At 66.8% G+C, this 57,316-nt stretch carries 48 protein-coding genes and 1 riboswitch (2 of these 49 only partly in view); of the genes, 7 read left to right on the top strand and 41 right to left on the bottom strand.

From position 1 onward, the window contains the following. The 3 genes from ACJ7Z0_RS17065 to tssJ form a co-directional block, all read right to left on the bottom strand. Positions 1-88 carry the 5' end (the start) of a DotU family type VI secretion system protein gene (locus ACJ7Z0_RS17065; protein ID WP_434790761.1) on the bottom strand. Its footprint begins 1,274 nt before the window's first position, so only the first 88 of its 1,362 coding nucleotides appear in the window; the start codon lies at positions 86-88; its stop codon lies off the left edge, out of view. Positions 89-96: 8 nt separating this feature from the next. Beyond that, positions 97-1,392, bottom strand: a complete 1,296-nt coding sequence (gene tssK, locus ACJ7Z0_RS17060) for a type VI secretion system baseplate subunit TssK (RefSeq protein ID WP_431132381.1) — start codon at positions 1,390-1,392, stop codon at positions 97-99. A gap of 246 nt (positions 1,393-1,638) precedes the next feature. Next, a complete protein-coding gene (tssJ, locus tag ACJ7Z0_RS17055; RefSeq protein WP_431125845.1) occupies positions 1,639-2,154 on the bottom strand; it encodes a type VI secretion system lipoprotein TssJ in 516 nt (171 codons plus the stop codon). 224 nt (positions 2,155-2,378) lie between these two features. Between tssJ and ACJ7Z0_RS17050 the strand changes: the two genes are divergently transcribed. The 3 genes from ACJ7Z0_RS17050 to ACJ7Z0_RS17040 are packed head-to-tail and all read left to right on the top strand — an operon-like array spanning position 2,379 to position 5,500. Next, positions 2,379-2,690: a TssQ family T6SS-associated lipoprotein gene (locus tag ACJ7Z0_RS17050; RefSeq protein WP_431125847.1), complete on the top strand. Its 312-nt coding sequence runs from the start codon at positions 2,379-2,381 to the stop codon at positions 2,688-2,690. 46 nt (positions 2,691-2,736) lie between these two features. Beyond that, positions 2,737-4,695, top strand: a complete 1,959-nt coding sequence (gene tagH, locus ACJ7Z0_RS17045) for a type VI secretion system-associated FHA domain protein TagH (protein ID WP_434790760.1) — start codon at positions 2,737-2,739, stop codon at positions 4,693-4,695. Continuing rightward, entirely contained in the window at positions 4,688-5,500 is an 813-nt protein-coding gene (locus ACJ7Z0_RS17040) for a PP2C family protein-serine/threonine phosphatase (RefSeq protein ID WP_434790759.1), read from the top strand. The genes tagH and ACJ7Z0_RS17040 overlap by 8 nt, the downstream gene beginning before the upstream one ends. A 28-nt stretch (positions 5,501-5,528) precedes the next feature. Here the strand turns inward: ACJ7Z0_RS17040 and ACJ7Z0_RS17035 are convergent, their stop codons facing one another. The 28 genes from ACJ7Z0_RS17035 to ACJ7Z0_RS16900 form a co-directional block, all read right to left on the bottom strand. Beyond that, positions 5,529-5,909 carry a DUF4150 domain-containing protein gene (locus ACJ7Z0_RS17035; RefSeq protein WP_434790758.1) on the bottom strand — a complete coding sequence of 127 codons (381 nt, stop codon included), beginning with the start codon at positions 5,907-5,909 and terminating at the stop codon, positions 5,529-5,531. Between the two features lie 13 nt (positions 5,910-5,922). Then, on the bottom strand, positions 5,923-6,585 hold the full coding sequence (locus ACJ7Z0_RS17030) for a DUF3540 domain-containing protein (RefSeq protein WP_434790757.1): 663 nt from the start codon (positions 6,583-6,585) through the stop codon (positions 5,923-5,925). A 46-nt stretch (positions 6,586-6,631) separates the two neighbouring features. Beyond that, the gene (locus ACJ7Z0_RS17025; protein WP_434790756.1) at positions 6,632-7,684 is read right to left on the bottom strand and encodes a pentapeptide repeat-containing protein; all 1,053 of its coding nucleotides are present in this window, start codon (positions 7,682-7,684) and stop codon (positions 6,632-6,634) included. Then, positions 7,681-10,299 carry a DUF2169 domain-containing protein gene (locus ACJ7Z0_RS17020; RefSeq protein ID WP_434790755.1) on the bottom strand — a complete coding sequence of 873 codons (2,619 nt, stop codon included), beginning with the start codon at positions 10,297-10,299 and terminating at the stop codon, positions 7,681-7,683. The genes ACJ7Z0_RS17025 and ACJ7Z0_RS17020 overlap by 4 nt, the downstream gene beginning before the upstream one ends. A 13-nt stretch (positions 10,300-10,312) precedes the next feature. Next, a complete protein-coding gene (locus ACJ7Z0_RS17015; protein WP_434790754.1) occupies positions 10,313-10,789 on the bottom strand; it encodes a hypothetical protein in 477 nt (158 codons plus the stop codon). Next, on the bottom strand, positions 10,786-13,170 hold the full coding sequence (locus ACJ7Z0_RS17010; RefSeq protein ID WP_434790753.1) for a type VI secretion system Vgr family protein: 2,385 nt from the start codon (positions 13,168-13,170) through the stop codon (positions 10,786-10,788). The genes ACJ7Z0_RS17015 and ACJ7Z0_RS17010 overlap by 4 nt, the downstream gene beginning before the upstream one ends. A 20-nt stretch (positions 13,171-13,190) precedes the next feature. Then, on the bottom strand, positions 13,191-15,932 hold the full coding sequence (gene tssH / locus ACJ7Z0_RS17005; RefSeq protein WP_434790752.1) for a type VI secretion system ATPase TssH: 2,742 nt from the start codon (positions 15,930-15,932) through the stop codon (positions 13,191-13,193). Continuing rightward, the gene (tssG, locus tag ACJ7Z0_RS17000) at positions 15,929-17,077 is read right to left on the bottom strand and encodes a type VI secretion system baseplate subunit TssG (protein ID WP_434790751.1); all 1,149 of its coding nucleotides are present in this window, start codon (positions 17,075-17,077) and stop codon (positions 15,929-15,931) included. The genes tssH and tssG overlap by 4 nt, the downstream gene beginning before the upstream one ends. Then, positions 17,074-18,945: a type VI secretion system baseplate subunit TssF gene (gene tssF / locus ACJ7Z0_RS16995; protein ID WP_434790750.1), complete on the bottom strand. Its 1,872-nt coding sequence runs from the start codon at positions 18,943-18,945 to the stop codon at positions 17,074-17,076. Before tssF ends, tssG begins: the two co-directional genes overlap by 4 nt. 166 nt (positions 18,946-19,111) lie before the next feature. Beyond that, the gene (gene tssE / locus ACJ7Z0_RS16990) at positions 19,112-19,639 is read right to left on the bottom strand and encodes a type VI secretion system baseplate subunit TssE (protein WP_431132384.1); all 528 of its coding nucleotides are present in this window, start codon (positions 19,637-19,639) and stop codon (positions 19,112-19,114) included. Between the two features lie 29 nt (positions 19,640-19,668). After that, positions 19,669-20,535, bottom strand: coding sequence for a type VI secretion system accessory protein TagJ (locus tag ACJ7Z0_RS16985; RefSeq protein WP_434790749.1), 867 nt, complete (start codon positions 20,533-20,535; stop codon positions 19,669-19,671). A 118-nt stretch (positions 20,536-20,653) separates the two neighbouring features. Continuing rightward, positions 20,654-21,136, bottom strand: a complete 483-nt coding sequence (locus ACJ7Z0_RS16980; protein ID WP_215245743.1) for an Hcp family type VI secretion system effector — start codon at positions 21,134-21,136, stop codon at positions 20,654-20,656. 47 nt (positions 21,137-21,183) lie between these two features. Further along, positions 21,184-22,695, bottom strand: a complete 1,512-nt coding sequence (tssC, locus tag ACJ7Z0_RS16975) for a type VI secretion system contractile sheath large subunit (protein ID WP_431125873.1) — start codon at positions 22,693-22,695, stop codon at positions 21,184-21,186. Positions 22,696-22,713: 18 nt separating this feature from the next. Further along, entirely contained in the window at positions 22,714-23,283 is a 570-nt protein-coding gene (gene tssB, locus ACJ7Z0_RS16970; RefSeq protein ID WP_431125875.1) for a type VI secretion system contractile sheath small subunit, read from the bottom strand. Between the two features lie 84 nt (positions 23,284-23,367). Further along, entirely contained in the window at positions 23,368-24,453 is a 1,086-nt protein-coding gene (gene tssA / locus ACJ7Z0_RS16965; protein ID WP_434790748.1) for a type VI secretion system protein TssA, read from the bottom strand. Positions 24,454-24,587: 134 nt separating this feature from the next. Next, entirely contained in the window at positions 24,588-25,775 is a 1,188-nt protein-coding gene (locus tag ACJ7Z0_RS16960) for a fumarylacetoacetate hydrolase family protein (RefSeq protein WP_434790747.1), read from the bottom strand. A gap of 86 nt (positions 25,776-25,861) precedes the next feature. Next, the gene (locus ACJ7Z0_RS16955) at positions 25,862-29,710 is read right to left on the bottom strand and encodes a molybdopterin cofactor-binding domain-containing protein (RefSeq protein WP_434790746.1); all 3,849 of its coding nucleotides are present in this window, start codon (positions 29,708-29,710) and stop codon (positions 25,862-25,864) included. A 169-nt stretch (positions 29,711-29,879) separates the two neighbouring features. Beyond that, entirely contained in the window at positions 29,880-30,380 is a 501-nt protein-coding gene (locus tag ACJ7Z0_RS16950; protein WP_434790745.1) for a (2Fe-2S)-binding protein, read from the bottom strand. Then, positions 30,358-31,518: an ABC transporter substrate-binding protein gene (locus ACJ7Z0_RS16945; protein ID WP_434790744.1), complete on the bottom strand. Its 1,161-nt coding sequence runs from the start codon at positions 31,516-31,518 to the stop codon at positions 30,358-30,360. The genes ACJ7Z0_RS16950 and ACJ7Z0_RS16945 overlap by 23 nt, the downstream gene beginning before the upstream one ends. A 66-nt stretch (positions 31,519-31,584) precedes the next feature. Further along, on the bottom strand, positions 31,585-32,307 hold the full coding sequence (gene pncA, locus ACJ7Z0_RS16940; RefSeq protein ID WP_093022452.1) for a bifunctional nicotinamidase/pyrazinamidase: 723 nt from the start codon (positions 32,305-32,307) through the stop codon (positions 31,585-31,587). 49 nt (positions 32,308-32,356) lie between these two features. Then, on the bottom strand, positions 32,357-33,091 hold the full coding sequence (locus ACJ7Z0_RS16935) for an ABC transporter ATP-binding protein (RefSeq protein ID WP_369653834.1): 735 nt from the start codon (positions 33,089-33,091) through the stop codon (positions 32,357-32,359). Further along, entirely contained in the window at positions 33,088-33,891 is an 804-nt protein-coding gene (locus ACJ7Z0_RS16930) for an ABC transporter ATP-binding protein (protein ID WP_434790743.1), read from the bottom strand. Before ACJ7Z0_RS16930 ends, ACJ7Z0_RS16935 begins: the two co-directional genes overlap by 4 nt. A gap of 713 nt (positions 33,892-34,604) precedes the next feature. Next, entirely contained in the window at positions 34,605-36,530 is a 1,926-nt protein-coding gene (locus tag ACJ7Z0_RS16925; protein ID WP_434790742.1) for an ABC transporter permease, read from the bottom strand. Positions 36,531-36,560: 30 nt separating this feature from the next. Further along, positions 36,561-37,766 carry an ABC transporter substrate-binding protein gene (locus ACJ7Z0_RS16920; protein ID WP_434790741.1) on the bottom strand — a complete coding sequence of 402 codons (1,206 nt, stop codon included), beginning with the start codon at positions 37,764-37,766 and terminating at the stop codon, positions 36,561-36,563. Positions 37,767-37,852: 86 nt separating this feature from the next. Continuing rightward, positions 37,853-38,437 carry an amino acid synthesis family protein gene (locus ACJ7Z0_RS16915; protein ID WP_434790740.1) on the bottom strand — a complete coding sequence of 195 codons (585 nt, stop codon included), beginning with the start codon at positions 38,435-38,437 and terminating at the stop codon, positions 37,853-37,855. Between the two features lie 34 nt (positions 38,438-38,471). Beyond that, the gene (locus tag ACJ7Z0_RS16910; RefSeq protein ID WP_055806846.1) at positions 38,472-39,113 is read right to left on the bottom strand and encodes an amino acid synthesis family protein; all 642 of its coding nucleotides are present in this window, start codon (positions 39,111-39,113) and stop codon (positions 38,472-38,474) included. Between the two features lie 20 nt (positions 39,114-39,133). Further along, positions 39,134-40,036: a UPF0280 family protein gene (locus ACJ7Z0_RS16905; RefSeq protein ID WP_434790739.1), complete on the bottom strand. Its 903-nt coding sequence runs from the start codon at positions 40,034-40,036 to the stop codon at positions 39,134-39,136. Between the two features lie 3 nt (positions 40,037-40,039). Beyond that, entirely contained in the window at positions 40,040-41,656 is a 1,617-nt protein-coding gene (locus ACJ7Z0_RS16900; RefSeq protein ID WP_434790738.1) for a 6-hydroxynicotinate reductase, read from the bottom strand. A gap of 326 nt (positions 41,657-41,982) precedes the next feature. On the opposite strand from ACJ7Z0_RS16900, the gene ACJ7Z0_RS16895 reads away from it, so the two are divergent. From ACJ7Z0_RS16895 to ACJ7Z0_RS16885, 3 genes are all read left to right on the top strand, one after another. Beyond that, positions 41,983-42,756: a ferredoxin--NADP reductase gene (locus ACJ7Z0_RS16895; protein WP_431125901.1), complete on the top strand. Its 774-nt coding sequence runs from the start codon at positions 41,983-41,985 to the stop codon at positions 42,754-42,756. 100 nt (positions 42,757-42,856) lie between these two features. Next, positions 42,857-43,612 carry a TetR/AcrR family transcriptional regulator gene (locus ACJ7Z0_RS16890; protein WP_434790737.1) on the top strand — a complete coding sequence of 252 codons (756 nt, stop codon included), beginning with the start codon at positions 42,857-42,859 and terminating at the stop codon, positions 43,610-43,612. Next, on the top strand, positions 43,567-44,766 hold the full coding sequence (locus ACJ7Z0_RS16885) for an amidohydrolase family protein (protein WP_434790736.1): 1,200 nt from the start codon (positions 43,567-43,569) through the stop codon (positions 44,764-44,766). The genes ACJ7Z0_RS16890 and ACJ7Z0_RS16885 overlap by 46 nt, the downstream gene beginning before the upstream one ends. A gap of 88 nt (positions 44,767-44,854) precedes the next feature. Here ACJ7Z0_RS16885 and ACJ7Z0_RS16880 read toward each other — a convergent pair whose 3' ends face one another. The 5 genes from ACJ7Z0_RS16880 to ACJ7Z0_RS16860 form a co-directional block, all read right to left on the bottom strand. Next, a complete protein-coding gene (locus ACJ7Z0_RS16880) occupies positions 44,855-45,238 on the bottom strand; it encodes a GtrA family protein (RefSeq protein WP_434790735.1) in 384 nt (127 codons plus the stop codon). Further along, positions 45,235-46,209 carry a glycosyltransferase family 2 protein gene (locus ACJ7Z0_RS16875; protein ID WP_434790734.1) on the bottom strand — a complete coding sequence of 325 codons (975 nt, stop codon included), beginning with the start codon at positions 46,207-46,209 and terminating at the stop codon, positions 45,235-45,237. Before ACJ7Z0_RS16875 ends, ACJ7Z0_RS16880 begins: the two co-directional genes overlap by 4 nt. Beyond that, positions 46,206-48,035, bottom strand: a complete 1,830-nt coding sequence (locus tag ACJ7Z0_RS16870) for an ArnT family glycosyltransferase (RefSeq protein WP_434790733.1) — start codon at positions 48,033-48,035, stop codon at positions 46,206-46,208. The genes ACJ7Z0_RS16875 and ACJ7Z0_RS16870 overlap by 4 nt, the downstream gene beginning before the upstream one ends. Positions 48,036-48,087: 52 nt before the next feature. Continuing rightward, positions 48,088-50,835 carry a methionine synthase gene (metH, locus tag ACJ7Z0_RS16865; RefSeq protein ID WP_434790732.1) on the bottom strand — a complete coding sequence of 916 codons (2,748 nt, stop codon included), beginning with the start codon at positions 50,833-50,835 and terminating at the stop codon, positions 48,088-48,090. 28 nt (positions 50,836-50,863) lie between these two features. Then, a riboswitch (S-adenosyl-L-homocysteine riboswitch) is annotated at positions 50,864-50,969 on the bottom strand. A gap of 48 nt (positions 50,970-51,017) precedes the next feature. Further along, positions 51,018-51,473 carry a PACE efflux transporter gene (locus ACJ7Z0_RS16860; RefSeq protein WP_434790731.1) on the bottom strand — a complete coding sequence of 152 codons (456 nt, stop codon included), beginning with the start codon at positions 51,471-51,473 and terminating at the stop codon, positions 51,018-51,020. 104 nt (positions 51,474-51,577) lie between these two features. Here ACJ7Z0_RS16860 and ACJ7Z0_RS16855 point away from each other — a divergent pair, with 104 nt between their 5' ends. After that, positions 51,578-52,495 (top strand): LysR family transcriptional regulator, encoded by a 918-nt coding sequence (locus ACJ7Z0_RS16855; RefSeq protein ID WP_434790730.1) that lies wholly within the window; start codon positions 51,578-51,580, stop codon positions 52,493-52,495. Here ACJ7Z0_RS16855 and ACJ7Z0_RS16850 read toward each other — a convergent pair whose 3' ends face one another. The 5 genes from ACJ7Z0_RS16850 to hutI all read right to left on the bottom strand — a co-directional run. After that, positions 52,496-53,287, bottom strand: coding sequence for an SH3 domain-containing protein (locus tag ACJ7Z0_RS16850; RefSeq protein WP_434790729.1), 792 nt, complete (start codon positions 53,285-53,287; stop codon positions 52,496-52,498). 186 nt (positions 53,288-53,473) lie between these two features. Then, entirely contained in the window at positions 53,474-54,523 is a 1,050-nt protein-coding gene (locus ACJ7Z0_RS16845) for a homocysteine S-methyltransferase family protein (protein WP_434790728.1), read from the bottom strand. 49 nt (positions 54,524-54,572) lie between these two features. After that, entirely contained in the window at positions 54,573-55,388 is an 816-nt protein-coding gene (hutG, locus tag ACJ7Z0_RS16840; RefSeq protein WP_434790727.1) for an N-formylglutamate deformylase, read from the bottom strand. Between the two features lie 4 nt (positions 55,389-55,392). Then, on the bottom strand, positions 55,393-56,778 hold the full coding sequence (locus ACJ7Z0_RS16835) for a formimidoylglutamate deiminase (protein ID WP_434790726.1): 1,386 nt from the start codon (positions 56,776-56,778) through the stop codon (positions 55,393-55,395). Further along, positions 56,775-57,316 carry the 3' portion of an imidazolonepropionase gene (gene hutI, locus ACJ7Z0_RS16830; RefSeq protein ID WP_434790725.1) on the bottom strand. It continues 709 nt past the right edge of the window, so the window shows 542 of its 1,251 coding nt (coding positions 710-1,251); its start codon lies beyond the right edge, outside the window; it ends in the stop codon at positions 56,775-56,777. The genes ACJ7Z0_RS16835 and hutI overlap by 4 nt, the downstream gene beginning before the upstream one ends.

The raw sequence follows: 57,316 nt of genomic DNA, 5'->3' as shown, positions 1-57,316 counted from the left end.
CGCCCGCGTGATCGCTGTTGCCGCTGCCGCCCGGGTTCGGCGGCACGAAGCCTCCCGGACCGACGGCCATGTCGTTGACACCGTTCATAGGGTCCCTCACGGACGAATTGCCCAGAACTCCATGGCCAGCCCCGGGAAGTCGCCGGCCAGGTGCATTGCAACGCCGCCCGATTTTTCGAGCTGGCGCCACATGTCGCCGCTCTTGTCGAGTTCGAAATAGTGATAGCCCGCGTTGTATGGAATCTGCCGCGGCGCCACCGGCAGCGGCCGCACCGTCACGCCGGGCAGCTGCAGTTGCACCAGGTCGCGAATGCGCTCGACCGAGCCGATCTTGACCTGCGTCGGAAAGCGCTGCTGGATCGCGTCGGCCGGCAGGTCGGCATGCACCGCCAGCACGAAGCCCGCATTGCGCACCAGCACCGGATCGGGCATGCGTCCCACGCGCACGCCGTGGCTGCGCTCTTCGAGCTCAATGGCGATGGCGCTCTGCTCGAGCACCGCCGAGAGCGATCGCCGCAGTTCTTCCATCAGCGGGCGGATGCTCTCGTTGAGGTTGTCGTGGTCGTACACCGGCCACACCACGGGCCGCCGCGTGGGCGAGGTGTGCGTGGCGAGATGGCAGGCGAGCTTGAGCCAGTCGACGAACAGATGTTCCGGATGCACCTGCACCGCCTGCTGGGCATGCCACGTGGTTGCGAGATAGCGGTTCACCAGTTCGAGCAGAAGAAAGTCGGAGACCTCGCTCACGCCGCCGCGCCCGGGCTGCGAGAGGCGCGAGGCCAGCGCCTCCGAACGCTGCGTGAGCAGCCCGTGCAGCTCGGCGATCATGCTGCGCAGCATGGCGTGCGCCGACGCATCGAGCACCGGCGGAATGTAGTTGGCGTCGATCACCAGCTTGTGGTCGGTGCGGCGCTCGATCACGCGCACCGCGCCAATCGCCTGCCACTCCGCCGTGAGAGACGACGCACGCGCCAGGCGCAGGCGCGGCTTCGCAAGCTGCAGCACCGCGGGGCCGAGCGCCACTGCGTTGCCATCGGCCACCTCGCGCTCGATCACGCCAAAACGCGCGGCCGAGCCTTCGTCGTCCGAGAAGATGATTTCTTCGCTGCCGGTGCGGCGCAGCGGCAGCGCGAGCACGATGAGTTCGTCGGTCAGGTCGCTCGGCACTTCATAAGGCGGCGGCGCATCTTCGGCGCCGAACGAGAACGGCGTGCCATCGGGCAGCACGCCCGCGCCGCCGAGCAGCGACACGCGGCCGAGTGCGTAGGCATCGCGGTCGATGTCCAGGTGAAGCCATCCCCAGTAGGCGCCTTGCAGGCCCGCGGTACGGCGCGTGACGTACTGCTCGACATAGCGCTCCAGCTGCTGGAAATGCTGGGGCCGCAGGTACATGCCTTCGGACCACACCACGCGATTCGCCAACGCCTGCGGATGGACGCCCTGCCTGCCGGCGCCCGGATTGCGAACTGTCACCAAAGAACCTCCTGGGGAGTGCCCACACTGAAGCGGCGAGATGCGTCTTTCGACGTCTCCCGATTGATCGATTTTTTTCTCTTGATGCTACACGGCGCCTCTTACGTTTTGCACCGAATTTCGTTCGCGACTACTCGCACTTAAGCATTACTAAAAGCATGAAAGTTAACGAGTTGGTAGTAACTCGATGCCTGTCTTTCGAATGGCGATGCGCACGCCTTGTTCGCTCGGCGAAAACTGCCACACCTTGTACAGGTTGGTTTGCTTCGGTTCCTTGAGCGGCAGCACGATGCGCCAGCGCGAGGCCTCGAGCTTGCGGTAGCCGGCGATGATGCCGATGGCGCGCGAGTCGAGCCCCGCCTCTCGCTTGAAGACGCGCTCTTCGCCGCTGCGCATGATGGCCTGGTCGGCGTTCACGAGTTCCGTCGAAAGCGTTTCGCGATCGCGGTCCTGTAGTGCAAAGTAGTCTGCCGTCTCGAAGTTACCGGAAGATTTCAGCTCGAAGACCTTGACGAGAATCGGCGCCGGCTGGCCGCGTCCGTCGGGGTTGACGCCATCGTCGATGCGAATGGTGACGGCGTAAGGTGTGGGCAATGACTTCGCTGTCGATGCGCATCCACTGAGGCCACCAAACAACGGTACGGTTGCAAGTGCGCCTTGAAGCAAGGTTCGTCGATGCATGAGATCTTCCCCAGAGGTTCGCGGCCTATATTATCGAAGTCGTGCGCACGAACCGCGTCGCATCGTGTGCCTGTCGCAATGACAGCGGCACACTATCTCAAGCATTGCCTTTTGCGAGGTAGGAGAGAAGATTGAAATCATGTCTGCCTGCTTTGGCGTTCACGTTATTTTTGGTGGCTGGTTGCACGACCACGCCCCCGCCCGAGCCGCCGCAACCCGAACGATTGAGCCAGCAAGTGGCGCGCACCACGCTCGAACGCGCGCAGCAGGCCTATGACGAAGGCGATTACGCCAAGGCCGTCACCACGCTCAAGAGCGGCGGCGTGTCGGTATTCGACGCAGCAGAGCCTGGCACGCGGCTCGACGCCATGAAGCTCGAGGCGTTCAGCTATTGCGTGGCCAACCAGGTGCCCGAATGCCGCACGCAATTTCGCAAGCTTCTCGATGCGTTTCCCAACTTCGACCTGAGCGTTGCCGAGCGCAAGCACCCGGTCTGGGGCCCGGCGTTCGAGGCAGCCAAGCGAATGAAGCGTTGAACGCCGCAGGCGGTGAGCCGCGGCTCGACATGAACACGGAGATGCCATGCGTTGGACGGTGATCGAACATGCCGGCAGGCCGGTGGCCTCGGGGCCTTCGGCCCTTCTCGCGGCGCCCGGCGGAACGATCGGACGCAGCCCCGACAACCACCTGGTGCTGCCCGACGAGCAGCGCCAGATCTCGCGCCTGCAGGCCACCGTGCGCTTCGACGACAAGGGTGTGGCGGTGCTGCGCAACATGAGCGCGGTGCTTCCCATCGGCGTCAACGGACGCACGCTGCAGCACGAGCAGGAATCGCCGGTGGCCGACGGCGACCGCGTGACCATCGGAAGCTACGTGCTGGAAGCGGCAAGCGGGCATCGCGTTGCGGCCGCAGTGCCGATGCCGGCCGCGGCGCCACCACCGCCCATCGCGCCCGTGCGCGATGTTCCCGTACCCGCGAATGCGACGGCACCAGCGTCCATGGACACGTTGCTGCCGGCCGCGCCGGTGTCCGATGTGTTCTCCGATCTCTTCGGCGCGGGCGCGCTGCCCATCGGCGAGGCACAGCCCGCCACCGTGGCCATGCCGCCGCCAGCATCGGAACCACCGCCCGTTGCGAAGCCCGTGTTCGCTCCGCCGCCAGCACCGGTGCCATCGCCATCGCCATCGCCATCGCCATCGCCGGCCAGCGTTCGTCCGGCGGCTTCGCAGATTCCCTCCGCCGCCGATTGGGACGCCATCCTCGCGAACGCGCCGCGCCGCGAACAGAGCGCGGCCGAGCCCATGCCCGACCCGATGGCGCACGAGCCTTTCGAGCTGCCATCGCAGGCGCGCAGGAATCCGGTCGATCCGCTGGCCGAACTGAACCCGCGGGCAGCCAACGACATGTCCGACGTGACGCTGAAGCGTGGCGTGGACCCGCTCTCTTTCTTTGCCGCCGACAGCAACGCACCTTCGCCGCTTTCGGATCCGCGTCCCACCGCGCTGACCCACGAAGACCCGCTCGGTAACGTGCATCCCGCACTCGACCTGCTCGCCAAGCCGGCCGTGCAGCAAGGGCCCAGCCATGCGAACCATGCGCGCGAAGTGTCGGCGCAGTTCAGGCCGCCGACCCCCGTGGCCTTCGATCCGCCGGCTGTTGCGAAGCCGGTGAAGGCAGAGGTGCCCGCGCCGCCAGAACCGGCGGCGCCACCGCCACCGCCACCGCCACCGCCACCGCCACCGCCACCAGCAGCATCGGCGCCTGTCGAGCCCGTGAGCCCTCCCGCCTTGGCGCCGGCCACGGACGTTCGCATGGAGACCGCACCGCCTGCGAAGCCCACGGCGCCTGAACCGGCCGCACCGGCACCCAAGCCTGCCGCGGCCCCGCCGCTTGCCACCGTGGCGCCATCTGCGTCGCCATCATCATCGGACGCCTCGCCGGACGAGCTCTTCAAGGCTTTTCTCGAAGGCGCCGGCGTTCCCGACGTGGCCGGCCATCAGCCGCTGGACACCGAGGCCATGCGGCGCCTCGGCCGGCTCATGCGCGCGTTCACCGACGGCACCATCGAACTGCTCTCGTCGCGCGCCATGCTCAAGCGCGAAGTGCGCGCCGAGATCACGATGATCGTCGACGAGGAAAACAACCCGTTCAAGATTCTTCCCAACGGCCGCGCCGTGCTGATGCAGATGTTCGGCGCGCGCATGCCCGGCTTCCTGTCGCCCGAAGCCGCCGTGCACGACGCGCTCGCCGACCTGCAGTCGCATCAGCTCGGCATGGTGGCCGGCATGCGCGCGGCGCTGCTCACGGTGCTGAAGCGCTTCGATCCCACGGCGCTGAACACCGCCACGCCGCACGACGGCGGACTGGGCGAGAAGCTGCTGCCCGGCGGCCGCGAGGCGCGTTTGTGGCGCCAGCTGCAGAAGCTGCATGCGGAAACGACGGCCGCGGTCGAGGACGATTTTCAGGCCGTCTTTGGCCGGGCCTTCCAACAGGCCTACGACAAGGAGATGGACCGCTTGAAGGAGGCACGCCGTGCTTGAAACCACCCGTGCTTTCGCGGTTCCCATTTCGACGTCGCAGTTCTCCTGCGTGGGCGAACGCAGCGGCAACCAGGACGCCATCGGCTACCACCTGGACGAATACAACGCCTGCTTCGTCGTGAGCGACGGCGTCGGCGGCAACGCGGGCGGCGAGCTGGCCGCGCGCATCGCGGTCGATACCGCGCTCAACACCTTCGTCGACAACCCGTCGGTGGCGCAACACGACATCCAGCAGGCCGTGAAGGCCGCCAACGACGCCATTCTTGCCAAGCAGCGGGAGCTCGCCGACCAGAGCCGGATGAGCGCGACCATCGTCTCGCTGTTCGTGGACCGCACCAGCGGCCAGGCCTGCTGGGCCCACGTGGGCGACAGCCGCCTCTACTGGTTCCGCCGCGGCGCGCTGATGCAGCGCACCGAAGACCACAGCCTGTCGGAGCGCTCCGGCGAAGCCGCGCTGGGCAACGGTGCCAACGGGGGCGAGCGCCTGGTAAAAACCAACCTGCTGTACCGCGCCCTCGGCGCGCGCGCCACGGCGGAGACCACCGTGGCGACGCCTCAACGGCTCGCCGACGGCGATGCATTCCTGCTGTGCACCGACGGCCTCTGGCAGCTCATCTCGCAGCAGGTGATGGAGCGATCGCTGCAGCTGGCCGACAGCGCCGAAGAGTGGCTCGCGCTGCTGCGCCGCGCGGCCGAAGCCAAGGCCGACGAATCGCGCGACAACTACTCGGCGCTGGCGGTGTGGGTGGGGTTTCCGCAGCAGGTGACGCTGGCGGGGACGGCTGTGCCGCGCCCATCCGCCTGACTCCGGCCTGCGCCGGAGCTAGGCTTTTTCAAGCTGCGAGCATCAGCACCTTGAACTGGCTCGGCACGATGCGCATGCCCACCATGTTGCAGCGGTTCTGCAGCGTGATGCTGGTCACCCGGGTGGCCGGCGTGCCCTTGAGCAGCACTGTGAACGCACCGGTGAGGTGACGCGATTGCTGCATGAAGGTCTGCGACACCACACCGCCCAACGCCCCGGGCTGGTCGCCCAGCGTGATGGGCGTGGTGGTCGCCATGTTGTGGGCCGGCATCGCCATGAAGAGGATATTCCAGGCGTTCGGTACGGCCATCGGCCCGAGGGCCATGTTTGGAAAGGGAATAGGCACCGGAGTGCGGCAGACATCCGGGAAGGCCAGGTCCATGCCCATCAGTTGGCAGTTTGCAAACATCGTTGACTCCGTATCAGCCCATGTGGATCTGCGAGGCGTCGACCTTCACCAGTTCCTTGCCGGTCACCATCGTGTGCTGGCCGTGGATGCGCACCGTCTGCGTGGCCTTGCAGTCCAGGTGGCCGACACGGGACTGGTCGACTTCCTCCACCAGACGCAACGCATTGCGCGCCATCTGCACGATACGGTCGGTGACGGTCTCCAGCACCTTGCCGACCAGTCGCGTCCGGCCCACCGTCGCATCCACGGACTGGGCCGTGACATGCAACTGGTCCACGCGGCAATTTCCTTCGTCGGCTTGCACGGCCCATTGCGTGCTTTTCATTTCCAGAGTCGCGCCGCTTCGCAGGCTGAGATTGCCCGCGCTCTCGATCGACACCGTGCCCCTGGGGCTGCCGAGCGTGATGTCGCCCGGTGCATCAATGCGGCTCGTGGCAGGGTCGGCCTGTTCGATCACCGCGATCAGGTAGACCCGGAACCGGTCCGGCCCCGACAGGAGCACCGTGTCGCCCTGCTCCGGCTTGAGCAGGCAGCTCGCCGCGCGCCGGCACATCCACACGACACCCTCGTCGTCTTCGACCCCCAACTGCCCATCGGGCATGTGGGCCGTCAGCCGTCCGATGAAATGGACCGGCGTCGATTCGGCCGGGGCCGAGCGGAGTGGAACGACTTTCATGATGATTCCCTTCTTGGCGTTGATCGGTTGCGCAGAGCCCTGCCACTCACGCGGAGTCGCCGGACCAGGCTTGCGCCTTGTGCAGTTCGGGGTCGTTTTCAATGATGCCACCGCGTGCGGAAAAGCGGGTCCCCTGCTGAATGGCTCGATGAAAGCGCGTACGAAAAAAGTGCGCGCCACTCATGTCAGCATCGCTGAGGTCCGCGTACGAAAAATCGGCATCCTGCAACTCGGCACGACGGAAGACCGCTCGGTTCGCGCGCGCGCGATGGAACACGCTCAGCGGCAGAAAGGCATCCTCGAACGCCGTGTCCTGCAGCTTCGCATCGACCCAGATCGACTGCTCGAAACGGCCGCGCCTGCAGTTCGCTTCGCCCAGATCAGCTTCGGCAAAGATCGTCTGCGCCGCCGCCACGCCAGAGAAGTCCGCATTACGCAGCGACGCGCCCTTGAAGTTGCTCTGCGTCAGCGTGGCATTGCGGAAGTCGGCCCCATCCAGCCTGCTGTCGGTAAACTGGCATCGCTGCAGCGTCAGGCCCGCGAAGACCTGGCGCGTGAGGTCGCACTCCAGAAACACCACGCTGTCGGCCTGCATATCGGCGAAGGCCGCGGTCGTGAGGTCGAGTTTGTACATGGTGACGAAGCTCAGCACAGCGCCGGTGAAATCAGTTTGCGCGAGCTTTGACTCAGCCACCGTGGCCCGGTCCATGCGCAGCATGGCGAGCCGGGTCTGCGTAAGGTCCGAGCGGAAGAAGGTCGCGCGGTCGAGGTTGGCGCCGGACAGATCGGCCCGCTGCAGGTGCGATTCGACGAACGATGCCTCTTCGAGCGTGACCCGAGAGAAATCGGCTCGCTCGAACCGGCACCGGTAGAACTGCGCCTTGCCGGCGATGCCGTCCGAGAAATCGCATTCGCCCATCCGGCAATGCGAGATCACGCTGCCTGCCAAGTGCGCGCCCTGGAAGTTGGCGCCCGTGAAGTCGACGTTGTCCCAGAGCGCGCCCGACAGATCGAGGCCGCGAAGATCCCAGCCGCGGCACTCGACGCCCCGGACCTGGACGCCGTGTCGCACATGGTCGAGCAGTTCGTCGCGCGTCATGGTGCCGGTGTGTCCGCGGGGCGCGCCGGCCATACCTTGGCATGCCGGGTGTAAGCGCCGTCCAGCAGCGTGGTGCCGTCGATGAGGGCCTGCGAGACATCGGTGCGGAAGAGATTCGCACCGCGCAGATCGCAATGGGTGAGCACAGCCTTCGACAGGTTCGCATCGATGAAGCTGGCGGCGCGCAAGGAGGCGCGCGTGAAGTCGGCGCGCACGAACAGGCTCTCGCCGGCCGAAAGGCCATCGAGCTTCGCGTCGCTGAAGTCGCACTCGGAAAAATCGCAGGTCTCTAGGCGCGCCCCGCTCAGGTCCGCCGCCACCAGCGGCATGCCGCGCATGCCGCATTGCTTCAACCTTGCACCGTTGAACCGCACACCAGACAGCGAGCTGCCTTGCACCACGCTGCAGGCGTCCAGCGTCGCATCGGAAAAATCCGCCGCGCTGTCGAACGCGACCGCCACAAATCCGCAGCGCGACAGCTTCGCACCGGCAAAGGACACGCGGCGCAGCTGGCATTCGATCCAGACTACCTGCAGCATCTCGGCCTGGTCGAAGTGCAGATCTTCGAGCGTCATCTGCAGCAGGGCCATCTGGCGCCATTGCGAGCCGCGGAAGTCGCAGCGCGCGAACGACGCTTCGTGCAGTTGCACCTGGTCCATGCGGATGCCAGCCATGCGGCAGTCCACGAACTGCGCCTGGTCGGCATGCACCTCCCGCAAGCTCGCGCCCTCAAGGTTGGCACGATCGAAGCGGGCACCGCCGATGTTGGCCTCGTCCAGCCTGGCGCGGGCGAGGCTCGCATCCGTGAAGTTGGCACGCGCAAGAACCGCCTGCGAAAAATTGCAGTCGTCGAGCTGCGCGCCGCTCAGGTTCGCGTCCGTCAACATGGCTTGCGAGAAATCGGCGCCCCGCAGGTCCATGCCGGACAGATCGGCGCCGATCAGGCTCATGTGCGCGAACGTGCGCTGCCCGGGTTCGGCCACCGACAGCCGCCGGCGCAGCTTGGCACTTCGGAAGCTCGGCATTGCGGGTGCCGCGCCGCCGAAATGTGCCGAGTGCAGGTATCCGAGGCGCATCAACGGATCGGCGGGCACCGCCGGTGCGTCCGTCTCGTCGGCGCTGTCGGCTTCGGTTTCAGGGTCGCTGTTGCCCGGGCTCGTCTGGTCGTAGCGGTCACCCGGCTTCATCTCGCGCTGGATCTGTTGCGGATCGGGCACCACTGGCTGCGCGCGCGCCGCCGACCCGGCAGCACCGTCCGGCAAGGCGTCCCGCTCGGCCTCGATGCGCTCGGACTCCTTCTGTAGCCGATCCCGTGTCTCCACCGCCGAGGCTTCGGCGCGCTCGAGGTATTCGGGCAGATCGTCGAAGTCCGGAACCGGTTCGGGCTCCCAGGGCGCCTCCAGGTACTGGGCGGGGTCGAGCCCCCGCGCCAGCAGGTCCGCACGGCGCGCTTCGTGGTCGCGCAACAGGCCGGCGCGCATGTTGCGCGGCAGTGGCTCGGCCATCGTGTCGGCCAGTTGCATCTGCCGCCAGTCTCCGAGGATTGACCGGGGCACGAGGTCGCTGTCGCGCAGCACATGCACCGCGGCTTTTTCCGGGTCGATGCGCTTGAGAAGAACCTCGCGGTAGTGCGCTGGCGGCCGCGGCGCGTCCCGCAGCTCGAGCACCGGCATGATGTGCTTGACGTCGGCGGCGTCGTCCTCGCGCACGCCTGTCGAACCGTGCCAGATCAGGATCACGCGCTCGCGATCGGGGAAGAACCATGCGGTGCTCAAGTGCAGCGGCACCGCCCTGAGCGTCTGGACATCGTCCGAGAAGCTGACGTGGCAGGCCGCGCTCCAGTCGGGAAGATGCCCCTGCATGACAGGAATTTGCGGATGCATGTTCCACAGTTCGTATGCCGCGCCCGGCGGCAGCGTGCTGAGTCCGGGCCAGCGCTGGTCCTCCGGCGCCGAATTGAAGAAGCGCCAGTCCATGTCGTCGGCGAAACCAGGGTAGCCGTTCTCCAGCCATGCGTTGTCGTACTGGCGGCCCATGTGCGCCATGCGCTGCGGCCAGTCCGGCAGATAGGCACAGAGCGCCGCCGGCGCGCCGCGCCGCTCGCGGTCGGTGAGGCGATGGGAGGCCTGTTCGACGTTGGGCAGCCGGCGCGTGTGCACGCCGTTGACGACCTCGTCCTGCGCACCGATGCCCAATGGGTTCTGCGCGAACCCGGGCCCGCCGTAGGTGTGCCGCCAGTCCAGCGGCATCTGCTCGAAGGGCACGGGGGCCGTCGATCGCCCGTCAAGCCAGTAGCGATCGCCGGACACCAGCAGCGACTTCTCGAGCGTTTCCACCCGCAAGCGCACCGCGCACTGCGACTTCTCCGCCTGGTGGCAGGTGTAGGCAAAGCCGCTGGCCAGCACCTCGGCCTCGGCCTTGGGCATGCCCAGGTCCAGCACACTGCCGGGGTCGAGCACCTCGCTCACCATCTGCCAGAGCTCCTGTTCAGGCTGCAGTTGCGGGTCTGCCTTCAGGCTGACCAGGGCGAGCGAGGCGATGCCCAGATGGTTGCTGCCCTTCCAGCGGTAGGGGCGCGTCAGCAGGCTGAGTCGGAATGGCTTGACGATTTTCAACGGCGGTGATCGATCAGGAAGAAGAAGAGGAACGGGATGCGGCGGCCGGAAAGATCACGGCGGTTTGTGACGGACGGTCCGGCGCATAGCGGACATCGACCGTGCAACCGATGCCGTACAGGGTGAGCTCGTTGAGTGGCACGACCTTGTGCAGTCGTGCGCTGTGCTGGACGCCGGCCGCATCCCGGAACGCCACGGTGAACGTGATCAGGGGACTGCGATCGCTGTAGCTGCCGCCCATCTCGCTCGCCACGATCACACCGTCCGCCCGTCCGTCGAGCGTGTTACTCGCCGCCTCGCGGCGCGAGAGCTGAAAGAGGTCCCATCCACCGCACAGGAGGAAGGACCCGACCAGCATCAGGGCGATGCACACTCCCATCTGGCGCACGCTCATGCCGCCGGCGAACACCACCATCGGCACGACGCCCACAGCGAACAGGACCGCCCCCAACCATTTCATCAGCAGGGACAGCGATGCGGCGCCGGTCATGTGCAGAGGAACAAGCCCTTGATCATGACCTTGAACGGCCCGATCTTGATCTTGGCGCCATTACCGTGGTTGAGCGCCTGGTTCGACAGCCTGTATACCTTCCAGTCGAAGGCGGCGCCGCCGACGTTGAGGCTGACGGCGTTGACGGTTTCGGACAGCGACGCGTAAGTGAAGGAGTTCACGTAGCTGATGGCGAACGAGAAGAGCGTCTTCGAGGTGATCGAAAGGTCGGCCTCGGTCGTGATCGTGCTGCCCGCGTGCGTGTGCAGCGAGTTCGTGTAGCTGACGTCCTTGTGGTCGGAGTGCAAGCTGATCGTGTTGGCATTGACGTTGAACTGGTTCGGCGTCGTTACGTTGACGTCGCCTGAGTTCGCAAAGAGATTGATGCCGCCGACGGTGTCGACCTGAACCGTCCCGACCGAATACAGATTTGACTTGCCTCCAACAATCCGAACGCTGTCTCCACTCACCCAATAGTCTTCGTTTCCTTTGCTGACCGAAACATTTTTGGTTCCTGAGGTTTCTTCATATGCTGCGGAAATCGTCGTTTTCTGACGTCCCGTTATGTCTTCGGTCAAACCGCCGGTTATCGTCCGGGTCTCGCCGCTGTCCACCGTGTCTGTGCGACTACCGGTCACGTGAATGATCTGGTCGCCATCGACGTAGACATCCTGGTTGCCACCTTTGATCTTGACGTTCTGCGGCCCGCCATTGACGGTGATGTTCTGCGGTCCACCCTCGTTGACCGTCACGGTATGCGGGCCGTTGATCGTCTCGGTGAGCGAGGTGTTGGTCGTGTAGTCGTCGGCGCCCTCGATCACTGTGGTGCGATCGCCGGCGATAGTGTCCCTCTCGTCCGCTTCCACATCGAGTTCGAAATCCTTCTCGGCGTGAATCCGCACCAGCTCGCAACCCGGCGCATCGTCCAGGATGAACTCGTTGGCATTCGCCGGCGTGCCGTCCTGGCTGCGGCTCACGAAACCGCTCACGGTCACCTTCGCCGGCAACTCCAGCGGCGGCATCTGGTCGGAGTTGTAGACGCGGCCGATGATGATGGGCCGGTCGGGATGGCCGCCGATGAAGTCGACGATCACTTCCTGGCCCTTGCGCGGATGATTGACGGCGCCGTAGTTCGAGCCTGCCCAGGCACTGGAGACGCGCACCCAACAGGAGCTGTTCTCGTCGCTCTTGCCATAGCGGTCCCAACGGAACTGCACCTTCACGCGACCATATTGGTCGACCCAATACTCCTGGCCCGCCTTGCCCACGACGGTGGCGGTCTGCGGTCCGTTGGTTTTGGTCATCGGCGTCACGCGCGGCGGGCGGAACGCATACGAGGTCGGCTGCACCGCAAAGCTGAAGCTGTACTGGCTGTCGGCCGCACCGCTCTCGTAGCCGCCTTCGCGCAGCGCGTAGGCCACCGAGACGATCAGGTATTCGCGGTTGTCGTCCTGCCGTGGACAGTTCTGCATCGTGAAGCGATAGCCCGGCGCCATTCCGCGCACGCTGCAATGGCCGATGTCACGCTCGGCCTGCGACTGCGCTTCTTCGAGCCGGATGCGCGAGTAGTGCTCGCCCTGCTCGGCCTCGCTGAAGCCGCCCAGCCATTCGTAGATCTCGTAGGTATCGTGAGGATTTCCACGCGGCTGGCTGCGCATGCCCATGAGGTCGGCCTTCGACTTCTTGAAGTCGTAGTCGTCCACCACGTAGGTGCCGGGGCGGATTTCCTCGGTCACCTGCCACTGGTCGATCACCTCCTGGAACGGATCGGGGTCGCGGTCGGCCGCGAGATAGCTGATCTTCGGGTAGGCCGGCAGGGTTTCATGTGCGCCGATGTCATCGGCGAGCACCAGCGTGTGCTGGTTCTTGTCGTGCTTGAAGTAGTAGTAAATGCCCTCGTGCTCCATCAACCGGCTCACGAAAGCGAAATCGGTCTCCTGGTACTGCACGCAGTATTCCCACTGGCGGTAGGTTCCGCTGAGCTTCTTCTCGAACGCAAAGTTGTAGTCGGCAAACACTTCCTCGAGGATGTCCACGACCGACTTGTTCTGGAAGATCTTGCAGTCGCTGGTGCGCGTCAGATACCACAGCCAGGGCCGCACGGTGGCGCGGTACAGCACGTAGCGCGAAGTGCCCCCCTCCTTGCCGACCATCGTGAAACGGACGATCTGCCCATTGAGGAAGCGAGGCTCGCCGGACGTCAGTATTTCGAGCGAGAGCGGTTTTCCCAGCACCGACTTCATGTCGAGCGACACGCTCGGGCTCACCAGATCCACCTCGAACTCGAAGAGCTGCGACAAGCCCTCGGTGCCGTGCATCGAGCGGAACATCAGCTGGTCTTCTGGCAGTGGCGTGTGGGCTTTGACGACTCTGGTGGCCATGGCTTACTCCCTTTCTTCGCTCAGCGTTCAGAAAATTCGTAGTGAAAGTCGTCGTCCGCAGCGCGCAATCGCACGCCGGCGAGCTTGCGCGCGCTGACCGTGGCGCCGATGACCTCTTCGCTCAGCCGCGGAAGAATGGTGTGCGTGAGGATCGCGTCGATCATCCGTCCGCCGGACTCGATGGCGGTGCAACGGCGCGCCACCAGTTCGACGGCGCTGTCGTCGTAGTCCAGGGCGATGCCATGGTTCGCCTCGAGGCGAGCGGCAATGCGGTCGAGCTGAAGGCGAATGATGCGATGCAACGCATCGGCTTGCAACGGGTAATAAGGCACTACAACCAGCCGGCCGAGCAGCGCCGGTGCGAACACCTTGAGGAGCGGTTCGCGCAATGCGGCCGCCAGCGGTTCGGGGTCGGGCCGCAGGGTCGGGTCTTCGCACAATTGCATGACCAGGTCGGTGCCGACGTTGGAAGTCATGATGATCACGGTGTTGCGGAAGTCGATGTGCCGGCCTTCGCCGTCTTCCATCCAGCCCTTGTCGAACACCTGGAAGAAGATCTCGTGCACGTCGGTATGGGCCTTCTCGATCTCGTCGAGCAGCACCACGCTGTAGGGCCTGCGGCGCACCGCCTCGGTCAGCACCCCGCCTTCGCCGTAGCCCACGTAGCCGGGCGGCGCGCCCTTGAGTGTGGAGACAGTGTGCGACTCCTGGAACTCGCTCATGTTGATGGTGACCAGGTTCTGTTCGCCGCCATAGAGCGCTTCTGAGAGCGCCAGCGCGGTCTCCGTCTTGCCCACGCCCGAAGGGCCGCACAGCAGGAACACGCCCACCGGCTTGTTCGGGTTGTCGAGCCTCGCGCGTGCGGTGCGGATGCGCCGCGAAATGGTCTCCAGCGCATCGGGCTGGGCCACCACGCGGGCCGAGAGAATCTCGCCGAGCCGCAGCACCGATTGCGCGTCGTCGCGCACCATGCGGCCGATGGGAATGCCAGTCCAGTCGGCCACCACGGTGGCAATAGCCTGCGCATCGACGGCGGCAAGGATGAGCGGCGATTCGCCCTGCAGCTGCGCGAGCTTGTCCTGTGCCTCATCGAGTTCGGCGCGAATCTCTGCGGGCGTTCGCTCGGGTGCGTCCGGGTCGGTGTCGATGGCGGACGGCGCTGCGTCTGCCGCCCCTTCGTCGCCGTCATCTTCAACCACGGCCTGCACGGGCACCGCGGCGGGCGACAGCAGCTTGCGCAGCGCGACGATGCGCTCGACCAGCGCAGCCTCTTCTACGCGTCGCTTTTCCAGCAGATCGAGTTCGGCCTGCGCCGCGGCCACCTGGGCCGCGATGTCTTCCACGCGCTTGTGCTCACCCACGCCGATCGCGGCCTCCCGCCCGGCAATGCCCGACTCGATGCCCAGCACCTCGATGCGGCGCTGCAGGTCTTCGATGGCGGCGGGCAGCGCATGCTGGCTCAGGGCCACGCGCGCGCATGCCGTGTCGAGCAGGCTCACGGCCTTGTCGGGCAACTGCCGCGCGGGAATGTAGCGATGCGACAGGCTCACGGCCGCTTCGAGCGCGGCATCGAGAATGAGCACGCCGTGGTGTTTTTCCAGCTCGGCCGAAATGCCGCGCAGCATGATCACGGCCTTGGGCTCGGTGGGCTCGTGCACCTGGATGGTCTGGAAGCGCCGCGTGAGCGCCGGGTCCTTCTCGATGTACTTCTTGTACTCCGACCAGGTGGTGGCGCCGATGGTGCGCAGCCGCCCGCGCGCAAGAGCCGGCTTCAGCAGGTTGGCCGCATCACCCGTGCCGGCGGTGCCTCCCGCGCCGACCAGCGTGTGCACCTCGTCGACGAACAGCACGATGGGCTTGGGGCTCTTCTCGACCTCGTCGATCACCTGGCGCAGGCGCTGCTCGAACTCGCCCTTCACGCCCGCGCCGGCCTGCAGCAACGTGGGGTCGAGCACCCACAGAGATACGTCCTTGAGCGAGGGCGGCACGTCGCCCGCGGCGAGCCGCGAAGCCAGGCCCTCGACCACGGCCGTCTTGCCCACGCCCGCCTCGCCGGTGAGCAGCGGATTGTTCTGCCGGCGCCGCATCAGGATGTCGATGATCTGGCGGATCTCGTCGTCGCGCCCATAGACCGGATCGAGCTCGCCCGCGCGCGCCTTGGCTGTCAGGTCGCTCGCGTACTTGGCCAGCGCGGAGCCGCCAGCTGCGGCGCCATCGCCCTGGTGCGCCGCTGCGGGCGCGTGGCCGCCGCCGGCATGGCCCTGCGGCGCGGCATCGAAGTCGTCCTCGGGCGAACCTTCGGTCCACGCGGGCAGCTGGGCGATGAGAACGTCAGGCACGATCTTGTCGAACTCGCGCGAGATGCCCGAGAGCACCTGCCGCAGACCCGGCGTCTTCACGATGCCGGCGAAGAGGTAGGCGCCGCGGATCGAGGTGGCCTCGAAGCGCAGGCTTGCATAGACCCAGGCGCGTTCGACGGCGTTGTCGACATGCTCGGAGATGTCGCTGATCGAGGTGGCGCCGTGCGGCAGGCGGTCGAGTGCGCGCACTAGGTCCTGCTCGACCGCATCGAGGTTGAGGCCCGCGCGCTTGACGATGCGCAGCAGGTCGCTGTCCTGCAACTGCAATATCTGGTGCAGCCAGTGCACCAGCTCTACATAGGCATTGCCGCGCAGCTTGGCGAACGCGGTGGCGGTTTCCAATGCCTTGTAGAGCATCGGGTTCAGTTTCGAGAAAAGAGAGACGCGGCGAATATCGGTCATAGGGCCATGGAAGAAACTTCATCCGCCACGGAAGCTGCCGATGCGGAACGGGAAAACAATGCTTCGGGTTGGAACACCATGTCGCCGGCGTCGGTGTCCGAGAGGCGCGTGCCGAGCCAGCTGCCCCAGCCCAGGCGGTGGTCGCTGCCCAGTTGCATGCCGCGGGCTTCCTGCTTCTTCAGCACGAGCCGGAGCTCCCAGGCAAACTCGATGCCGACGTACTGGCGCACCCAATCGAGCACCTGCTGGAGCCGCTTGCTGCCCGGCAGGAAATCGCGGAACTGGCTCTGCGAGAGCGGCCCCAGCTCGAGCCGGAACTTGCTCTGCGCATCGCGCACGGCCAGGCCGATGGTGGCGCCGCCACCCAGCCGGTGGTTGCGCCCGAAGAGGCCGATGCGGCTCACCTGCCGCTCATCGATCGTCACCCAGTCGCTCACGAATTCCTCGACACGCACGGGCACGTCGAAGTACAGCTTGAGGATCTGGATCAGGCCCTCGGGGTTGCGCGTCTGGCGCACCAGGTGCCCGGCCATGAAGGTGCGCGCGTGGTCCGCGATGCGGTCGCGCTCCTTGAGGCCCGGCTGCCCCATGTTCATGAGGCTCGCCACATAGTCGACGAAGCGGTGGCCGTCGGGCCGGTCCAGGCTGTTGACCGACTGCGCGTCGGCCCAGGCCCGGTAGAACAACAGGATGAGCCGGTGGTGGAACAGGTCGGCGAATACGCTCAGCGTGTCGTCGCCGTGATGCCGCTTGCGCTCGCGCGCGTACTCGGTCAGGTGCAGCGGCAGCGGCCCGTTGGGGCCGAACAGGCCGAAGCCGTAGATGGAGATGCGCGGCGGTCCGTCGCCGTCGACATTCACACCCGAAACATTCGACGGCGCAAACGCCATCGAGGGCTCCTGCCCGAGGCGCAGCGGCTCGTCGAGCGGGCGCGGCGCGCGGCCCAGCAACGGGTGGCCGCCCTGCGCATCGAGCCGCCGCAGCAGCATGAACAGGTCATGCTCGAAAGGCTGGTCGACCAAGCCCGCCCACAAGACGGGGTCGGCCTCTGGAACGCCGCGCCGGGCGGAGGCCTTGATTGCGGCCGGCACATCCGGCACCGCTTGCAGCGCCGGCGAATCGCCGGTGACATCGATTGCGCTCATACGGCGGGGCGGCGTCCGATGCGCGGCATCCAGCGCGCGATTTCTCCGCGCTGCAGGCTGGAGAGCGCGAATTCGGTGAACGCGTTGAGCGACACATGCCGGCTGAAAAACTGCTCCAGCACGGCACCGAAAAGATAGGGGCTCGAACCCGAGAAGGCGACCTCGTCGATCTTCAGCGCAATTTCCACGCCGCGCCCGAACACGATGGGCCCGGGTTCGGGCAGGCGGCGGAACACGGGCGCCAGCGCCATCGAGCGCACGCCCTGGATCTGCCGGCGCACCGCCGGGTCGGCCAGGTTGCCGTACAGGTCGAGCATCTCGCGCAGTGCAGCCGCGCCCTGCGTCGCATCGACGTCGGTCAGGCTCAGGTAGTTGAGCCCCAGATGGCTGATGAGGCGCCAGGTGAGCGCGCCTTCCGCCAGCGCGGGATACGGCCGCGACGGCCCGCGCAAGATGCGCACGGCGCGCACGGGTGCGGACACGCGCAAGGTGAAGTCGGACTCCAGCCCCGTGGGCAGCAAGAGCGGCAGGTCGCGGTTGGTGCACAGCGCATCGATCGTGATGTGCCGCAGGCTGTGCGGGAAGGGCGCGTCGTGCTGGTCGACCAGCGACACGTACACCTCGCTGCCGGTGTAGCTGGTGCGGGTGCCCTGCGCACGGGCGCGGTCGGACACCAGGCGCGGCTCGCGGCGCAGCGAGAAGTACGAACCGAAGTCGCCGTCGTCGGCCGCGAACGACCCCAGGAAGGGCCTGAACTCGCGCTCTTCCGAGCCGCTGCTCATGTGGCCCGTGACGCGCTCGACAGTGAAGATTTCGAAATCGCGCGGACGCGTGCGGTCGATCACCGCATGGTGCTCGTGCTGCCCGGGACCGACCGGAATGCGGTCGCTGCGGCGCGGCACCAGATTGATGATGGGCGTGCAGAAGAGCGAGAAATGCCGTGCATCGACGAGCCGCTCCAGGTCGCCGTCGGCACGGTCGAGCAGGATCACGATTTCCATCGTGGTGCCGCTCATGGCCGCGGCCGCCGCGCGCAGGTTCTTCACGCTGAAGAACAGGTAGCGGTCCGGAAAGGCGAAGTACTCGTGCAGCAGCCGGTAGCCCTGGAACGAACGCGCGTCGTAGGGCAGCAGCGATTGCTCGGGATCGAAGCCTTCGTGGCGAATGGCCTCGTCGCCGAGCGGCACGATACGCGCGGTGCTGCCGGGGCCGCTGCGGCACACGGTGCCAACGTTGTGGTGCACCGCCAGTTCGAGCACGCGCAGCGCGTGCAGCTCGGCGCCCGAAAGAAAGAATTCGAGCCGGTCGAGCGGCATCTCCGCAAACCTGGCGCCGCCCACGGCTTCGAGCTTGATGGTGATCGCGCTCTTGGCCTGCCGCGCAACGGCCGGCATCGCATGCGCGATTTCCGCCGGCACGGGGCCGATGCTCGCCTCGGTGATCTTGATGGGCCACAGCGTGACCGCATGCCCGGTGCGAAATTCGCAGGCCGTCTGCTCGCCCTTGATCATGCGGCCGCGCAGGATGGTGTGGCGCGGCAGTTCGTAGCCGGCCTTCAGCGAACCCTCATTGAGGTTGCCGTCGATCTGCACCACGCCCATGGCCGGCAGCGGCGCGAGAAAGTTCGGGTACACCACCTCGAGCAGCCGCTGGGAGAAGCGCGGAAACTCCGCGTCCATCTTGAGCTGGATGCGCGCCGTGAGAAAGCTGAAGCCTTCGAGCAGGCGCTCCACGTACGGGTCGCTGACCTCGATGCCGCGCATGCCCAGCCGGCCCGCGATCTTCGGGTAGCGCTGCGCGAACTCGGCACCGAGCTCGTGCATGTAGGTGAGCTCGCGGTTGTAGTAGTCGAGTAACCGTGCGTCCATCAGTGGCCCCGGCCTCCTTGTTGTTCCCTCTCCCTCTGGGAGAGGGCCAGGGTGAGGGGTTCGGCCTTGCAGGCGTCTTGGCTCGTTTTAGGGGCGGTCGCCCTCACCCCAACCCTCTCCCAGGGGGAGAGGGAGCAAATCGGGGACAGCACCTTGAGTTGGCGCATCAAAGTCCTCCCGTGGGGCGCAGGACCATGTGGCCGCTCTCGAGATCGAGCTCGGAGCGCAGGATGAATTCGATGGGATAGGGCACCGACCACAGCGTGCCGCGGATCTCGAGCGCGAGCAGGTTGTGGTGCTCCAGGTCGGTGGCATCGGTGACGCAGCGCACGTCGATGCTGTCCTTCATGATGCGCGGCTCGAAGTCGATGATGGCGGTGCGGATGGCAGCCTCCACATCCGCGAAGTCGACCTCCGACATGCGCCCGCCGGCCCAGCCGCGCACGCCGTAGTTGACGACCGAGCGCCGCGCACGCGGCATGGCGTTGATGGTGTGGCCGGCGCCAAAGTTGGTGGTGTTGAGCAGCCACTGCAGATCGCGCAGCACCGAATCGCGCAGCAGCTTGCCGCTCATCAGGAACGCGCCCGCGCGCTCCTGGCGGCTTTGCGGCTGCTTGTCGGTCAGGCGGTCGAGCAGCACCGGTTGCAGGCGGTCTCGTGCAACGCTCTCTTGCTGGTCGCCGTCGGCCTCCATGGCCGGGCGGCTGGCGGGCAGTACGGAACTCACTGCGCGGCACTCTCTGCAGGAGCGAACTCCACGAGCCGGATATCGAGCAGCGAATGGTCGCCGGCTTCGCTGATCAATGTGCGCTGGCCGATGCCGGCGTACTGTTCTTCGCCGGCCAGCGGCTGCCAGTCGGTGCGTCGGCCCAGCATGGTTTCATCGTCGAGCGCATCGAGCGCGCCCGGGTAGCGGACCGGCACCAGGCCGTTGAGTCCGCGGCCGTCCTGCAGCACGATCTCGGCCGGCGCCCAGAGCAGGTCGACCAGATGCTGCGGGCGGGAAAACTTGAGGCGCCGCACCGCCGGCAGCGGCAGCCATGCATAGCCCGAAGGCGTGAGAAGTTCGAGCACCGCGCCAATGCGCACGTCGCCGTCGCACAGCCAGCCGAACTCGATGCTTTCCACAGGCTCGCCATCGATGGCCTGCGCGGTACGCACATCGGACCGGTCGACGCAGCTCAAGGTGCCTTGCAATCCGGGCGCAGCCAGCCGCGCGCCTTCGCGCAGGTCAGCCGCTTCGATGGCGCGCTCGAACGGCAGCGCCGCGGCGGCCACCAGCCCCGCGACCCAGTCGGCCTCGCCGGCAATGATGGCGGGCGCACGGCCGCCATTCCAGAAATCGGTTCGGTGGCGCTCGCCTGCCAGTGCCATCGCGCAGGTGGCGCTGGCGGGAGCAAAAGAAGGATCGATCTTCGCGGCCAGCTTGAGCTGGTCTTCAGCCCGCTGCCACTCGCCCCGGAGCGCAAGAAAGTGGCCGAGGGCAAGCCGCAGGCTGGCGTTCTGGGGACTCGCGCGAATCTGCCGCTGTACCCATTCGGTGTGCTCGGCCACGGAGCGCTCGCCCAGCACTGCAAACCCATCGCCCATGAAACTTCCTCATTGACTCGCGCACGGCCCGAGGCCGCCGGTGAATATCTGCGGGTGACCGGCCTGCGGCGCGCCGCAAAAAAAGCGGCGCGCGCAGGTCAGCCGGGATCGCGGGAAATCAGGATTCCCGGTTTTCCTTGATGTTCCAGGCCAGCACGGTTTCGGCGCCCTTGCCGCCCTTGTCCGTCTGTTCCCAGTACTGCTGCTTCACCTTGGCGGCCTGGAACGCGAACTGCACCAGCACCGCATCGCCACTCTGCTCAGCCGTGTACTGCACCGAGGTCACCAGCACTTCTTCCAGCGTGACGCGCGTGTATTCGATCTGCGAGCCACCGGCCTTGCACAACGACACCTCGACCTTGCTCAGGTGCTTGCCGCTGGCGCAGTTCTTCATGACGGACGGGGCCGCCTTGTCGATGCGCGCAAGAACCTGCAGGTCATTGAAGCTCGCCTTGCCCACACCGCCGCCACCGCCGCTGACCATGTTTCCAGGCTGCGTCGCTCCCCATGCAAACGACTTGATATCCGTCCAGTCCTTATGGTTCGAGTCCTTGGATTCGCCGTTTGCGCCCTCGACGCGCATGAACATGTCTACTGCCATGATTAACCCCCAAAGTTATATATGCCCGATTGCGGGACACCGTTGAACTAGCTGCTGTCCTTCTTGTTGGATGGCAGCTTCGAAACCAGCCGCAACGACACCGTCAGCCCTTCGAGCTGATAGTGCGGCCGGAGAAAAAACTTGGCGGCGTAGTAGCCCGGGTTGTCCTCGATGGCTTCCACCTGGACCTCCGCCGCCGCCAGCGGCTTCATTGCCTTCGTGTCCTGGGACGACGTGCCTGGGCTGCCGTCCACGTAATTCATGATCCAGTCGTTGAGCCAGCGCTCCATGTCCTCGCGCTCGCGGAACGAACCGATCTTGTCGCGCACGATGCACTTCAGGTAGTGCGCGAAGCGGCAGCATGCAAACAGGTACGGCAGGCGCGCCGCCAGGTTGGCGTTGGCCGTGGCGTCGGCGTCGTAGTACTCGGCCGGCTGCTGCAGCGACTGCGCGCCGATGAAGGCCGCGAAGTCGGAGTTCTTGCGGTGCACCAGCGGCATGAATCCGTTCTTGGCCAGCTCGGCCTCGCGTCGGTCGCTGATGGCGATCTCGGTCGGGCACTTCATGTCCACGCCGCCGTCGTCGGTCGGGAAGGTGTGCGTGGGCAGGTTCTCGACCGCGCCGCCCGACTCCACGCCGCGAATGGAGGTGCACCAGCCGTACTGCTTGAACGAGCGGTTGATGTTCACGCCCATGGCGTAGGCCGAGTTGGCCCAGGTGTAGCGGTTGTGCAGGGCCGAGTCGGTTTCTTCCTCGAACTCGAACTCGTCGACCGGGTTGGTGCGCGCGCCGTACGGCAGGCGTGCCAGGAAGCGCGGCATGGCCAGGCCGATGTAGCGCGCGTCTTCCGACTCGCGCAGCGACCGCCATGCGGTGTGCTCGGTGTTCTGGAAGATCTTGGTCAGGTCGCGCGGGTTCGAGAGTTCCTGCCACGAGTCCATCTGCATCACGGTGGGCGATGCGCCGGCAATGAAGGGGCAGTGCGCGGCCGCGGCGATCTTCGCCATTTCGCCGAGCATCTCGACATCGGGCGGGCTGTGGTCGAAGTGGAAGTCGCCGATCAGCGCGCCGAAGGGCTCGCCGCCGAACTGGCCGTACTCGTGCTCGTAGATCTTCTTGAACAGCGGGCTCTGGTCCCAGCCGATGCCCTTGTGGCGCTTGAGCGAGCGCGCCACTTCGCGCTTCGACGCGCACATCACGCGGATCTTGAGCTGCTCGTCGGTCTCGGTGTTGTTGACCAGGTAGTGCAGGCCGCGCCATGCGCCTTCGAGCTGCTGGAAGTCGTCGTGATGGAGGATCTGGTTGATCTGCTCCGAGAGCTTGCGGTCGATCTCGGTGATGATCGCCTGCACGGTCCGGTAGGCGTCGTTGGAGATGGTGACGGTGCTTTCGAGCGCCTGCACCGCCAGCGTCTTGACGGCGCTCTGCACCGCCTCGCGGGCCTGGTCGGTCTTGGGCTTGAACTCTCGCTGCAGCAGGTCGGAGAACTCGTTGGGCTCGAGCGCCTCGATGGTGGCGGTCTGCGCGCGCGCTGCTGTCTGTTTGGATGCGGTGCTCATGGTGGAGGTCCTGTCGGCTTACTCGGAAGAATTGCCGGGAGCGCCCGACTTCTCGTTCGCCGCTTCCACCGCCTTGGCCACGGCGGGATTGGGTGCGGAGGCGAGCGACTTGAGCAGCTCCGGGTTCTGCAGCGCCTGGGCAATCAGCTGCTCGGCGCCGTTCTTGCCGTCCATGTAGGACAGCAGGTTGGAAAGCTCGGTGCGTGCTTCGAGCAAGTGCTGCAGCGCGCCCACCTGGCGTGCAATGCGCGCGGGCGAGAAGTCGTCCATGCTGTCGAAGGTGATGTCGACATTCATCTGGCCCTCGCCCGTGAGCGTGTTGGGCACCTGGAAGGCCACGCGCGGCTTGATCGACTTCATGCGGTCGTCGAAGTTGTCGATGTCCACGGCCATGAAATCGCGATCGGCGAGATCGGGCATCGGGTCGACCTGCTTGCCCGCGAGATCGGCGATCACGCCCATCACGAAGGGCAGCTGGATCTTGCGTTCGCTGCCGTAGATCTCGACGTCGTACTCGATCTGCACGCGCGGCGCCCGGTTGCGCGCGATGAACTTCTGACCACTGTTTCTGACACGGTTGTCTGCCATAAGCTTCCTCTTGAATCTCTGTGCGTGTGGGTCGGACCTGCCCTGACTGTCTGTCCTTGTGTTCTTGCGCTGCCGCCTGCCTCGCTATTCGGCGGTGCTGCTGCCGAGCGAACGTCCCGCCAGGCTCTCTATCTTCTGCAAGCCCTCGGGTACGAGTTCTTCGATGATCTGGAAGAAGTTGAGGTCCAGCAGTCTTTGCGCTCTTCGGATGAGCATCGGTGCCGGGTGGCTGGGCTCGGTGCGTTCCATGTATTGGCACGCCTTTTCCAGCAACACCTGCACATCATCACGATTCGATATTTCAATATCTTTAATGCTTGCTACCCGCTGGCCGGACGCGCCGCTCGGGGAGCCCGCGATGCCCTGTCCCGCCGATGCCGTCGCTTGCGCCGGCTCGCTGCCGCTCTCGGCCTTCAATGCTTCGGCCGGCGCCGGCTGCGCCTGCTCGGGCAGCAGCTGGACCACGGTGCGCAGCGAGCGTTCGAGACGCGAGAAGTCAGGCGCCCAGCTTTGCCCCAGCGCGCGTTCCGAGGTCTCGCGAATCCGCTGCAGCAACTCCAGCGCCGCATGCAATGCCATCACCGGCGCTGCCGTTTTTTCCTGCGCGCGGCGCGCCACTTCCCGCAGCCGGCCGATGCCGCCCGGGTAATCGATCTGGTCGGCCTTGCTTGAATCAAGCAGTGCCTCGACCTGCCGCAGGCTCATCGATGCGCCATCCTCGAGCAGACGTGCGTCGCGCACGCTGCGTCCGAGTCCCTCGGCTTCGGCCAATGCAGCCAGCGCATTCATGCGCGGCAGCGGGTCTTCGAAATCGCCATCGACCACGCGCGGATGCACGTCGTCCCAATACTTTTGCAGGATGCCGTCCACCACGCGCAACCCATCGACATAGCCGGGAAGGCCGCGGCTCTCGGTCCACGCCAGCGTCAGCAGAACCAGCACGCGTACGTCGAGCGTGCGTTGGCACAGCTGCTTTGCAATGCGCTCGACACGGGCCCAGTCGGGTGGCTCCGCGGGAATGATGGTGGAGCCGAACTGCTGCTCCCGCTTTCCTGTCGCAGCCTGCTGCAGCGCCATGAAGTCGGGGTCGTATTCGAGGTCTTCGCCGCACGGTAGCGGGCCTTCAACAGGCGACTGCAATAGTTCTATCTCGCTCGGCGACAACCCCATCTCCCTTTTATTAATAACCATCAACAATGGTTATCTTGAGGGGAACGCGAAGCGCGGTCAACAGCAACACATTGCTACGTGCCGCCTATGAATCACAAAGGAGTACAACTCCTTTTAAAGCGTAGAAAGAACGTTTACAGCAGTCCGCGGCTCGCAAGATTGCGCATCAGCGCACTGAGGCCAAAAGTCCACCGTGGTGCTTTATCCGAATGGACCACGCGGTTCACGAGTGCGCCGAGTTCCGGTGCTGCGATGCGCACGCGGTCGCCGACGACGTGCGTGAATCCTTGCCCAGGACCATGACGGTCTTGTGTCGGCGCGAACATCGTGCCGAGGAAAAGCATGAAGCCGTCGGGATAGTCATGGTGCGCGCCGATGGCTTGCGAGACCAGGTCGAGCGGATCGCGGCTGATCTTTGCGAGCGAGCTCGAGCCCTCGAGCGTGAAGCCTTCGGGCCCCGTCACTTCGAGTGCCACCGTGATGCGGCGCACATCGTCGATGCCGAAATGCGCATCGAACAAACGGATGAACGGACCGATGGCGCAGGAGGCGTTGTTGTCCTTGGCCTTGCCGAGCAGCAACGCGCTGCGGCCTTCGAAGTCGCGCAGGTTGACGTCGTTGCCAAGCGCGGCGCCGAGTGTCTCGCCGCGGCTGTTGACCGCGAGCACGACCTCGGGCTCGGGGTTGTTCCACACCGATGCGGCATGAATGCCCACGTCGGCACCGGTGCCCACGGCCGAGAGAACCGGCGCCTTGGTGAAGATCTCGGCGTCGGGCCCGATGCCGACTTCGAGGTACTGCGACCATGCGCCCTGCCCGATCAAGACCTCCTTGACCTTCGCGGCTTCGGCCGAGCCGGGCACGATGCCCGCAAGGTTGTCGCCGAGCACGCCGCTGAGCGCCGCGCGCGTGGCCTCGGCGCGCGATGCATCGCCGCGCGCCTGCTCTTCGATCACGCGCTCGAGCAGGCTCTCGACAAAGGTCACGCCGCTGGCCTTGACGGCCTGCAGGTCGCAGGGCGCGAGCAGCCATGGCTTCGCTTCGTCGCGCGCAGTCGCGTCGCTGTTGGCGAGCACGGCGGCCAGCTCGGCGATGCGCGGGGCCTTGCCGGCAGTCACCGCATCGCGCACGCTGGCCGAAGGAGACTCGGCGCGTTCGAGCAAGTCGCTCATGGTCGGCGCCAGCCGGGAGAGATCGTGCAAGCCGCCCTCATGCACCGCCACGAGAACGGGGCCCACGCCGGGCTGCCAGATGCGGCCGACGAGTGTGGCGCGCTCGGCGTCGCGGGGAAGGCTGGTGGCGGTGGAAAGATCGAGGGGCATGTTGTCTCCGGAGGCGCTTGTGGTTCAGGGAACGGACATTCTGAATGAATGTCTGCCTTGCCGCTGCCGGGCCGGAGACTGGTGCGCTATTCGGCGCCATGGCCGCGGGCCGCGCGCACGCGCGCCACTTCGGCCGGCAGGTTCTTCCACGCCGGCTCCTGCGGTGCGAAGCGCGCGCGCATGTAGCCCACGAGTTCGGCAATCTGGCGGTCGTCGAGCGCATCGCGGAACGCCGGCATGAAGCCGATACCCTGGCTCGCGGGCTCGCGCACGCCATCGAGAATGGTGCGCAGCAGGTTGTCGGGCCGCGCGCTCGTGAGGTTGCTGTTGAGCGCGAGCGGCGTGTTCACGCCGAGCAGCGTGGGGCCGTCGCCGTCGTGATGGCACGAGGCGCAGGCACTGTCGAACATGCGCGGCGCGGGGCCGAGCAGCTTGCCCTGCGTGCGCGCGGCGGTGTCGACCACCTGCTGTGCCACGGCCTGCGGCTCGGCTGCCGGCGCCGGATTGAAAGACGCGAGGTAGGTGGCCATGGCGCGCACGTCGGCATCTGGCACCTCTGCGAGTTCACGCACCACCTCCGCCATGGGGCCGCCGGCCATGCCATGGCGCTGCGTATGGCCTTGGCGCAGGTAGCGGTACAACTCGTCGGCGTCCCATGGCACGGCCGACTTCGAAAGGCCGGTGAGCGCCGGTGCCTCCCAACCGTCGACCATGGCGCCCGACAAGAATGCGCTGCCGCCCTGCTCCGCGCCGAGCGCGTTGCGCGGCGTGTGGCACGCGCCGCAGTGGCCGAGGCCGTTGACGAGGTAGGCGCCGCGGTTCCATTCCGCGCTTTGCGTGGCCACCGGCTGCAAGGGCGCCGTATCGTGGAAGAGCGCGTTCCATCCGGCCATCAACGGACGCATGCTGAACGGAAACTTCAGCTCGGCCTTCGGCGTTTCGGCGCGCACCGCGGGCATCGACATGAAGTAGGCGTAGAGCGCCTGCAGGTCGTCGTCGCTGGTCTTGGCGAATGCCGTGTACGGAAATGCCGGGTACAGGTGATGGCCGTCGCGCGAGACACCTTCGCGCATCGCGCGCTGGAAAGCGCTGAACGACCAGCGGCCCAGACCGGTGTCGGCATCGGGCGTGAGGTTGGTGGTGTAGAGCGTGCCGAAGGGCGTCTCCATCGCGCGGCCGCCCGCGTTAGGTGTGCCGCCCGGTGCGGTGTGGCACACGGCGCAGTCGCCGAGCGCGGCCAGCACGCGGCCGCGTTCGATGGTGGCTTCGCTGTAGACCGGGGCGCTGAGCGAGACGGGGGCGATGGAAGAGCGCCAGCCGAGCAGGCCGGCGACGAGGCCGATGCCGCCGATGAAGAGGGCGGCGCCGGTGGCGAGGAGGCCCTTGCGCTGCGGCCAGGCTGCATTGCTCCTTCTCCCTCTGGGAGAAGGTTGGGATGAGGGTGCGACGGCGTCCCCGTTCAAAGGCCGCTCGCCCTCACCCCAACCCTCTCCCGGAGGGAGAGGGGGCAAATCCGCGGTCAAGGGACTGAGCGCAGCCAGCACCTTCTCCGGCGTGAACGGCGGCTCCCGAAACCGCACCCCCGTCGCATCGAAGATCGCATTTGCAATGGCCGCCGTTCCCGGCACCGAAGACGACTCGCCCGCCCCCAGCGAAGGCTCGCCAGGCCTTGGCATATGCATGATCTCGACCACCGGCACGTCGCGGAAGTTGATGATCGGATAACTGCCCCATTCGCGGCTCGCGACCACGCCCGAGGGCAGCACGCCGGGCAGTTGCGGACCACCCTTTGCAGCGCCCTGCTGCGGCGCGAACTGCACCTCTTCCTTGAGCGCGCGGCTGGTGGTCTGGATCACGTTGCCGTGTACCTGGTGCTCGACGCCCGCGGGGTTGATCACGAGCCCCGCGTCGTGCCCCACCACCACGCGGCGCACGTGCACTTCGCCAGTCTTGCGGTTGACCTCGACGTCGGCCACCCATGCAGCCCAGGCGGCGCCGAAGCCGGGCCACTTGCTGTGGATGTAGCGCGCATAGGCAAAGCCTTGGCCGAAGAGAATGTCGCCGCCCTCGCCCAGCCCGCCGTCGGCGTTCTCCTCTGGGCCGGTGCGCATGCGCCAGCCGGCTTTCTGCGCGGTGGCCTGCACGAGCTCGACGGCGCGCGGATCATCCAGGTGGCGCAGGCGGAACTGCACCGGATCGACGCCAGCCGCGGTGGCCAGCTCGTCGATGTACGACTCGTGCGCGAACGAACTCGGCAACGCCGACACGCCGCGCAGCCACGAGGCGCGCACGATCGGCGCCATGTCGTTGACCTTCACGCGCAGGTTGTCGACGCTGTAGGGTGGACGCGCCGTGCGGTCGCCCATCTCGAAGGCCTGCGCCGCCGGTTCGATGGTGCGCGTGAGTAGCAGCGCGAGCGTGGGCGCACCGTTCGACGGGTACGAGGTCTCGAAATCGTAGGCCGCGATGCGCCCATCGGCCATGAGGCCGCCATCCACTTCCATCAGTTGCGCGGCGCCCTTGGGCTCCCAGGCGTGCTCCTGTTCGCGCGTGAGCTGCACGCGCACCGGCGCGCCCACGGCGCGGGCAAGCAGTGCGGCGTCGGCCGCCACGTCGTCGGCACCATTGCGGCCGTAGCAGCCCGCGGCTTCCATGCGGATGACGTCGACCTGCACGTCGTCCACACCCATGAGCTTTGCAAGATCGGCGCGCAGCACGTGGGGATTCTGCGAGCCGGCCCAGCAGCGCAGGACAATGCCCCCACGCTCCCCCACTGCGTGTGGGTCGCTGCCCCCCGAAGGGGGCGCGTTCCGCCTTGGGAGCGGCCCGGCGGCGGAACCGACGCCGCCGCCATCCTGCGGTTGCCATTCGGCGAGCGCGCACGAAGGTCCGATGGACGCGTGCATCTGGTAGGGCCACACGTAGGTGCGATGCATCGGCTGCGCGGCCGCGGCGATCGCACCATCGACGTCGCCTTCATCGACCAGCAGGCGCTGCGTCGAGGGGTTGTCGCGCAGGGCCTGCGCCAGGTCGGAAAGGTCCGGCATGCCGGGCCAGCTTTTCCACGTGACGCGCAGTTGGCGCAGCGCCTGCTCGGCGTGCTCTTCGCGCTCGGCCACGATGCCGACGAAGTCGCGGATCACCACCACCGCGCGGATGCCGGGAATGTGCGCAATCGACGATTCGTCCACCGCTTCGAGCGTGTTGCCGATGAAGTCGCCATGGTCCGCACCGGCATATGGTGGTCGCACCACCCGGCCGTGCAGCATGCCGGGCACCCGCATGTCGTGCACGAAGACGCTCTCGCCCGCGAGCTTGGCGGGAATGTCCACGCGCGCCTGGCGCGTGCCGACGATGCGGTAGTCGGACGGGTGCTTGAGCTCGGCGGCGGGGTCGAGCCGCAGCACGGTGCGCTGCCCCGCGATCAGCTCGGCATAGTCGACGTGGCGATCGGGCTCATCGGCCACGCGCACCACGCCGTTGCGCACCTGCAGCGCGTCCACCGGCATGCCGAGCCGCTCGGCCGCGCGCGCAAGCAGCCATGCACGCGCCTGCGCGGCGGCCAGGCGCAGCGGCTGCGAATGGATCTGGATCGAGGCGCTTGCGATGGTTGCGCCCTGGTTGGGCGCGCGTGCGGTATCGCCGAGCATCATGCGCACGCAGGGCATGCCGAGGTCGAGCTCTTCGGCCACGATCTGCGCCAACGCGGTCTGGATGCCGGTGCCCAGATCGACGTGGCCGTTGAGCGCCGACGCGCTGCCGTCGTCCCACACCGCAAGCAGGATTTCGTCGCCCTCGATGGGGTTCCCCGCGACGGCCGTGGGCTGGCCCTTGGCGGGGGGTGGTGCGGGCGGCGTCTCGCGCACCACCAGCAGCACGCCGTTGGCCGAGAGAAACTCCGCGCGCGTCTGCGGGAGATCGGCGCGTCGAGTCACGGTTTCTGCCCCCTCTCCCTGTCTTGCTCCCTCTCCCTGTCTTGCTCCCTCTCCCTCTGGGAGAGGGCTGGGGTGAGGGCCGGCGGCGATGGCTGGAGCCGTGCTTGTGCGAAGGCCGCCGCCCTCACCCTAGCCCTCTCCCGGAGGGAGAGGGGACAAGACAAGCGGCTCATGGACGCACCATTTCGCGCATACGTACCGCGGCCCGCTGCACCGCATCCAGAATTTCGATATGCGTTCCGCAGCGGCACAGGTTGCCCGAGAGTTCGCTGCGGATGCGCGCCTCGCTCGCATGCGGATCGCGCGCGAGCAGCGCCGCGGCCTGCATCACCATGCCGTTGAGGCAATAGCCGCACTGCGCAGCCTGGGCGTCTTCAAAGGCAGCCTGTACTGGATGCCAGTGGCCGCGCGTGCCAAGACCTTCAAGCGTAGTGACCGCGCGGCCCGCCACGCCATGCGCGGGAATCACGCAGGCACGAGCCGCCACGCCATCGACATGCACGGTGCAGGCGCCGCACTGGCCGAGGCCGCAACCGTACTTTGGCCCGTTCAGGCCGAGGTCGTTGCGCAGCAGGTGCAGCAGCGTGGCCTCGCGCGGCACGCCCGGAATCGAACAGGCCTGGCCGTTGACCTGCAATTGCAGCGGCTCAGCGCCGCAGCTGTCCGTCACGGGTGTACATCTCCAGGTCCACGAAGGTCGAGCCGTTGTGGTTCTTCGCGCTGTACTCGACCGGGAAATCGCCGAAGCGCGTGTTGCCGATGCTTTCGAGCCCCGCGATGAAGCTGTCGCGCGTGAGCGTCTTGCCCGCGCGGCGCAGGCCTTCGACCATCACGCGCGAGGCGATGTAGCCTTCGAGCGCCGTGTAGCCGTCGATCTTCTCGCCGAACTCGGCGCGGTCGCGCTGGTAGTCGGCCACGATGGGCACGCGCAGTGCTTCCGGCGGCGGCACGATGCTGGCCGTGACCAGGCCCGCGAGCTTGCCTTCGAGACGCTTGGCGGAACCCGTCGCATCGGTGATGCCGACCGACAGCGTGTAGAGCGGCGCCGCGCCGCCGTTCGCACGGTAGTCGCGCATGAAGACCTCGACCATGCGCCCCGCCATGATCATCACGACCGCGCCAGGCTTGGCTTCGGCCAGTCCGGCGACGACCTGCTTGGCGTCTTCGGCGGTAATGGCCAGCGGCAGCGATTTCACGACCTGCACCTTGTATTCGGCGGCGAGCTTCTCGCAGGTGGCGAGGTTCGACTTGCCGAAGGCGCTGTCCTGGTAGACCACGGCAATCGACGAGAGGCTGATGGTCGAAAGATGGCTGATGATCTTGCGCAGCTCGAGGTCGTAGCCGGCACGTACGTGAAACAGCAGGCGGTTGACCTTGGCGCGAAACGAGCTGGTGCCCACCAGCGGCGCGAACATGGGAACGCCCGCCTTCTCGGCCAGCGGCATCGCCGCCGCGAGGTTGCCGGTGGCTACGAAGCCCGCGAGCGCGAAGACCTTGTCCTCGTCGATCAGCTTGGCCGTGTTGAGGGCCGTCTTCGCGGGGTCGTAGGCATCGTCGTACGAGACGAGTTCGATCTTGCGGCCGTTGATGCCACCGGATTTGTTGGTCCGGTCGAAATAGAGCTTGATACCCGCGCGGTAATCGACGCCGAAGTCCTTGGCCGGACCGCTGAACACGGCCGACTGGCCGATGCGGATGAGGCTGTCGGTGACGCCGTTATCGGCGCGCGCCGAACGTAGAAGACCAGGACCCATTGCCAGGGCTGCGCCGCCCGCCACCAGGGCGCGCCTTGAAATCGAAATCGTCATGCGTCGTCAAGCTCTTTGCTGTCGTTGTGGTTGCGAAGGTGGTGATTGTGGCGGCAGAGAAGGTGCTCAGGCCGCCTGGATGTCCGAGGACTGGATGCGCTTGACGCCCTTGGCCGTCATCTGCTTCCATGCCGCGGCGAGCGAGCCATTGAGGTCGATGGCGCGCGTGGCATCTTCGATCACGTAGACCTCGAAGCCGGCCTTGCGCGCATCGAGCGCGGTCCATGCCACGCAGAAGTCGGTGGCCAGCCCGGCCACGTAGACCGTCTTGATGCCGCGCTGCTTGAGGTAGCCGCCCAGGCCGGTGGCGGTCTTGCGGTCAGCCTCCTCGAAGGCGGAATAACTGTCCACGCCCTTGTGGAAGCCCTTGCGGATGATGACTTGCGCGGTGGGCAGCTTCAGGTCCTTGTGCAGCGCGGCGTCGTCGGTGCCCTGCACGCAGTGGTCGGGCCAGAGCACTTGGTTGCCGTACGAGAGCTTGATGCTGCTGAACGGCTTCTGGCCGGCATGCGCGCTCGCGAACGACGCATGGCCTTGCGTGTGCCAGTCTTGCGTGACCACGATGTTCTCGAACGATTCGGCCAGCTTGTTGATCACCGGCACCACCTCGGCGCCGCCCTTGACGGGCAGCGTGCCGCCGTCGACGAAACAGTTCTGCACGTCGATGACGATCAGCGCGGACTTGTCGTTGGGCTTGAGCTTCGAGGCCGCGAACAGCGTTCCGGTCGCACCGAGCAAGCTCAATGCGGCCGTGGACTTCAGAAGGGATCTGCGGTGCGAGTCGTGCATGGTGTGTGCTCCGGTGGTTGATGAATAGGGAACGAAGGGCGCCCGCGGGCTAGACGCTCAGGTAGGCGCGGCGCACCTCTTCGTTGGCCGCGAGCTCTGCCATGGTGGCGTGGTAGCGGATCTGGCCCTTCTCGAGCACGTAGGCCCGGTCGGACACCAGCTCGGCGAAATGCATGTTCTGTTCCGACAGCAGGATGCTCACGCCCTGCGCCTTGAGCTCCAGGATCATGTTGGCCATCTGTTCGACGATGACGGGCGCCACGCCTTCCGAAGGCTCGTCCAGCAGCACCAGGTAGGGGTTGCCCATGAGCGTGCGCGCCACGGTGAGCATCTGCTGCTCGCCGCCGCTCATACGGCCGCCCGGGCGGTTGGGCATTTCGCCCAGGTTGGGAAAGAGCTTGAACAGCCGCTCAGGCGTCCACAGCGGCGCCTCGGCGCCGTCGGCCCAGCGGCGCGGCGGCTGCTTGCCGACCTCGAGATTCTCCATCACCGTGAGATCGGTGAACACGCGGCGGTCTTCAGGCACGAAACCGAGGCCGAGCTTCGCCGCGTGATGAGGCTCGCTCTTCGAGATGTCGTGGCCGAGGAAGCTGACGTTGCCCTTGCGCTTGGCGAGCATGCCGATCAGCGTCTTGAGCGTGGTCGACTTGCCCGCGCCATTGCGCCCCATGAGCGCGACGACCTCGCCACGGCGCACTTCAAGATCCACGTCGTACAGGATCTGTGCGGCGCCATACCAGGCGCACAGCGAGTTCGCCTTCAACAGGGTTTCGTGCGTGCTCATACCGTTGCTCCCACGGCCGCGTTCACTGCCGCGGCTTTTTCTGCAATCTTCTCGAAGGTCTTGCCACTGCCGAAGTACACCTCCTGCACCTTCGGGTGGTCGCGGATCTCGAGCGGCTTGCCCTGCGCAATGAGGCGGCCGCGGGCCAGCACGATCATGCGGTCGGCGTACGCGAACACCACGTCCATGCTGTGTTCGGTGAACAGCACCGCCAGGCCGCGCTGGACCACCAGCTCCTTGGTCAGCGCCATCAGCGAGTTGCGCTCCTTCGGCGCCATGCCAGCGGTGGGCTCGTCCATCAGCAGCAGCTTGGGCGCATTGGCCATCGCGATCGCAAGCTCCACGCGCTTGACGTCGCCGTAGGCAAGCTCGCTGCAGGGCCGGTCGGCCTGTGCCTTCATGCCGACCTGGTCGAGCAGCGCCAGCGCCTCGTCGCGCTTGTGGTCCGCCGCGCGGCGCCACATCGAGAACAGCTTGCCGTCGTGCGAGAGCATGGCCATCTGCACGTTCTCGGCGACGGTGAGCGATGCAAAGGTTTCGGCGATCTGGAAGGTGCGGCCCACGCCCAGGCGCCAGATGTCGCGCGGCTTCTGCCCCACGAGTTCATGGCCGTCGAACACGATCGAGCCCTGGTCGGCCTTGAGCTGGCCGTTCACCATGTTGAAGGTGGTGGACTTGCCGGCGCCATTCGGGCCGATGAGGGCGAGCAGCTCGCCTGCTTTGAGCTCGAAGCTGATGCCGTCCACGGCCTTGACGCCGCCGAACGATTTGCCGAGGTTGTCTACTTTGAGAAGGGTCATTTGGATTTACTCCCTCTCCCTTTGGGAGAGGGTTGGGGTGAGGGCGAGCGGCCTTTCTATCGCTGCCGATATTTCGATCAGTGCCGATCGTTTGCTTCCCGAGGCCGGGTGTCGCCCCGGCGGGCGACTCACTTTCTTTTGCTTCGCCAAAAGAAAGTAAGCAAAGAAAAGGCGACCCCACTGTCTGCGACCCCTGCGCTTCGCTACGGGGCAACCTGCGGTGCTCGGGTTTCGCGGGGTCTCGCAGAACTCGCTTCGCTCAAACAGCTGCGAGCCCTGATCCGCGAAACCCTGCGCTCCTCGGCGCATACAGAGGGGCTTGGAGACCGAACGGGCCTTTGCTTCGCTCGGCCACCAGGCCACCGCGGCGCTGCGCGCCGCGGTGGTTGGTATTGGCGCGTACTTCGGTATTGGCTGTTGGTCTTGGGGCCGAGCGAGAGCGAAGGCTGCCCGCTCCCACCCCTTCTGTATGCGTCGAGGAGCGCAGATGGAGGCGGGATCAGGGCCGCAGCTGTTTGAGCGAAGCGAGTTCTGCGGACCCCCGCCGGAGTCGAGCACCGCAGGTTGCCCGTAGCGCAGCGAAGGGACGCAGACAGTAGGGGTCGCCTTTCTTTGCTTACCTTCTTTGGCGAAGCAAAGAAAGTGAGTCGCCCGCCGGGGCGAGACCCGGCCTCGGAACCAAAAAGAAAGCGCAACAGACGAACAACCGCCCCTCAAGTCCGCTTCTCCTTCAAAGCAACATCCACCTCCGGACGGCGACGCCCCCGCATCAAACGATCGCTAAGCTGTTTGGCAAACCCAGCAATCCCCTGCGGAAACAGCAACACCAACAGCAAGATGATCGCCCCCAACGTAGCCCGCCAGTAATCGGTATTGCGCGCCACCGTGTCATGCAGCCAGCTGAAAGTCACAGCCCCCACCACCGGCCCCGCCAGCGTCTGGATACCCCCAAGCAGCACCATCACCAGCCCATCCACCGACTTGTCCACACTCAGGCTTTCAGGCGAAATGCTGCCCTTGGAAAAAGCATAGAGCGACCCGGCCAGTCCAGCCGCGGCCCCCGCGATGACAAAAGCGGTCCATTGCATGCGCTTGACGTCGATACCGATGGCATCGGCGCGCAGCACCGAATCGCGCCCCGCGCGCAGCGCATAGCCGAACGGCGAGAACAGCACGCGGCGCAGCATCAGGATGCCGGCCGCCACGAGCACCAGCGTGAGCCAGTAGTAGGTGCGCTTGTCCGACAGCCACTCCGAAGGCCAGACGCCGGTGAGCCCGTTGCTGCCGCCGGTGAACGAATCCCACTGGTAGACCACGGCCCAGGTGATCTGCGCAAAAGCGAGCGTGAGCATCGCAAGGTACACGCCCGAGAGCCGCACCGCGAACCAGCCGTAGACGAAAGCGCCGATGGCGGCCACCAGCGGCGCGACGACGAGGGCGAGTTCCATCGGCATGCCGCTCGCACGCACCAGCAGAGCGGCGCCGTAGGCACCGAGGCCGAAGTACGCCGCATGGCCGAACGAGTGCATGCCCGCCGGGCCCATGATGAAGTGCAGACTGGCCGCAAAGAGCGCCGCAATCAGCAGGTCGATCATCAGCACCGTGGTGTAGGGTGAATCTGCGGTGAGCAGCGGCATGGCCATGAGCGCGAGGCCGAGCGCGGCGACGAGCCACAGGTAGCCCTTGCTCGCGCGCCGCAGTGGCTCTTCCTGCATGCCCACGTAGCGGCTCGGCGCCTGCGGGCGGCCCAGCAGGCCCCAGGGGCGCCACACCAGCACGATGGCCATCACGATGAAGTCGACCACCAGCGTGAGCTTGGAGAACGACACGCTGTAGCCGAAGATCTCGACCACGCCGAGCCAGATGCACACCGCCTTGATTTCGGACAGCAGCAGCGCCGCCACATAGGCGCCGGGAATCGAGCCCATGCCACCCACCACCACCACCACGAAGGCCGCGCCGATGGTGTTGAGGTCCATGGCCAGCGTGGCCGGCTCGCGCGGCAGCTGCAGCGCACCGCCGAGTGCCGCGAGCGTGGCGCCGAGCGCGAACACCGCGGTGAACAGCCAGGCCTGGTTCACGCCCAGCGCGCTGACCATCTCGCGGTCTTGCGTGGCGGCGCGCACCAGCGTGCCCCAGCGGGTTCGCGTGAGCAGCAGCCACATGAGACCCAGCACCACCGGTCCGACGACGATCAGGAACAGGTCATAGGTCGGGAACTGCCGCCCCAGGATGTCGACCGAACCCGACAGGCCCGGTGCGCGCGGGCCGAGCAATTCGTCCGGCCCCCAGACATAGAGCACCGCATCCTTGATGACGAGCACCAGTGCAAAAGTGGCCAGCAGCTGGAACAGCTCGGGCGACTTGTAGATGCGGCGCAGCAGCACCATCTCGATCAGCGCGCCGATCACGCCCACCGCGAGGGCGGCGATCAGCACGGCCGGCCAGAAGCCGAGCGTGCCGAGTTTGTCGACCAGCGTGTAGGCGAGGTAGATGCCCACCATGAAGAAGGAGCCATGCGCAAAGTTGACGATGCGCGTGACACCGAAGATCAACGAAAGGCCGGCCCCCACGAGGAACAGCGACGAAGCAGACGACAGCCCGGTCAGGAACTGAAGCAGCAGGGACGAGAGGCTCATGGGTGCAAGCGTTCCGGGAAGAAAAAAGGATCAGTCTGCGGCGCGCGATTTCTTCACGTCGGCCGCGCTCGGCTGGAACTTGGCGCCATCGAAATACGTGTAGTCGACCATCACGCCCTTGCCGTTGTCGTTCTTCGTCTTGCCGACGAAAGCACCCATGGTCGACTGGTGGTCTTCGGCGCGATAGCTGATCTTGCCGAAGGGCGAGTCAACCTGCAGGCCCTTGAAGGCGGCAATGAGCTTGGGCGTCTCGGTGCTCTTGGCTTTTTCGATGCCGGCCGCCACCGACTTGATCATGGTGTAGCCAACCACCGAGCCCAGGCGCGGGTAGTCCTTGTACTTGCCGTGGTACGCAAGGAAGAAGGCCTTGTGCTCGGGCGTCTGGATGCCGTACCAGGGATAGCCGGTCACGATCCAGCCGTTGGGCGTTTCGTCCTTCAGCGGGTCGAGGTACTCGGGCTCGCCGGTGAGCACGCTCACCACCGTGCGGTCCTTGAAGAGGCCGCGGGTGTTGCCTTCGCGCACGAACTTGGAAAGGTCGGCGCCGAACAGCACGTTGAAGATCGCGTCGGGCTTGGCGTCGGCCAACGCCTGCACCACGGCGCCCGCATCGACCTTGCCGAGCGGCGGCGCCTGTTCGGCGACGAACTCGACATCGGGCTGCGCGGCCTTCAAGAGCGTCTTGAATGCGGCCACGGCCGACTGGCCGTATTCGTAGTTGGGGTACACGATGGCCCAGCGCTTCTTCTTGAGCTTGGCCGCTTCGGGCACCAGCATCGCGGCCTGCATGTAGGTGCCGGGGCGCAGGCGGAAGGTGTATTCGTTGCCGCCCTGCCAGGTCATCTTGTCGGTCAGCGGTTCACCGGCCAGGAAGAAGATTTTTTTCTGCTTGGCGAAGTCGGCCACGGCCAGGCCGGTGTTCGACAGGAAGGTGCCGGTGAGCACGTCGATCTTCTCGCGCGCGACCAGCTCCTCGGCCACGCGCACCGCATCGCCGGGGTTGGCGTTGTCGTCACGGGTGATGAGTTCGACCTTGCGGCCGTTGACGCCGCCCTTGGCGTTGATCTCTTCCACGGCCAGCTCCATGCCCTTCTTGTAGGGCTCGAGGAAGGCGGGCTGGGCCTTGTAGCTGTTGACCTCGCCGATCTTGATCACGCCCTGGGCATGGGCAGGAACGAGGGCCGTGGCCAGCGTGGCAACTGCCGCGGCGCTGAAGACGTGACGCAATGGGTTCATGGGGAAGCTCCTTGGGATCGAAACAGAAAGAGAAAGAAAGAAAAAAGAAATCGCGGGAACGTGGATGCGCGTGAAGGGTGGACGGCTCAGCGCAGCCCGTCTTCGCCCTTGATCTCGCTGGCCTGCAGCCCGCCGATGCGGGGCAGCGGACGGCCGCTGTCGGTGACGGCAACCGCCACCACGATCTCGTTGGCGCGCGGCGCGTCGGACACGCGCGCCTCGACGGCGTCGAAGTGGCTGCGAACGAAAGCCGCATCCTTGTGGCCGAGCGGCACGTCGATGGCCGTGCCCAGGGTGCCGCGCTTCTTGGCCGAGGGCACGAGTGCCGCGCCCTTTTCAACCGCCACGCGCAGCGGCGCGCCAAGCTTGGGATGCAGGATGGCAGCCGCATGCTCGAGCTCGCCGCTCTCGCCGACGATGGCGGCCTTGCCATAGCTCTGCGCCTGGCCGGGCTCGATGCCCAGCGCCTTCACGGCCTTCTGGCCCAGGAGCGCGCCAAGCTCTTCGCCGATGGCGATCAGCTCGTCGAGGTTCTCGCTGAAGCGGCCCGCATAGGGGTTCTCGATCACCGCGATGGCGACGGCGCGGCGCGTGGGCGGATCGATGTCCTGTCCCATTTCCTTGCGGGTCTCGTCGACCTGCACGACGAGCTTGCGGATGTTGGCGGTCATGTCTTGTATTCCTTCTTGTCTCGGTGCGGGCGGCTCAGCGCAGGCCGTCCCACTTGCTGATGTTTTCGGCGCGAAGACCGCCGACGCGGTCATGGATGCGGTAGCCCGTGCTCATCGCCAGGATGAAGACGATCTCGTCGGCTGCTGGTGCGCCGGGCACCCGCACTTCGATGGCGTCGAACTGGCCGCGCACGTAGCTGGCGTTGATGTTGGTGAGCGGCACGTCGAGCGCGGCGCCGGGCGGCCCGACCTTCTTGGTCGAGGGCACGATGGACAGCGCATTGCCGGGCTGGCCGGTTTTTTCCTCGGCCTTGCCCGCGGTGTAGGCCGCGCGGTCGCCCTTCCAACCGAGCAGTTCGCGCATGGCGTAACCGCCGGGCACATGCCAGAGCGCGCCATGCTCGAGCTCGCCGGCGGCGCCCACGATGGCGCCCTTGCCGTAGGTGGCGATCTGCTCGAGCGGCACGTCCATGGCGGCGTGCAGCTTGTGCGCCATGTCGACGCCCACGGGGTCGAGCAGCGCCATCATCGGCAGGATGTCGGGTTCATAGCGGCCCGCGAACGGATTGGTCAGCACCGCGCCGATGGCACCGCGCACCAGCGGAGTCTTGGCGCGCGGCCCGAACTCGTGGTGGATGTGCTCGACATGGGTGAAGACGCGACGTATATCGATCATGAAAAAGAACCTTGCTTTCGTTAAGCAAATACTGAACCAACTGCACCGGATGGCGATTTTGGCAGCGCCTTCGAGCATAAGGGTTCAACAAGTCGCCACTGACCCTGGCAAACGAGCAAGGCAGCCCAGACGAGCCCCCCTTTCTGCAGCACCTTGGCGCAAACGGCGCCGGTGTCGAGCGCGCTTTTCACCTGCGAAGGTGCCAGCGACGGCACGTCGACCGTGACCAGGATGTCGCCCAGGTCGCTGTCGTCCTTGCACTCGCTGGCCGGGCGCCGCTGGATGGCAGCATCGTCCACGTCAACGGCATTGGCAATCACCGTGGCGGCGGCGTCGGCTGCTGCCGCGGTGGCTGCGAGCACGGTCACGCTGTCGGCAATGCCAAGCGAGAAACTGCGGCCGCGCCAGCCGCTGGTGGCAACGCCGCGCACCGGCTGCTCGGCCCTGATTTCGAACTGGCCGTCGGTCGTGAGAATGCCGGTGCCCTGCCAGTCGAAGCGCGCCAGGTCGGCATAGACACCCACGCGCGCCGACTGCCCCGGCGCGAGGTGCAGCGCAATGTCACCGCCGTTGTTGATCCAGGCGCGCTCGATGCCGGGGCGATCGTAGAACGCGATCAGCTCCTGCGCCACCGAACCGGCCACGGCCGCCATGGGCGTGATGAACATCGGCGAAAACGCGGCGCAGGCGTCCCACATGCGCCGGCCGACAACGCCGCGCGGGCGCATGTTGTCGCTGGCGGGCAGGCGCAGCAGCGGCAACTCTCGCACCAGTTCGACCAGCACATGGCCGAAGCGCGCCCATGCCGCGTCGTGCGCGGCGGCAACGGCGTACGGGTCGCCATGCGCCTCGGCCACGATGTCGATCGGGCCGTGGTTGAAGTGCCAGCGGTTCTTGTCGAGCGCGGCGCGTTGGGCGGTCATGGTTCAGCCCAGCATGGGTGGGTGGCCGAGCGGCCACGGATTGGCATCGTCCATGACGACCCACTGGCGCGCCAAGGGAGCGCCGTCTTCCTGCCACGCGCCGCGCGCAAGCGCCTGCTCGAGCGAGAAGACGTGTTCCATGTGGCCGCCGAGCGCCTCGTAGTCATCGCGCCGCATGCTGAACTCGATGGGCGCCACGATGGCCGGCGTGGGCACGGTGCCAAAGCTGTTGTCGGGCATGCGCATGACGTCGGCCATCACGGTGATGCCGCCGCCGGGCCACACATAGGCCGGCGCGCCGCCGCAGGTCACGTTGACGAGCGCGCGCTTGATGGCGCGCGTCAGCAGCACGGGGTTTTCGGTCACGCCGGCGCGCAAGGACCCGCCCGCACCGCCGAGGAACAGCACGGTGCACAGTGACGGTTCGCAGTTCTCGCCGATGCGCTCGACGATGCGGCGCACTTCGGCGGGCATAGGTTGCTCCACGGGCTTCAATGCGTCATCGAGCACATACCACTGCGCGTGCTCGCCGGTGGTCGATGTCATCAGGAGGCGCAGGCCGGGGCGCGCCACGCCTTCTTCCCAGCCCTCGATGATCGAGAGCGGATCGGCGATGTCGGTGCCGCCCCAGCCGTTGCCCGGGTTCGCCACCTGGAAGTAGCGCCCCGGCGTGGACTTGCGCCCCAGCATCTGGATGCCCGAAGGTGCCATGTCGAGGCAGCGCCCGGCCTGGTGCTCGGTGAGCACGCCGGTGATGTGGTCGTCGACCACCACCACTTCGTCGGCCACGCCCGCGAACTGGCGCGCGAAGATGCCCACCGCCGCCGAGCCGCAGCCCACGCGCATGCGCTGCTCTTCCACGCCATTGACGATGGGTGCCTTGCCGGCCTGGATGACGAGGGTGGAGCCGCCGTCGATGGTGCACTCCACCGCCTTCTTGTTGCCCAGGAGCTGCATCAGCTCGGCCGTCATGCGGCCTTCCTTCTTGCTGCCACCGGTGAGGTGGTGCACGCCGCCGAGCGAGAGCATCTGCGAGCCGTACTCGGCCGTGGTGACGTGGCCGACCACTTCGCCGCGGTAGCGCACGTTGGCCTGCTCGGAGCCGAGGAAGCGGTCGGTGTCGATCTTCACCTTGAAGCTGCAGTAGCTGAAGATGCCTTCGGTGACGACGGTGACCATGTCGACGCCCTGGGCTTTCGACGCCACGATGAATGGGGCCGGCTTGTAGTCGGGGTAGGTGGTGGACGAGCCCACGCCGGTCACGAAGACTTCGTCGGCGTGCAGCAGGTCGCCGCTCCAGTCGGGCGCGCCGGCTTCGGCCTTCTCCGCGGCCGGCCGGTCGAAGGGCACCAGCACCGGGGCCTCGCTCGCAATCTCGCGGCGCAGCAGGATCACGGGATCGACGCGCACCAGCACGCCCTCCCTGTTGGCATAGCGGTCGCAGGCACCGGTGCGGCCGTCGGAGATCTGGCACAGCACCGGACAGGCGTTGCACTCGACCTTGGCGGTGCTCATGCGCTCGTTGCGCGGCGGCGCCTTGCCGAAGGCGCTGCCGCCGGCATCTGCAACCAGCGGCATGTCCATGCCGGGCAGTCCGTCTGTCTTGGTGTGTTCTGTCATCGGGGCGGTCTCGTGGGCGTGTGGTTGCGGGTCGGCGTCGGGAATCTCGGTCTGCGAAGGGTTGCAACAAACGTGCCGTCTGCCCGCTTGTGCACCGCCTTCCGTTTGTGTAGCATTCCCTACACTTTCATGTTGCGTTCACTACATTCGCGGTCAATGTAGCAAACAGGCCCGATGCTTGCAATGGTGTTTTCTCGCGGTATCCATCGGGGGTTTTTCCGACCAACGACAATGGAGGGTTCGCAGCCGTCCGAAGGCTCGTGCCCCAGGGGCGTGCATTTCGGCCCAGCCAGCTTCCCACTGTTCAACCAACTCTTGAGTTCCGTATGAGTGCATTCAGCGAAGAACGCGTCCTGAGCGTCCACCACTGGACCGACCGCCTGTTCACCTTCACCACCACGCGCGACCCGGCGCTGCGCTTCTCCAACGGTCATTTCACGATGATCGGCCTGAAGGTCAACAACAAGCCCCTGTTGCGCGCCTACAGCATCGTGAGCCCGAACTACGAGGAGCATCTCGAGTTCCTGAGCATCAAGGTGGAAGAAGGCCCGCTCACCTCGAAGCTGCAACACATCCAGGTAGGCGACACCATCATCGTGGGCCGCAAGCCCACCGGCACGCTGCTGATCGACTACACGCTGCCGGGCAAGCGCCTGTACCTGTTCGGCACGGGCACGGGGCTCGCACCGTTCATGAGCATCATCCGCGACCCGGACACCTACGAGAAGTTCGAGCAGGTCATCCTGGTGCACGGCGTGCGCCAGGTCGACGAGCTGGCCTATCACGACCTCGTGACCGACCACCTGCCCAAGCACGAATTCCTCGGCGAGATGGTCGAGAAGCAGCTGCTCTACTACCCGACGGTCACGCGCGAGGAGTTCCGCAACCAGGGCCGCATCACCGACCTGATCTCGACCAACAAGCTCACGGACGACCTCGGCCTGCCTCCGATCAACCCGGTGGAAGACCGCGTGATGCTGTGCGGCAGCCCCGGCCTGCTGGTGGACCTGAAGCACATCCTCGAAGGGCGCGGCTTCAAGGAAGGCAACACGAGCACGCCAGGCGATTTCGTGGTCGAACGCGCGTTCGCGGAAAAGTAATGTTCGCCCCCCGGCTTTTCACTCGCTTCGCTCGTGTAACTCCACCCCCCGAGGGGGAGGCGCGGTCCGCCTTGGGGCGGCCCGGCGGCGACCGCCGGTAATGGAACGCAAGCCTGCTGCAACCAAGCCCCAGCGCCGCACCGGCGTGCGCGAGGCCGCGGCGCAGGCCACGCGCGACAGCATCCTGAAGTCGGCGACCAAGGTGTTCGCCAAGTACGGCTACGACGGCGGCAGCGTGGAGAAGATCTCCAAGGCGGCCAAGTCGTACGACCGGATGATCTACTACTACTTCGGCAGCAAGGAAGGCCTCTTCATCGCGGTGCTCGAAGGCATCTACAAGCGCATGGACGACGCCGAGGCCGCCATTGCGCTCGACGCCTCGCGGCCCGTGGAGGCGCTCACCGAGGTCATCCGCTTCGTGCTGGGCTACTACCGCAAGAACCCCGAGTTCGTCACGCTCCTGAACACCGAGAACCTGCACAAGGGCCGCCACATCTCCAAGTCGCTGCGGGCGCGTGAATACTCGTCGCGGGCGGTGGCCATCATTGCCGAGATCCTGGCGAGCGGCGCGGCGCAGGGCCTGTTCCGCCGCGAACTGATCGCGCGCGACATCTACCTGCTGATTGCGTCCACCGGCTACTTCTACACCTCGAACCGGCACACGCTCACGGCCTTTCTCGGCGAGCCGCTGGAATCGCCCGAGGCGATCACGCACTGGGAAGACTTCGTGATCGAGACCGTGCTGCGCACCGTGCGCGCAGACGAGCCGCAAGACAACAACACCCTCCCCCACGACCAGGACCACACGAAATGGCAGAAATCGCAGCCGGCGGCAAGTCGGGCAAAGTCGTCATAAAGAACATCGGGCTCTTGCTCTCGGGCAACATCGACAAGCCCATCCTCGACGCCGACACCATCGTGGTGAACGACGGCCTGATCGTTGCGGTCGGCAAGGAAAAAGACTGCGACCTCGAAGGCGCGAAGACCGTCATCGACGCGAAGCAGACCTGCGTGGCGCCGGGCCTGATCGACAGCCACGTGCACCCGGTGTTCGGCGACTGGACGCCGCGCCAGGGCCAGATCGGCTGGATCGACTCCACCATGCACGGCGGCGTGACCACCATGATTTCCGCGGGCGAAGTGCACCTGCCGGGCCGGCCGAAGGACATCGTGGGCCTGAAGGCGTTGGCCATCACCGCGCAGCGCGCGTTCGACAACTTCCGCCCCGGCGGCGTGAAGGTGCTGGCGGGCGCACCGGTCATCGAGAAGGGCATGGTCGAGAGCGACTTCAAGGAACTCGCCGAAGCCGGCGTGGGCCTGCTCGGCGAAGTGGGCCTGGGCTCGGTGAAGGCCGGCTACGAAGCCAAGGAAATGGTCGCCTGGGCGCGCAAGTACGGCATCCAGAGCACCATCCACACCGGTGGGCCTTCGATTCCGGGCTCCGGCCTGATCGACAAGGACGTGGTGCTGGAAGCCGACGCCGACATCATCGGCCACATCAACGGCGGCCACACTTCGCTGCCCGAGGCGCATGTGTGCGAGCTGTGCGAGAAGAGCTCGCGCGCCATCGAGATCGTGCACAACGGCAACGAGAAGGTCGCCATCGCGGCAGCCAAGGCCGCGCTCGAACTCAAGTGCCCGCACCGCGTGATCCTCGGCACCGACGGCCCGGCCGGCTCGGGCGTGCAGCCGCTGGGCATCCTGCGCATGGTGGCCATGCTGTCGTCCATCGCCAACATCCCGGCGGAGCTGGTGTTCTGCTTTGCCACCGGCAACACCGCGAAGATCCGCAAGCTCAACTGCGGGCTGATCGAGGTGGGCCGCGACGCCGACTTCGTCTTCATGGACCGTGCGCAGCATTCGCCCGCGCCAGGCCTGCTGGAGAGCGTGCAGCTCGGCGACATTCCGGGCGTGGGCATGGTGATGATCGACGGCATCGTGCGCTGCGGCCGCAGCCGCAACACGCCGCCGGCGACCGAAATTCCGGTGGTGGTGTCGGCCGCGCACTGAACGAGCTCCCCGCGTTGTCCCCTCTCCCTCCGGGAGAGGGTTAGGGTGAGGGCCAGCGGCGCACATGCAGCGCCGCCGCATGCCACATCTACCGCGCCCGAAACACCAGGTAGCGCGCCGACAGGAAGTTCACGACCAGCCCCGCGCAACTGCCCAGCGCCACGCCGGCCGCGGGCGCCCAGGGCCCCGTGAACCAATGCAGCACGAGCACATACGCGCCGTAGTTGACGACTGCACCGCCCAGCATCGTCACCAGATAGCCGAGGTACTCGCGCAGCACCGAAGCTTCGGAACGCCGGAAGGTGTAGCGCCGGTTCAACGCCCACGTGGCCGTTGCCGCCGCAAGAAACGACAGCACCCGCGCCCCGTACCAGCCCAGCAGCGGCGCCATCAGGTACAGCACGGCCACGTCGACCACGAAGCCGATCGCGCCCACCACCGCGAACGACAGGAACTGACGGCCAAGCTTCATTTGCCGGCGAAGTGGCGCACGCCGGGAATCGCGAGGTAGCGCAGCCGCTTGGCCTCGCGGCGGCCGAGCCGGATGGCGTGCATCACGACGCCGCAGACCATCGACAGCATCGCGGCCAGCATGGCGCCGGTCGCCAGCACCGCCGTGGGGAGCCGGGGCACCAGGCCGGTGTGCAGGTAGGTGATCAGCAGCGGAATGACCAGCGCGATCGCGCCCACCGCGAGCAGCGCCGCAAGGATCGTGAAGAACTGCAGCGGCCGCTCGCTGATGAACAGCTTGCAGATGGTCCGCAGGATGCGCCAGCCGTCGCGGTAGGTCGAGAGCTTGCTGTGCGAACCCTCGGGCCGCGTGCTGTAGGCGGTGTCGAGCTCGGCATGGGGCATGCGCAGCTCGAGCGCGTGCACCGTGAGCTCGGTCTCGATCTCGAAGCCGTGCGAGAGGGCCGGAAACGACTTGGCATAGCGGCGCGAAAACACGCGGTAGCCCGACAGCATGTCGGTCAGGCCGCCGCCAAAAAGCTGCGCCACGGCGCCGGTGAGCATCCGGTTGCCGAAGCGGTGGCCGGCGCGGTAGGTGAGCGCGTTCCGCCCGTCGTCGACGCGGCAGCCCACTACCATGTCGAGGTTGCCCTGCACCAGCGTTTCCACCAGCCGCGGTGCACTGGCCACGTCGTAGGTGGCATCGCCGTCGACCGTGACGTACACGTCGGCCTCGACGTCGGCGAACATGCGCCGCACGACGTTGCCCTTGCCGGCCGCCGCCACGTGCGTCACGAATGCGCCGCTTGCGCGCGCGATGGCGGCGGTGTCGTCGCTCGAGTTGTTGTCGAAGACGTGGATCTCGGCCTCCGGCAGCGCCGCGCGGAATTGCGCGACCACCTGCGCGATCGACAGCGCCTCGTTGTAGCAGGGGATCACCGCTGCGATGCGCAGGGGTGCACGGGCTGCGGCGGATTGGTTGTCGTCGGTCATGGTGCGGTCGAAAGAATGCGATAGGCCCGGCCGCCGTCTTTTTCGTACAGCAGGGCGAAATGCTGGTCGAAGCCAGGCCGGGTGGCGAGCGTGGGCACCATCGACGTGGGCATGACGATGGCCGTGAAACCCCGCTGTGCGAGCTTGACCGCCATGTCGCCCGGAGGCAGCAGCAGGAAATCGCGGTAGCGCCACGGGCCGAGCGTGTCGCCCCAGATCGGATTGGGGCCGTAATAGATCGCCTCGTTCAGCGCAATTTGGTAGACGCGCCCGTTGGCATGCTGGCGCAGATAGTCCATGGCGGCATAGCCTGGCACGTGCTGGCGCAAGAAGGCTTCGCGCGATTCGGGCGTGGGCGAAATCATCGCCACCTTGACGGCGGTCTGCTTCAGCGACACCGCGGCCAGGGCGGCCACCAGCAGCACGACGATCCAGTCGCCGGCAAGGCCCAGGCGCCCGGCAGGTGCTGCGGCGGCAGGTGCCTCGGCGCCTGCATCGACCGCGGCCGCTGCTGCACCCTTGCCACCGAACACGCGGCGCACGCCGGTGGCGACCCAGCCGAACAGCACTTGCCAGCCGATGGCCGCCATCAGCGCGAGCAGCGGAAACGACGCCGTGAGATAGCGCGGGTAGCGCGAGGTCAGAAGCCACACGGCCACCGAATAGAAGCAGAACCAGCCCGCCGCGCGCACGGCGGCCGAGCGCTTCCACAGCACGCTGAAGGGCGCCAAAAACACGGCCCAGATCAGCGCGTTGGGTCGCGCCGCATGGTCGCGCACGTCGGCCACCTGCTGCACGTAGTCGGCCGGAATCCACTCCGTGAAACCGAACACGCGCGCACCGATCGGGTTGAACGGATCGCCGGTCATGACCGCGTTGCGCGCGTACCAGTACACGCACGGAACCAGAAAGCAGAGGAGCGCCAGCGCCCAGGCCTTGGGCCGGCGCTCATGCCAGACGACGAACAGCGCCACCAGCGGCAAAAAGGTGAGTGCCTGGTACTTCGAACCCGCGGCCACGCCGAGGCAGAACGCCGCCAGGCCGAGCCAGCGCATGCCGCCCTGCACCGGCTGCGATTCGCGCCACCACCACAGCGCCACGCAGGCGCCGAGCACGAAGAGCGCCACGCCCATGTCGATCAGCGCATTCGAATAGTCGCCGATGCCGATCCAGATGGCCGTGCCGATCAAGGCCGTGAGCCGGTTGGTGTTCTTGATGCCGAGGCGCAAGACCATGACCGACGAAAGCACACCCGCCAGCGCATTGAGAAAATGCGGCAGCACGTCGTCGCCCACCTGCAGCGCGGCGGCATAGAGCAGGTTGTAGTTGTACGGAAACCAGGGGTAGCGCAGCCACTCGTGGATGCCCAGGGAGCCCTGCTGCGCCACCTGTCGCGCATAGGGCAGGTGGTACATCAGCTCGTCGAAGGCGGCGGGTGGCGCGAGCGGCGCAACCAGCGCGGGCAGCGCCACCAGGCCCAGCGCGATGGCCGCGATCTTGTCGGCGCGGGTCCATGGCGCGGCGGGCGCCACGGCCAGAGCGCGAACCGTGCGGACGTCGCGCCACCAGGGCCGCAACTGCAGGGCGGCGGCCACCACGCCGGCAACGATCAGCGCCACCGTCGCACCGGTCTTGAACGCGCCGAAGATCGCCAGCACCTGGAAGGCGCAGATGAAGAGGCCGACGCCCAGGGTCGCGGCCATCGCCGCTTCGAGCCAGGCGTCACGCCGGGTCGGCGGCGAAAGGCGCGCCAGCAGCGCGCGCCCGAAACCCCAGCAGGCAAGGACAAAGACAGCCAATGCCGCGTAGTGCGCGGCGGCAAACATCAACTTCTGAATAACAACTCCCGGCGCCGGTCGGCCATGCCGGCCGGCAGGTTCAAAGATTCGGCGCCAGCAGGCGCTCGAGGTCGGATTCGCTCTCCTTGCGCCGCGCCGCCTGGTCCTGCAATTGATCGTGCCCGATCTTGCCGACATTGAAGTACGTCGACTCGGGATGGCTCAGGTAGAAGCCGCTCACGCTGGCGGCGGGCATCATAGCGAGGCTTTCGGTCAGCGTCATGCCAATGTCCGCGCAACCCAGAAGGTCGAACATCGGGCGCTTCACGCTGTGGTCGGGGCAGGCGGGGTAGCCGGGCGCGGGGCGGATGCCGCGGTATTTCTCGGCAATCATCTCCTCGTTGCTCAGGCCCTCTTCCGGCGCATAGCCCCAGAGGTCGGTGCGCGCGCGGTGGTGCAGCGACTCGGCAAAGGCCTCGGCCAGCCGGTCGGCCAGGGCCTTGAGCATGATGGCGGAGTAGTCGTCGAGGTCGTCGATGAAGTACTTCTCCTTCTTCTCGACCCCCAGTCCCGCCGTGACCGCGAACACGCCCACGTAGTCTTTCAGCCCGCTGTCCTTCGGCGCGACGAAATCGGCGAGGCAGCGGCTGGGCCGCATCACGCCGTCGATCACCTGCTTCTCGGTCTGCTGGCGCATGCCGTACCAGGTCATGGCGACCTCGCTGCGCGTCTCGTCGGTGTAGAGCTCGATGTCGTCGTCGTTCACCGTGTTGGCGGGCCAGAAGCCGACGATGCCGCTGGCGCTGAGCCAGCGGCCTTCGATCAGGCGCTTGAGCATGCGCTGGCCGTCTGCATACACGCGCACGGCCTCGGTGCCGACGACCTCGTCCTTCAGGATGGCTGGGAACGGGCCCGCGAGGTCCCAGGTCTGGAAGAAGGGGCCCCAGTCGATGTACTTGGCGAGCTCGGTCAAATCGAAGTTCTTGAACACGCGGCGGCCGATGAACTTGGGCACGGGCGGCGTGTAGTTTGTCCAGTCGATCGGCGTCTTGTTGGCGCGCACCTTGGCCAGCGGCCACATCGGCACCTGCTTCTTGTTGGCGTGCTGCGTGCGCACCTTCTCGTAGTCGGCGTTGATCTCGTCGATGTACGCGGTGGCCTGCTCCGACAGCAGCGACTGCGCCACGCTCACGCTGCGGGAAGCATCGGGCACGTAGACCACCGGGCCTTCGTAGTGCGGCGCAATCTTCACGGCGGTGTGCACGCGGCTGGTGGTGGCGCCGCCGATCAGGAGCGGAATCTTCTTGATGCGGAAGTGGTCGTCCTTCTGCATCTCGCCGGCCACGTACTGCATTTCTTCCAGGCTCGGCGTGATGAGGCCCGAGAGGCCCACGATGTCCGCGCCCTCGACCTTCGCCCGGGCGAGGATCTCGTGGCACGGGACCATCACGCCCATGTTCACCACTTCGAAGTTGTTGCACTGGAGCACCACGGTGACGATGTTCTTGCCGATGTCGTGCACGTCGCCCTTCACGGTGGCGATGATGATCTTGCCCTTGGTGCGCACGTCGCGGCCCGCGGCCTCGTCCTGGCGCTTTTCTTCCTCGATGTAGGGAATGAGGTGGGCCACGGCCGACTTCATCACGCGCGCCGACTTCACCACCTGCGGCAGGAACATCTTGCCCTGGCCGAACAGGTCGCCCACGATGTTCATGCCGTCCATCAGCGGTCCTTCGATCACGTGCAGCGGACGGCCGCCCTTGGCAAGGATCTGCTGGTAGGCCTCTTCGGTGTCTTCGACGATGAAGTCGGTGATGCCGTGCACCATGGCGTGCGACAGGCGCTGGTTGACGTGCACCGGATGCTCCGGCGTGCCGCGCCATTCGAGCTTCTTGCTGTCGTCCTTGGCGCCGCTCTTGGCGGTTTCGGCCACTTCGACGAGGCGCTCGCCAGCATCGGAGCGGCGGTTGAGCACCACGTCTTCGACGCGCTCGCGCAGGGTCGGCTCGAGGTCGTCATACACGCCGACCATGCCGGCGTTGACGATGCCCATGTCCATGCCCGCCTTGATCGCGTGGTACAGAAACACGGTGTGGATGGCTTCGCGCACCGGGTCGTTGCCGCGGAAGCTGAAGCTCACGTTGCTCACGCCGCCCGACACCTTGGCGCCCGGCAGGTTCTGCTTGATCCAGCGCACCGCGTTGATGAAGTCGACCGCGTAGTTGTCGTGCTCCTCGATGCCGGTGGCAATCGCGAAGATGTTGGGGTCGAAGATGATGTCCTCGGGCGGAAAGCCCACCTCGTCCACCAGGATGCGGTAGGCCCGCTCGCAGATCTCGATCTTGCGCTCGTAGGTGTCGGCCTGGCCCTTCTCGTCGAAGGCCATGACCACCGCGGCGGCGCCATAGCGCCTCACGAGCTTGGCCTCGTGCTTGAACTTGTCGACCCCCTCCTTCATGGAGATGGAGTTGACGATGCCCTTGCCCTGGATGCAGCGCAGGCCCGCCTCGATGACCTCCCACTTGGAGCTGTCGACCATCACCGGCACGCGCGCGATGTCGGGCTCGCTCGCAATCAGGTTCAGGAAGCGGACCATCGCGGCCTTGCTGTCGAGCATGGCCTCGTCCATGTTGATGTCGATCACCTGCGCGCCGTTCTCGACCTGCTGGCGCGCCACGGCCAGGGCCTCTTCGAACTGGCCGTTCAGGATCATTCGCGCGAAAGCCTTGGAACCGGTGACGTTGGTGCGCTCGCCGATGTTGACGAACAGCGATCCGGCATCGATGGCCACCGGCTCGAGGCCGGACAGCTTCATCGGTGGAACGGAGGGCGTGGGAACATCGCTCATTGGGGGGCTCACCTGTGCAGGAAAAAACGTCAGGTGAGCGTCGTTTGCGGCTTGCGCCCCGGCGGACGGGGCGCCTTCCAAGCCTGACGGCGGGCCTGTTGACTTGGGCCGCCGCTGCAACGCTCCTTGGAAGGGAGCGCAATTTTACCGGCTGCGGCAAGGGCCGCGGCCCTGAGGGATGTTCAGGCCCCCTGCCCGGCCACGGACGCTGGCCTCCGGGGCGCGGCCGAAGCCGGCAGCCCGAACACCCGGTCGAAGGCCCAGTTGAAGACGAAGGTGTAGACCAGGAAGAACACCACCAGTCCCAGGTCCATCACCAGCGCCTGCCAGAGCGACACGCCCAAGCCCCAGGCAAAGAGCGGCACCAGGAAGGCGATCAGCCCGCCCTCGAAGCCGATGGCATGCGCAACGCGCCGGCGCACGCTGCGCCCGCCCACCGCCTGGCGCGACTCCCAGCGCTCGAACAAGGCATTGAAAACTAGGTTCCAGATCACCGCGATGACCGAGGCGGCCACCGCCAGCACACCGGAATGCCCGAGCCCGGCGTCCGTCATCAGCGCCAGGCCGGCACTGGCGGCCACGATGGCGATCCCTTCGTAAAGGGTGATGTAAACGACTCGACGCTGAAACCCCTGCATGGCTCTGTTCTCCGGCGGTTCAAAAGGCAATGGCTGGACTTTATTTGCTGTTTACTGATATAAAAAGTTAACTTGTTTCAGTTTTATTGATAGATTGGGCGCTCATGGCCTTCTCCAGCGACAACGTCGAAGTCTTCCTGGCCGTGATCGACCACGGCTCCTTTTCGGCCGCGGCGCGCGCGCTGCGCAAGGTGCCGTCGGCCGTGAGCATGGCCATTGCCAACCTCGAGGCCGAACTGGCCCTGCCCCTGTTCGACCGCAGTGGCCGCGAGCCGCAGCCGACCGCCGCCGCCCGTTCGCTGGAGCCGCAGGCGCGGCTCCTGGCGGCCCAGCTCAAGCAATTGCAGGTTCAGGCCCTGGCGCTTACCCAGGGGCTCGAAAACCGCCTCACGCTGGCGATTGCGCCCGAGCTGCTGGCCGCACCCTGGAGCGGACCGCTGGCCGCATTGGCCGAGGAATATCCGCTGCTGCAGGTCGAGGTGCTGGCCGCCCCCCAGGCCGATGCGCTGGCGCTGCTGCACAGCGGCCGCGCGCAGCTGGCGCTGGTGTTCGAGCGCCCGAGCCTCGACGGCCGCGAAGGTTTCCAGGAAGTGGGCAGCGACACCATGGTGGCCGTGATGGCGCCCAACCACCCCGTGCTGCTGGCGGCCGCCGGCGAGCGCCTGCGCGAAGAGCACCTCACGAACACCCGGCAGATCGTGGTGGCAGGGCGCGACCTTGCGACGAGCGACCCGCGCTTCGTGTTCGCGCGCCATGTCTGGCGCACCGACAACGCGCTGGCCGCGCTGAGCCTGATCACCGCCGGCCTGGGCTGGGGCTGGCTGCCGCGCAACTTTGCCAAGCCCCACGTGGCCGCCGGCGCGCTGGTCGAGATCCCGTTCGAGAACCTCAGCAACGGGCTGGACCTGTGGGTCGACGTGGTGTGGTCGCGGGAGCGGCCGCTGGGCCTGGGGGCGCAGCGCTTCGTGGCGCTGATTGCGCGCGATCGCCAGGCCGCGGCGGGCCTTGCGGCTCCTGGTTAGCTAGTCGCGATGGCCGTGGCCGCCGCCCTTGCCTCCGCCGCCACCGTGGCCTCCCCCATGGCCGCCACCCTTGCCGCCGCCTTCATCGCCGCGCTGCTTGCGCCCGCCTCCGCCGCCATCAGGCCGCCCGCCGCCCTGATGCATTTGCGGTTGGCCGGGCGGTGGTCCGGGCCGGATTGCCGGCTGGGGCCGGGGCGGCTTGAAGCCGGGGTCCGCAGGCGGACGGTAGCCTGGGCCCGGATGCGGCGCGCGGTAGCCGGGACCGGGTTGCGGCCGGACGCCGGGCGCCGGCTGGGGTTTGAAGCCCGGTCCCGGCCACGGCTTGGGCTGCCAGGCCGGACGCACGGGCGGCGGCGGCTGCCAACCGGGCACCGGCGGAGGCGGCGGCCGGCCGCCCCACCAGCGCCTTTCGCCATACCAGGGCCGGTCGCGGTAGTAGTCCGCCCAGTAGCTGCCGATCACGAAGGTCACGATCGGCACGCCGATCACCGCGCCATAGGTCGCCAGCGGTACGCGCCGCTCCTGGTAGGCGTAGTCGAGGCTCCTGGCCCAGACCCAGCCACGTCCGCCGTCGGGCAGCACCACGTCGCACCAGCTGTAGCCCCCGGTGCAGCCGATCACGTCGAGCGGCTGGCCCGGCGCCAGCCGCGCCACCAGCGGATAGTCGCCAGAGGGGCCGGCCCGCAGGTTGACGGCGCCGCGCGTGAGGGCCTGCTGCGCCGAGGCCGCAAGCGGCAAGGCCAAGGCGATGGCGCCGATGCCGATCCAGCGCATGGGGAGTTTGTTGTTCATGATGGGCTTCCTTTGCGCAGCCAGCCTAGGCGGCAGCCCGAATGCCGTCAATCAGCCGAGGGCGCGACAGCGCCAGTGTCCCCTTCGTGAAACACCGCGGAACCGGCTCCGCCGGGCCGCTGGTGTTGCCCCCGGCAGGGGGTTGGCGTAGCGACACGAAGTGCGCGAAGACTGGGGGCGAGCCAGTTACGCTGCTTCGCGGTAGAAGCGAGCGTTGCTGTTCAACAGCCGTCCCGGCACCGGCGCCACGGCCTTGCCGATGGCCGCGATGTGGTCCGGCGTGGTGCCGCAGCAGCCACCGACGATGTTCACCAGCCCTTCGGCCGCGAACTCGTGCAGCAGCCGCGAGGTGACGTCGGGCGTCTCGTCGAAGCCGGTCTCGCTCATCGGATTGGGCAGGCCGGCGTTCGGGTAGCAGCTGATGAAGGTGTCGCCCGCCACCTTCGCCAGCTCCTGGATGTACGGGCGCATCAGCGCCGCGCCCAGCGCGCAGTTAAGGCCAATGGCCAGCGGCTGCGCATGGCGCACGCTGTGCCAGAAGGCGGTCACTGTCTGGCCGCTCAGGATGCGGCCGGACGCGTCGGTCACGGTGCCGCTGATGATCAGCGGCAGGCGCTGGCCGCTGTTGTCGAAATACTCGTCCACCGCGAACAGCGCGGCCTTGGCGTTGAGCGTGTCGAAGATCGTCTCGACCAGGATCACGTCGGCACCGCCTTCGACCAGCGCCTCGGTCTGGTCGTAGTAGGCCGCGCGCAGCTGCTCGAAATCGACGTTGCGCGCACCCGGGTCGTTCACGTCGGGGCTGATGCTCGCGGTCTTGGGCGTCGGGCCCAGGGCGCCGGCCACGAAGCGCGGCTTGTCCGGCGTGCTGAACTTGTCGCAGGCCGCGCGTGCGAGCTTGGCCGATTCGAGGTTCATCTCGCGCGCAAGATGCGCCATCTTGTAGTCCTCCTGCGCGATGGTGGTCGCGCCGAAGGTGTTGGTCTCGATCAGGTCTGCGCCGGCTGCGAGGTAGCCCTCGTGGATGTCGCGGATCACGTCGGGCCGCGTGAGCGACAGCAGCTCGTTGTTGCCCTTCACGTCGCGCTCGAAGTCCTTGAAGCGCTCGCCGCGGTACTGCTCTTCGGTGAGCTTGAAGCGCTGGATCATCGTGCCCATCGCACCGTCGAGGATGGCGATGCGCTTTTCGAGGATGCCGGCGAGTGCCTGGCCGCGGGTGTAGATGACGGGCTTCATAGCCCCTGATTGTAGGAAGCGGGTGCTGTCCCTGGCCGCCGTCGGTGCTTTAACGGCTTTCGACGAAGGCCAGCACCGCTTCGATCATGCGCCGCACATGCGGCTGCACGCCGGCCGCCACATCAGGCAGGTAGTCGAAGGGCAGCGTCTCCTGCATGTAGCTCGACTGCGTCATCTCCAGCTGCACCGCATGCACGCCGGCGGGGGGGTTGCCGTACTGGCGCGTGATGTGGCCGCCCTTGAAGCGGCCGTTGAGCACGCCGGTGTAGCCAGCGGCCGATTCGGCAATGCTGAGCAGCGTGGCAGCCAGCGCCGGGTCGCAGCTCGTGCCGTTGCCGGTGCCCAGGTTCAGGTCGGGCAGCTTGCCCTCGAAGAAGCGCGGCAGCACCGAGCGGATCGAGTGCGCGTCCCACAGCGCGATGGTGCCGTGCGCGGCCTTCAGGCGGTCGAGTTCGGCCTGCAGCTGCTGGTGGTAGGGCCGCCAGATCGCGTCGCGTCGCGCGGCGACTTCTGCGTCGTTCGGCAGGTCGTCGCTGGATGCGTAGACGGGCGTGTCGTCGAAAGTGTCGACCGGGCACAGGCCGGTGACGCTCTGGCCCGGGTAGAGGCTCGCGCCGTCCGGCGGGCGGTTCAGGTCGATCACGTAGCGCGAATGCGTGGCAACGAGCACCGAGGCGCCGAGTTCGTCGGCAAAGTCGTAGAGCCGCTCGAGGTGCCAGTCGGTGTCGGGCACGTGGCGCGCCTCTTCCGTGAAGCGGGCGGCGAGCGCGGGCGGCACATGGGTGCCGACATGCGGCATCGAGATCAGCAAGGGACGGGTGCCCTGGCGAAAGCGGAATGCAGGTTCGGTGGTGGTGAAACTCATGGGCTCAATTTTCCAGAAGAAGCTGGCTGCGCGCGGCGACGAAAGCGGCGGCGGCCTCTTGGTGCAATGCGTGGCGGCCCGCCGCGACGCGCGGCCGGCCGGACACCCAGACCGCATCGATGGCCGACGTGCGGTGGCTGGCGAAGACGTGCGACGACAGCATGTCGGGCGCGCCGAGGCCCTGCAGCGCAAGCTGCGCGGCATCGAGCACGACGAAGTCGGCCTGCTGCCCCGCGGCCAGGCCGCCGATGGCCCGGCCCGATGCCTGCGCGCCGCCGCGCACCGCTTCGAGCGTGAGCGCGGTGGCCACGTGCGGCTCTGCCGCGCTGGCGCCGACGTTGCGCTGCCGCTTGCCCAGGCGCTGGCTGTATTCGAGCATCAGCAACTCTTCCGCCGCGTTGACCGTGGCATGGCTGTCGGACCCCACGCCCCAGGCCCCGCCATGGTGGCGCCATGCCGGGAAATCGAAGATGCCGTCGCCAAGATTCGCTTCAGTGGTCGGGCACAGGCCGGCGACCGCGCCGCTCTTCGCGCCGCGTGCGTATTCGGCCGCATCCATGTGCGTGGCATGCACCAGGCACCAGCGCGCATCGACCGGCGCGTGGTCCAGCAGCCAGGCCACCGGACGCTGCCCGCTCCAGGCCACGCAGTCGTCGACTTCCTTGGTCTGCTCGGCAATGTGGATGTGAATGGGCGCGCTGCGGTCGATGGCTTCAAGCCCCGCGACAGCCTCGCGCAGCGCATCGGGCGGCACGGCGCGCAGCGAGTGCGGCGCCAGGCCGAGCCGCGCGCCCGCCGCATCGCACGCGGGCTTCAGCGTGTCGAGCAGGCGCAGCATCGAATCGGTCGAGCGGATGAAGCGGCGCTGCCCTTCATTCGGCGGCAGGCCGCCGAAGCCGCTGGTCTGGTAGAGCACGGGCAGCAGCGTGAAGCCGATGCCCACATTTTGCGCGGCGCGCAGCAGCGCGAGGCTCAAGGTCGCATCGTCGGCATAGGGGCGGCCGTCGGCATCGTGGTGCACGTACTGGAACTCGCACACGCTGGTGTAGCCCGCCTCGAGCATCTCGGCATAGAGCCAGGTGGCGATGGCCTCCATGTGCTGCGGGCCGAGGCGTGCGGCAAAGCGGTACATCAGCGTGCGCCAGCTCCAGAAACTGTCTTGCTGCTCCGCGCGATGTTCCGTGAGGCCCGCAAAGGCGCGCTGGAAAGCGTGCGAATGCAGGTTGGGCATGCCGGGAATCACGGGGCCGTTCGCCGCTTGCGCGCCGGCGGCAGGCTGCACCGCGGACTGCACCTGCGTGAGCTGGCCAGCGTCGTTCCAAGACAGCAGGACGTTCTTCGCCCAGCCATCGGGCAGCAATGCATCGGCCGCGAAAAGCGTTTGCGTCATTCGGCGGCTCCGACGGCGATGCGGCCCCGCCGCACGACGCTGCGCACGGGCCGCTGGCCGAACCAGTAGGCGAGCTCGGCCGCATCGCGCACATTCCAGAGCACGAAGTTGGCGGGCATGCCTTCGGCGATCACGCCATGCGTGGAGGACAGGCCCAGCGCGCGCGCCGCATGCACCGTGACGCCGGCCAGCGCCTCGGGCACGGTGAGGCGGAACAGCGTGCACGCCATGTTCATCATCAAGAGCAGGCTCAGCGCCGGCGAGGTGCCGGGGTTGTGATCGGTCGACACGGCCATCGGCACGCCGGCGGCGCGCAGCGCCTCGATGGGCGGCAGGTGCGTGTCGCGCAGCGTGTAGTAGGCGCCGGGCAGCAGCACGGCCACGGTGCCCGACTGGCGCATGGCCTCGATGCCTTCGGCCGACAGGTGCTCGATGTGGTCGCACGAGAGCGCGCCGTAGCGCGCGGCCAGCGCGGCGCCGCCCATGTCGGAAAGCTGCTCCGCATGCAGCTTGACCGGCAGGCCGAGCGACTTCGCGG

Source organism: Variovorax palleresanus, from assembly GCF_051144945.1.
Classification (GTDB): domain Bacteria; phylum Pseudomonadota; class Gammaproteobacteria; order Burkholderiales; family Burkholderiaceae_C; genus Variovorax; species Variovorax paradoxus_S.
Note: the sequence above shows the minus strand (reverse complement) of the source record. Positions and strands in the feature narration are given on the sequence as shown.

Coding starts and splice junctions, on each gene's coding strand:
- tssK (WP_431132381.1), bottom strand. CDS start 1,392: ATGTACCTGCGGCCCCAGCATTTCCAGCAGCTGGAGCGCTATGTCGAG.
- tssJ (WP_431125845.1), bottom strand. CDS start 2,154: ATGCATCGACGAACCTTGCTTCAAGGCGCACTTGCAACCGTACCGTTG.
- tagH (WP_434790760.1), top strand. CDS start 2,737: ATGCGTTGGACGGTGATCGAACATGCCGGCAGGCCGGTGGCCTCGGGG.
- ACJ7Z0_RS17035 (WP_434790758.1), bottom strand. CDS start 5,909: ATGTTTGCAAACTGCCAACTGATGGGCATGGACCTGGCCTTCCCGGAT.
- ACJ7Z0_RS17030 (WP_434790757.1), bottom strand. CDS start 6,585: ATGAAAGTCGTTCCACTCCGCTCGGCCCCGGCCGAATCGACGCCGGTC.
- ACJ7Z0_RS17025 (WP_434790756.1), bottom strand. CDS start 7,684: ATGACGCGCGACGAACTGCTCGACCATGTGCGACACGGCGTCCAGGTC.
- ACJ7Z0_RS17015 (WP_434790754.1), bottom strand. CDS start 10,789: ATGACCGGCGCCGCATCGCTGTCCCTGCTGATGAAATGGTTGGGGGCG.
- ACJ7Z0_RS17010 (WP_434790753.1), bottom strand. CDS start 13,170: ATGGCCACCAGAGTCGTCAAAGCCCACACGCCACTGCCAGAAGACCAG.
- tssH (WP_434790752.1), bottom strand. CDS start 15,932: ATGACCGATATTCGCCGCGTCTCTCTTTTCTCGAAACTGAACCCGATG.
- tssG (WP_434790751.1), bottom strand. CDS start 17,077: ATGAGCGCAATCGATGTCACCGGCGATTCGCCGGCGCTGCAAGCGGTG.
- tssF (WP_434790750.1), bottom strand. CDS start 18,945: ATGGACGCACGGTTACTCGACTACTACAACCGCGAGCTCACCTACATG.
- tssE (WP_431132384.1), bottom strand. CDS start 19,639: ATGGAGGCCGACGGCGACCAGCAAGAGAGCGTTGCACGAGACCGCCTG.
- ACJ7Z0_RS16985 (WP_434790749.1), bottom strand. CDS start 20,535: ATGGGCGATGGGTTTGCAGTGCTGGGCGAGCGCTCCGTGGCCGAGCAC.
- ACJ7Z0_RS16980 (WP_215245743.1), bottom strand. CDS start 21,136: ATGGCAGTAGACATGTTCATGCGCGTCGAGGGCGCAAACGGCGAATCC.
- tssC (WP_431125873.1), bottom strand. CDS start 22,695: ATGAGCACCGCATCCAAACAGACAGCAGCGCGCGCGCAGACCGCCACC.
- tssB (WP_431125875.1), bottom strand. CDS start 23,283: ATGGCAGACAACCGTGTCAGAAACAGTGGTCAGAAGTTCATCGCGCGC.
- tssA (WP_434790748.1), bottom strand. CDS start 24,453: ATGGGGTTGTCGCCGAGCGAGATAGAACTATTGCAGTCGCCTGTTGAA.
- ACJ7Z0_RS16960 (WP_434790747.1), bottom strand. CDS start 25,775: ATGCCCCTCGATCTTTCCACCGCCACCAGCCTTCCCCGCGACGCCGAG.
- ACJ7Z0_RS16945 (WP_434790744.1), bottom strand. CDS start 31,518: ATGACGATTTCGATTTCAAGGCGCGCCCTGGTGGCGGGCGGCGCAGCC.
- pncA (WP_093022452.1), bottom strand. CDS start 32,307: ATGCACGACTCGCACCGCAGATCCCTTCTGAAGTCCACGGCCGCATTG.
- ACJ7Z0_RS16935 (WP_369653834.1), bottom strand. CDS start 33,091: ATGAGCACGCACGAAACCCTGTTGAAGGCGAACTCGCTGTGCGCCTGG.
- ACJ7Z0_RS16930 (WP_434790743.1), bottom strand. CDS start 33,891: ATGACCCTTCTCAAAGTAGACAACCTCGGCAAATCGTTCGGCGGCGTC.
- ACJ7Z0_RS16925 (WP_434790742.1), bottom strand. CDS start 36,530: ATGAGCCTCTCGTCCCTGCTGCTTCAGTTCCTGACCGGGCTGTCGTCT.
- ACJ7Z0_RS16920 (WP_434790741.1), bottom strand. CDS start 37,766: ATGAACCCATTGCGTCACGTCTTCAGCGCCGCGGCAGTTGCCACGCTG.
- ACJ7Z0_RS16915 (WP_434790740.1), bottom strand. CDS start 38,437: ATGACCGCCAACATCCGCAAGCTCGTCGTGCAGGTCGACGAGACCCGC.
- ACJ7Z0_RS16910 (WP_055806846.1), bottom strand. CDS start 39,113: ATGATCGATATACGTCGCGTCTTCACCCATGTCGAGCACATCCACCAC.
- ACJ7Z0_RS16905 (WP_434790739.1), bottom strand. CDS start 40,036: ATGACCGCCCAACGCGCCGCGCTCGACAAGAACCGCTGGCACTTCAAC.
- ACJ7Z0_RS16900 (WP_434790738.1), bottom strand. CDS start 41,656: ATGACAGAACACACCAAGACAGACGGACTGCCCGGCATGGACATGCCG.
- ACJ7Z0_RS16895 (WP_431125901.1), top strand. CDS start 41,983: ATGAGTGCATTCAGCGAAGAACGCGTCCTGAGCGTCCACCACTGGACC.
- ACJ7Z0_RS16890 (WP_434790737.1), top strand. CDS start 42,857: ATGGAACGCAAGCCTGCTGCAACCAAGCCCCAGCGCCGCACCGGCGTG.
- ACJ7Z0_RS16885 (WP_434790736.1), top strand. CDS start 43,567: ATGGCAGAAATCGCAGCCGGCGGCAAGTCGGGCAAAGTCGTCATAAAG.
- ACJ7Z0_RS16880 (WP_434790735.1), bottom strand. CDS start 45,238: ATGAAGCTTGGCCGTCAGTTCCTGTCGTTCGCGGTGGTGGGCGCGATC.
- ACJ7Z0_RS16875 (WP_434790734.1), bottom strand. CDS start 46,209: ATGACCGACGACAACCAATCCGCCGCAGCCCGTGCACCCCTGCGCATC.
- ACJ7Z0_RS16870 (WP_434790733.1), bottom strand. CDS start 48,035: ATGTTTGCCGCCGCGCACTACGCGGCATTGGCTGTCTTTGTCCTTGCC.
- metH (WP_434790732.1), bottom strand. CDS start 50,835: ATGAGCGATGTTCCCACGCCCTCCGTTCCACCGATGAAGCTGTCCGGC.
- ACJ7Z0_RS16860 (WP_434790731.1), bottom strand. CDS start 51,473: ATGCAGGGGTTTCAGCGTCGAGTCGTTTACATCACCCTTTACGAAGGG.
- ACJ7Z0_RS16855 (WP_434790730.1), top strand. CDS start 51,578: ATGGCCTTCTCCAGCGACAACGTCGAAGTCTTCCTGGCCGTGATCGAC.
- ACJ7Z0_RS16850 (WP_434790729.1), bottom strand. CDS start 53,287: ATGAACAACAAACTCCCCATGCGCTGGATCGGCATCGGCGCCATCGCC.
- ACJ7Z0_RS16845 (WP_434790728.1), bottom strand. CDS start 54,523: ATGAAGCCCGTCATCTACACCCGCGGCCAGGCACTCGCCGGCATCCTC.
- hutG (WP_434790727.1), bottom strand. CDS start 55,388: ATGAGTTTCACCACCACCGAACCTGCATTCCGCTTTCGCCAGGGCACC.
- ACJ7Z0_RS16835 (WP_434790726.1), bottom strand. CDS start 56,778: ATGACGCAAACGCTTTTCGCGGCCGATGCATTGCTGCCCGATGGCTGG.